This window comes from Desulfovibrio sp. MES5 (assembly GCF_002237645.1).
GTDB lineage: Bacteria > Desulfobacterota > Desulfovibrionia > Desulfovibrionales > Desulfovibrionaceae > Desulfovibrio.
On record NZ_MJUZ01000017.1, the window covers coordinates 1 to 57671 of the forward strand.

Annotated in this window: 45 protein-coding genes, 5 tRNA genes and 1 pseudogene; 46 read left to right on the forward strand and 5 right to left on the reverse strand. The window is 57.9% G+C overall.

The annotated features are described in order from the left end of the window. Nucleotides 1-353 precede the first annotated feature (353 nt). On the forward strand, nucleotides 354-686 hold the full coding sequence (locus tag BCS36_RS05880) for a YnfA family protein (RefSeq protein ID WP_367209245.1): 333 nt from the start codon (nucleotides 354-356) through the stop codon (nucleotides 684-686). A gap of 210 nt (nucleotides 687-896) precedes the next feature. Here the strand turns inward: BCS36_RS05880 and BCS36_RS05885 are convergent, their stop codons facing one another. The 3 genes from BCS36_RS05885 to xsc form a co-directional block, all read right to left on the reverse strand. After that, nucleotides 897-1313 (reverse strand): heme-binding protein, encoded by a 417-nt coding sequence (locus BCS36_RS05885; RefSeq protein ID WP_291301982.1) that lies wholly within the window; start codon nucleotides 1311-1313, stop codon nucleotides 897-899. A 32-nt stretch (nucleotides 1314-1345) separates the two neighbouring features. Beyond that, nucleotides 1346-2788, reverse strand: a complete 1443-nt coding sequence (locus BCS36_RS05890) for a sigma 54-interacting transcriptional regulator (protein WP_291301983.1) — start codon at nucleotides 2786-2788, stop codon at nucleotides 1346-1348. Between the two features lie 220 nt (nucleotides 2789-3008). Continuing rightward, complete coding sequence (gene xsc / locus BCS36_RS05895; protein ID WP_291301984.1) at nucleotides 3009-4745, reverse strand: sulfoacetaldehyde acetyltransferase; 1737 nt, start codon at nucleotides 4743-4745, stop codon at nucleotides 3009-3011. Nucleotides 4746-5297: 552 nt separating this feature from the next. Here xsc and BCS36_RS05900 point away from each other — a divergent pair. Beyond that, complete coding sequence (locus tag BCS36_RS05900; RefSeq protein ID WP_291301985.1) at nucleotides 5298-6620, forward strand: MFS transporter; 1323 nt, start codon at nucleotides 5298-5300, stop codon at nucleotides 6618-6620. 607 nt (nucleotides 6621-7227) lie between these two features. Here BCS36_RS05900 and BCS36_RS05905 read toward each other — a convergent pair. After that, nucleotides 7228-7303, reverse strand: a tRNA-Glu gene (locus BCS36_RS05905). Nucleotides 7304-7444: 141 nt separating this feature from the next. Between BCS36_RS05905 and BCS36_RS05910 the strand changes: the two genes are divergently transcribed. The 8 genes from BCS36_RS05910 to BCS36_RS05945 all read left to right on the forward strand — a co-directional run bounded on the left by BCS36_RS05910 (nucleotide 7445) and on the right by BCS36_RS05945 (nucleotide 18284). Beyond that, nucleotides 7445-8860: an NlpC/P60 family N-terminal domain-containing protein gene (locus BCS36_RS05910; RefSeq protein WP_291301986.1), complete on the forward strand. Its 1416-nt coding sequence runs from the start codon at nucleotides 7445-7447 to the stop codon at nucleotides 8858-8860. After that, entirely contained in the window at nucleotides 8857-10431 is a 1575-nt protein-coding gene (gene coaE, locus BCS36_RS05915) for a dephospho-CoA kinase (RefSeq protein WP_291301987.1), read from the forward strand. The genes BCS36_RS05910 and coaE overlap by 4 nt, the downstream gene beginning before the upstream one ends. Before the next feature lie 110 nt (nucleotides 10432-10541). Next, nucleotides 10542-12593 (forward strand): ATP-binding protein, encoded by a 2052-nt coding sequence (locus tag BCS36_RS05920; RefSeq protein ID WP_291301988.1) that lies wholly within the window; start codon nucleotides 10542-10544, stop codon nucleotides 12591-12593. 33 nt (nucleotides 12594-12626) lie between these two features. Beyond that, the gene (ybaK, locus tag BCS36_RS05925) at nucleotides 12627-13121 is read left to right on the forward strand and encodes a Cys-tRNA(Pro) deacylase (RefSeq protein ID WP_291301989.1); all 495 of its coding nucleotides are present in this window, start codon (nucleotides 12627-12629) and stop codon (nucleotides 13119-13121) included. A 42-nt stretch (nucleotides 13122-13163) separates the two neighbouring features. Continuing rightward, nucleotides 13164-13835 carry an HAD-IB family phosphatase gene (locus BCS36_RS05930; RefSeq protein ID WP_291301990.1) on the forward strand — a complete coding sequence of 224 codons (672 nt, stop codon included), beginning with the start codon at nucleotides 13164-13166 and terminating at the stop codon, nucleotides 13833-13835. After that, complete coding sequence (locus BCS36_RS05935; RefSeq protein ID WP_291301991.1) at nucleotides 13832-14875, forward strand: iron-containing alcohol dehydrogenase family protein; 1044 nt, start codon at nucleotides 13832-13834, stop codon at nucleotides 14873-14875. The genes BCS36_RS05930 and BCS36_RS05935 overlap by 4 nt, the downstream gene beginning before the upstream one ends. Before the next feature lie 320 nt (nucleotides 14876-15195). Continuing rightward, on the forward strand, nucleotides 15196-16290 hold the full coding sequence (locus BCS36_RS05940; protein WP_291301992.1) for an adenosine deaminase: 1095 nt from the start codon (nucleotides 15196-15198) through the stop codon (nucleotides 16288-16290). Then, entirely contained in the window at nucleotides 16287-18284 is a 1998-nt protein-coding gene (locus BCS36_RS05945; RefSeq protein ID WP_291301993.1) for a molecular chaperone, read from the forward strand. Before BCS36_RS05940 ends, BCS36_RS05945 begins: the two co-directional genes overlap by 4 nt. Nucleotides 18285-18698: 414 nt before the next feature. Here the strand turns inward: BCS36_RS05945 and BCS36_RS05950 are convergent, their stop codons facing one another. Continuing rightward, the gene (locus BCS36_RS05950; protein WP_291301994.1) at nucleotides 18699-19367 is read right to left on the reverse strand and encodes a tetratricopeptide repeat protein; all 669 of its coding nucleotides are present in this window, start codon (nucleotides 19365-19367) and stop codon (nucleotides 18699-18701) included. Nucleotides 19368-19631: 264 nt separating this feature from the next. On the opposite strand from BCS36_RS05950, the gene BCS36_RS05955 reads away from it, so the two are divergent. The 36 genes and pseudogenes from BCS36_RS05955 to rpoC all read left to right on the forward strand — a co-directional run bounded on the left by BCS36_RS05955 (nucleotide 19632) and on the right by rpoC (nucleotide 56776). Beyond that, nucleotides 19632-20219, forward strand: coding sequence for a hypothetical protein (locus BCS36_RS05955; RefSeq protein ID WP_291301995.1), 588 nt, complete (start codon nucleotides 19632-19634; stop codon nucleotides 20217-20219). Between the two features lie 182 nt (nucleotides 20220-20401). Then, on the forward strand, nucleotides 20402-20677 hold the full coding sequence (locus BCS36_RS05960) for a GIY-YIG nuclease family protein (protein WP_291301996.1): 276 nt from the start codon (nucleotides 20402-20404) through the stop codon (nucleotides 20675-20677). Next, nucleotides 20671-21303, forward strand: a complete 633-nt coding sequence (locus tag BCS36_RS05965; RefSeq protein ID WP_291301997.1) for a LysE family translocator — start codon at nucleotides 20671-20673, stop codon at nucleotides 21301-21303. Before BCS36_RS05960 ends, BCS36_RS05965 begins: the two co-directional genes overlap by 7 nt. Before the next feature lie 63 nt (nucleotides 21304-21366). Next, on the forward strand, nucleotides 21367-22311 hold the full coding sequence (gene bla / locus BCS36_RS05970; protein WP_291301998.1) for a class A beta-lactamase: 945 nt from the start codon (nucleotides 21367-21369) through the stop codon (nucleotides 22309-22311). A 71-nt stretch (nucleotides 22312-22382) separates the two neighbouring features. After that, nucleotides 22383-22949: a DUF177 domain-containing protein gene (locus tag BCS36_RS05975; RefSeq protein WP_291301999.1), complete on the forward strand. Its 567-nt coding sequence runs from the start codon at nucleotides 22383-22385 to the stop codon at nucleotides 22947-22949. 199 nt (nucleotides 22950-23148) lie between these two features. Further along, the gene (gene rpmF / locus BCS36_RS05980) at nucleotides 23149-23331 is read left to right on the forward strand and encodes a 50S ribosomal protein L32 (protein WP_179981261.1); all 183 of its coding nucleotides are present in this window, start codon (nucleotides 23149-23151) and stop codon (nucleotides 23329-23331) included. Beyond that, on the forward strand, nucleotides 23331-24365 hold the full coding sequence (gene plsX, locus BCS36_RS05985) for a phosphate acyltransferase PlsX (RefSeq protein WP_291302000.1): 1035 nt from the start codon (nucleotides 23331-23333) through the stop codon (nucleotides 24363-24365). The genes rpmF and plsX overlap by 1 nt, the downstream gene beginning before the upstream one ends. A 16-nt stretch (nucleotides 24366-24381) precedes the next feature. Next, on the forward strand, nucleotides 24382-25368 hold the full coding sequence (locus BCS36_RS05990) for a beta-ketoacyl-ACP synthase III (protein ID WP_291302001.1): 987 nt from the start codon (nucleotides 24382-24384) through the stop codon (nucleotides 25366-25368). Nucleotides 25369-25586: 218 nt separating this feature from the next. Beyond that, nucleotides 25587-26348: a 3-oxoacyl-[acyl-carrier-protein] reductase gene (gene fabG / locus BCS36_RS05995; RefSeq protein ID WP_291302002.1), complete on the forward strand. Its 762-nt coding sequence runs from the start codon at nucleotides 25587-25589 to the stop codon at nucleotides 26346-26348. Between the two features lie 77 nt (nucleotides 26349-26425). After that, a complete protein-coding gene (locus tag BCS36_RS06000; RefSeq protein WP_179981257.1) occupies nucleotides 26426-26659 on the forward strand; it encodes an acyl carrier protein in 234 nt (77 codons plus the stop codon). 72 nt (nucleotides 26660-26731) lie between these two features. Then, nucleotides 26732-27982: a beta-ketoacyl-ACP synthase II gene (fabF, locus tag BCS36_RS06005; protein ID WP_291302003.1), complete on the forward strand. Its 1251-nt coding sequence runs from the start codon at nucleotides 26732-26734 to the stop codon at nucleotides 27980-27982. Nucleotides 27983-28122: 140 nt separating this feature from the next. Continuing rightward, nucleotides 28123-29361, forward strand: a complete 1239-nt coding sequence (gene glyA, locus BCS36_RS06010) for a serine hydroxymethyltransferase (RefSeq protein WP_291302004.1) — start codon at nucleotides 28123-28125, stop codon at nucleotides 29359-29361. 727 nt (nucleotides 29362-30088) lie between these two features. Then, nucleotides 30089-30565: a cytidine/deoxycytidylate deaminase family protein gene (locus BCS36_RS06015; protein WP_291302005.1), complete on the forward strand. Its 477-nt coding sequence runs from the start codon at nucleotides 30089-30091 to the stop codon at nucleotides 30563-30565. Nucleotides 30566-30570: 5 nt separating this feature from the next. Next, nucleotides 30571-31728 (forward strand): bifunctional diaminohydroxyphosphoribosylaminopyrimidine deaminase/5-amino-6-(5-phosphoribosylamino)uracil reductase RibD, encoded by a 1158-nt coding sequence (gene ribD / locus BCS36_RS06020; RefSeq protein WP_291302006.1) that lies wholly within the window; start codon nucleotides 30571-30573, stop codon nucleotides 31726-31728. A gap of 6 nt (nucleotides 31729-31734) precedes the next feature. Continuing rightward, entirely contained in the window at nucleotides 31735-32406 is a 672-nt protein-coding gene (locus BCS36_RS06025) for a riboflavin synthase (RefSeq protein WP_291302007.1), read from the forward strand. A gap of 86 nt (nucleotides 32407-32492) precedes the next feature. Further along, nucleotides 32493-32963, forward strand: a complete 471-nt coding sequence (gene ribE / locus BCS36_RS06030; RefSeq protein ID WP_291302008.1) for a 6,7-dimethyl-8-ribityllumazine synthase — start codon at nucleotides 32493-32495, stop codon at nucleotides 32961-32963. A 3-nt stretch (nucleotides 32964-32966) separates the two neighbouring features. After that, nucleotides 32967-33461, forward strand: a complete 495-nt coding sequence (nusB, locus tag BCS36_RS06035; protein WP_291302009.1) for a transcription antitermination factor NusB — start codon at nucleotides 32967-32969, stop codon at nucleotides 33459-33461. 13 nt (nucleotides 33462-33474) lie between these two features. Beyond that, entirely contained in the window at nucleotides 33475-35988 is a 2514-nt protein-coding gene (gene leuS / locus BCS36_RS06040) for a leucine--tRNA ligase (protein WP_291302010.1), read from the forward strand. 689 nt (nucleotides 35989-36677) lie between these two features. After that, the gene (locus BCS36_RS06045; protein ID WP_291302011.1) at nucleotides 36678-37745 is read left to right on the forward strand and encodes a DNA polymerase III subunit delta; all 1068 of its coding nucleotides are present in this window, start codon (nucleotides 36678-36680) and stop codon (nucleotides 37743-37745) included. A gap of 102 nt (nucleotides 37746-37847) precedes the next feature. Continuing rightward, the gene (locus BCS36_RS06050) at nucleotides 37848-38537 is read left to right on the forward strand and encodes a RadC family protein (protein WP_291302012.1); all 690 of its coding nucleotides are present in this window, start codon (nucleotides 37848-37850) and stop codon (nucleotides 38535-38537) included. Nucleotides 38538-38710: 173 nt separating this feature from the next. Further along, a pseudogene (lon, locus tag BCS36_RS06055) lies at nucleotides 38711-41173 on the forward strand (endopeptidase La); the annotation flags it as partial. Nucleotides 41174-41178: 5 nt separating this feature from the next. Further along, nucleotides 41179-42057 (forward strand): peptide chain release factor N(5)-glutamine methyltransferase, encoded by an 879-nt coding sequence (gene prmC / locus BCS36_RS06060; protein WP_291302014.1) that lies wholly within the window; start codon nucleotides 41179-41181, stop codon nucleotides 42055-42057. A 167-nt stretch (nucleotides 42058-42224) separates the two neighbouring features. Then, nucleotides 42225-42300 (forward strand) — tRNA-Thr (locus BCS36_RS06065). 53 nt (nucleotides 42301-42353) lie between these two features. After that, nucleotides 42354-42439, forward strand: a tRNA-Tyr gene (locus tag BCS36_RS06070). A gap of 102 nt (nucleotides 42440-42541) precedes the next feature. Then, nucleotides 42542-42617 (forward strand) — tRNA-Gly (locus BCS36_RS06075). A gap of 211 nt (nucleotides 42618-42828) precedes the next feature. Next, a complete protein-coding gene (gene tuf / locus BCS36_RS06080) occupies nucleotides 42829-44022 on the forward strand; it encodes an elongation factor Tu (protein ID WP_291302015.1) in 1194 nt (397 codons plus the stop codon). A gap of 4 nt (nucleotides 44023-44026) precedes the next feature. Next, nucleotides 44027-44176 (forward strand): 50S ribosomal protein L33, encoded by a 150-nt coding sequence (gene rpmG, locus BCS36_RS06085; RefSeq protein ID WP_291302016.1) that lies wholly within the window; start codon nucleotides 44027-44029, stop codon nucleotides 44174-44176. Between the two features lie 42 nt (nucleotides 44177-44218). Further along, nucleotides 44219-44295 (forward strand) — tRNA-Trp (locus tag BCS36_RS06090). Between the two features lie 22 nt (nucleotides 44296-44317). Continuing rightward, complete coding sequence (gene secE, locus BCS36_RS06095; RefSeq protein WP_291302017.1) at nucleotides 44318-44557, forward strand: preprotein translocase subunit SecE; 240 nt, start codon at nucleotides 44318-44320, stop codon at nucleotides 44555-44557. An 8-nt stretch (nucleotides 44558-44565) separates the two neighbouring features. After that, nucleotides 44566-45138 (forward strand): transcription termination/antitermination protein NusG, encoded by a 573-nt coding sequence (nusG, locus tag BCS36_RS06100; protein WP_291302018.1) that lies wholly within the window; start codon nucleotides 44566-44568, stop codon nucleotides 45136-45138. A gap of 173 nt (nucleotides 45139-45311) precedes the next feature. Then, nucleotides 45312-45734: a 50S ribosomal protein L11 gene (rplK, locus tag BCS36_RS06105; protein ID WP_179981240.1), complete on the forward strand. Its 423-nt coding sequence runs from the start codon at nucleotides 45312-45314 to the stop codon at nucleotides 45732-45734. A 181-nt stretch (nucleotides 45735-45915) separates the two neighbouring features. Then, nucleotides 45916-46623, forward strand: a complete 708-nt coding sequence (gene rplA, locus BCS36_RS06110) for a 50S ribosomal protein L1 (protein WP_291302019.1) — start codon at nucleotides 45916-45918, stop codon at nucleotides 46621-46623. A gap of 168 nt (nucleotides 46624-46791) precedes the next feature. Next, nucleotides 46792-47316, forward strand: coding sequence for a 50S ribosomal protein L10 (rplJ, locus tag BCS36_RS06115; protein ID WP_291302020.1), 525 nt, complete (start codon nucleotides 46792-46794; stop codon nucleotides 47314-47316). A 51-nt stretch (nucleotides 47317-47367) separates the two neighbouring features. Next, nucleotides 47368-47748, forward strand: coding sequence for a 50S ribosomal protein L7/L12 (gene rplL, locus BCS36_RS06120; RefSeq protein WP_179981237.1), 381 nt, complete (start codon nucleotides 47368-47370; stop codon nucleotides 47746-47748). A gap of 601 nt (nucleotides 47749-48349) precedes the next feature. Then, nucleotides 48350-52486: a DNA-directed RNA polymerase subunit beta gene (gene rpoB, locus BCS36_RS06125; RefSeq protein ID WP_291302031.1), complete on the forward strand. Its 4137-nt coding sequence runs from the start codon at nucleotides 48350-48352 to the stop codon at nucleotides 52484-52486. A 120-nt stretch (nucleotides 52487-52606) separates the two neighbouring features. Beyond that, nucleotides 52607-56776, forward strand: a complete 4170-nt coding sequence (gene rpoC, locus BCS36_RS06130; RefSeq protein ID WP_291302021.1) for a DNA-directed RNA polymerase subunit beta' — start codon at nucleotides 52607-52609, stop codon at nucleotides 56774-56776. Nucleotides 56777-57671: the final 895 nt, after the last annotated feature.

Below are 57671 nucleotides of genomic sequence, written 5' to 3' on the forward strand. Positions count from 1 at the left end.
GGGACCCTTTTGCAAAAGGGTCCCTCCCCCACGCCCCCACCCCCTAAAACTTTTGTCACCTTTTACTATGGCGCAACAAGTGTTCTGATCTGAAGTGGAGAGGCAAAGACAGGTTTTTTTTGGATCACGCCTTCTCAAAGGGGCAGGCACGCCGCACCATGCGCCCGTCTTTAGCGCAAACGCCTGTGGGCATGTCTTTAAGTTTTGAGCACGGCGGGTGGCACCGGCATTTCCTCACGCCAGCACAGGCCTGCGAAACCCTGCGGCTCTCGACCATTGCCCCGCATTCTGTCATGCTGCCCGCCGAGGGGTTCCACCAACCGCGCAGCGCGCAAAACACCGTAAAGAAACGCATGATCCTGAAAACTTTTTTTCTGTTTGTGGTAACGGCCATTGCTGAAATTGTGGGCTGCTATCTGCCCTATGTATGGCTGCGCAAGGGTGGTTCCCCCTGGCTGCTTGTCCCGGCTGCGCTGAGTCTTGCCGTATTCGCATGGCTGCTGACCATGCACCCGGCGGCCAGTGGGCGCGTATACGCGGCATACGGCTGCGTGTATGTCGCCACGGCCCTTTCATGGCTCAAGTTTGTTGACGGAGTGCCCCTTTCAACAACTGACATGCTGGGCGGCGCAGTGGCTCTTGCTGGCATGCTCATCATTGTTTCCGGCTGGGGCAGCCCTGCCTGAATCTTATTCCACAGGCGCAGCAGGCCGTGGCGAAGGCGTGGAGCGGCGTGCTCGGGCTGGTGCAGGCCATACCCGGCGTGATGCACGCTTTGCGAATATGTCCCTAGCTGACCTGCTGTGTTCTCAAGGGCGGCCCGCTCATGATCACAAGGCGGGATGGAGCGTCAATGGCGCACGCCGCCAGACGGCCGTGCACTGGCTTGAGACAGATCAGTCCGCCAGAGCACGCTGCAGGATGTCCGTCAGGCGCACGGCCAGATCGTGATCGTCACTGGTTTTTCTACCGCTGACGCCAAGCCCGCCGATGCACCGGCCGTTGACGCCCATAAGCGGTATCCCTCCTTCCAGGGGCGTCAGGGAAGTATCGCAAAAATCCGAGGCGGCAAGCTGTTCGCGCTGCAATCTTTCCCGAAAGGCCTTTGTGCTTGTTCCCATACGCATGGCTGTATAGGCCTTGTTTTGTGCAATGGTCACCACCCTGTCGGGGGTGCCGTCCATTCCCCAAAAGGCCGCAAGCTTGCCGCTGGCATTAACAACAGCCACGCAAACGGGGGGGCCTTGGCCAGCCTCGTTTTCAACTTTTCCCATTAGATCAAGCAGGTTACTGGCGGGCAACGTTTGATGCATAAGGGACCTCCTTCACGGGATACGGCTTCGGCTCATTTCTTGGCAATGCCGTGCTTTTTCATTTTTTCATAAAGAGTCGCACGAGAAATACAAAGATACTTCGCTGCCTTGGTCACATTCCATCGCTGTTCTTCCAAGGCGCGGGTGATCAAATGCGCTTCGCTTTCAGCAATGTTGCGGGCAAGATCGCTCTGCTGTGAACCCCCTGGCTCCCTGGGGGATTCAACCTGCCGGGTGGCGGCTGCTTCCGCGTTCAGTCCCCATTCGAGCTGGGCGGCGCTTCTTTCGTTGCGGATATCCAGAGGCAGGTCCGCTGCGCCTATAGTATCGTGATTGCACAAGCTCAGGGCTCTGATCAGAATATTGCGCAGTTCCCGCACATTGCCCGGCCAGGAATAGGCCATCAGGGCCTGCATGGCCGTTTCTGTAATGCGCACCTCGGTACGGTTCATGCGCTCCAGAAGGTGCCGGGTCAGCAGGGGGATGTCTTCACGCCGTTGATTCAAAGGGGGAACATTGAGTATCAGAGGGCTGATGCGGTAGTACAAATCCTCCCTGAAATGCCCTTCGGACATCATCCCCTTGAGATCCCGGTTAGTGGCCGCAACAAGCCGAAAATTGGCCGAGCGCTGCTTGGTTGAACCCACGCGGCAAAAGCTGCCATTTTCCAGCACGCGCAAGAGTTTGCTTTGCACCGCCAAGGGGGTGTCGCCTATTTCATCAAGAAAAAGCGTGCCGTTGTCGGCCAGTTCCAGTTGGCCGACCTTGCCATCCTTATGCGCCCCCGAGAAAGCGCCGGGCGAATATCCAAAGAGTTCGGATTCAAAAAGCTCCTTGGGAATGGCCGCGCAGTTAATGCAGACAAAAGGCCCCTCGCGGCGGTCACTCTCGCAGTGAAGAGCTCCGGCAGTCAGTTCCTTTCCCACGCCCGTGGGGCCGAGGATCAAAACGGGAGAACCCGTTCGCGCAAAACGGCTCAGCATGTTCTTATAGCGGCGGATAGTTTCGCTTTCGCCGATAATGGATTGCAGGCTGTAGCGTGAAGAAAGCGCGCTCTTGATCTTCTTGGCATAGACGGAAATTTTTTTATCCAGATCTTCCAGTCTTTTATGCGTTTCCCCCAGTTCTTCGTGCGAATTGAAAAGCGCTTGGGAAATCATGCCTGTCGAACCATCGCCCGTCTTGAACGGGATACGGTTAACCACAATGCATCGTTCGCAATCCTTACCTTTGACTCTGCATATATTGCCCAGTTCGGGCTTGCCGTGCTCAATCACCTGCGGGGCGCGACTGTCGGGTATGAAATCTGTAATGCGCCGCCCCACAATCTGATCGCGGGTAAAGCCCAGATAGTCGGCATAGGCCTGATTCATAAAGCGCACGTAAAGATCACTGTCACAAATAAATATTCCTGTCGTCAGGGAATTCAGGACAAACTCAAGGTCCAGATCAAAGGGGGGCAGTTTTTTTGACATGGGCACTCCTCGTGTTGGCCGTGCGCATCAGCCATATCCAAAGGGGACAACAGAGCAAGTATACTCTGTATGCGCGAATATGCGATAGGAGGGTTATACCCGCATCTTCCCATCTCTTCCATAGGATTCCATCTCGTCGTGCTTCAATGCCTGCATGCCCGGGGCAGGAGCCGCTACGGACTGTAGCGGCTCCTGTCTTTTTCAAAAGTCCGTCAATCCGCTAAAAATACTTTTTGTCCAGATGTTCGTACTTGGGCAAATAGCGTGTGGGAAGCGCCAGGGCATCACGCCGGAACGGCGGCGCAAGGCGGGTGCCGTCAGTCATGATTTCAATAACAGCCGGGCGGCGCTTTTGTCTGGCAGTTTCAAGGGCATTGGCCAGATCCGTCTGCGTGTTGACGGTATACCCGTCAGCGCCCATGGCCTCGCCAATTTTGGCATAGGATTTTGACCAGATGTCGGCCCCTACAAAACGGTTATTGTAAAAATCCACCTGATTTTTCTTTTCAGCGCACCATGCACCGTTATTATAAACAGTAGCGATAACAGGCAAATTATATTGCACTGCCGTGGGCACTTCAAAAAGGCTCATGCCCCACGCGCCGTCGCCAGCGATTGAAAGCACGGTCTCTTCCGGGCAGGCCAGTTGCGCGCCGAGGCCCGCCTGGTAGGCAAACCCCGTATTGCCGAAGGTAAGGGTGGCCACATGCCTTTTGGGATTTTTGAACCTCAAATAGCTGTTGGCCGTGGAGGATGTATTGCCGATGTCGGTAGTGGCAATGACATCGTGCTCCGTGATGAACCTGCCCACCACCTCCAATGCCTTGCGCGGGTGCATGCGTCCTTCCAGGGTGGGCTCTTCGGATATCTGGGCTATTTCGGCATACCAGACGTCCAGTTCAGCCTTTACCTTGTTGCAGATGCTGGTCAGATCGCGGGCTGGGGCCATACTGGCCTTGAGGCGCTGAAAGAGTTCATCGGAGGCGTCCTTGGCGTCTGCGCAGAGCCCCACAGCCACGGGGTGGGTTTTGGCAATGTGCATGGGATTGATGTCCACCTGCACAATTTTGAGATCCTTATGAAAATAGTTGATATCGTCTTGCGGCAGCGTGCCGAAATACGAAAGGCGGGTTCCCACAGCCAAAACCACATCAGCGTCACGGATGGTGCGCATGGCCGCCTTGGAGCCCATGTAGCCGATGGGGCCCAGCCACAGGGGATGGTCGCAAGGGAATGCATCGTTGTGCATATAGGTGGTGGCAACGGGCGCGCCAAGGAATTCGGCCAGCATCTTGATGGTTCCCACGCAGTCGGCGTCCACCACACCGCGTCCAGCCAGGATCACGGGATGCTTGGCATTTTTCAAAACCTCCACAGCGGCGGCAAAATGCTCAGGCTTGCCTATGCCGCCGGGAGCCACCCGATACTGGGAAGGATGCAAAATTTCTTCATCAATCTCGCCATAGAAATAATCGCGCGGAATATCAACAAGAACAGGACCGCGCATGGCATATGCCGCTCTAAAGGCCGTGCGCATTATATCGGCGGCGCGCTTGGGGTGCGGCACCCGGAACGCCGCCTTGGTGATGGGTTTGAAAAGATTCCACGTGTCGCATTCCTGAAAACCATCCCACCCCACAGAAATACTGCCGGCACTGGGAGAAAGCACCACCATGGGCGAATGCGCCATGTTGGCTGTAGCCACGGCTGTCACATAGTTGGTGATGCCAGGGCCATTCTGACCGATGACCACTCCCGCCCTGCCGGTCAGACGGCTGTAGGCGTCTTCCATATGCCCAGCGGTCTGTTCGTGGCGTACAGAAATAAAGTCAATACCAGCAGCGGGATAGAGATCCAGCATATCCATAAAAGCGGAACCGAGGATGCCGCTCACATGGGTAACCCCTTCCTGAACCAGGACTTCAGTCATGGCTTCACTGGGTGTCATCTTGGGCATTTGAATACTCCTTATAGGGTTGCAGCATGGGACGCACGATGCCGTGTTCAATCAGATTACGATCTGTAAACCTGATTTTTCATACTGGCTTGAGCAAATACTGATCCAACCCTGTGCCCGCCCTCCCATCAAATAAAATAAATTATTATAATTAAGATAGATATGAATACTTTTTTATTTCAATAAGCGCACTGTGCCCGCGCAGAAAGCAGCCAAGGCCCCCTGACACTTTGCACCCGACAAGACAAATCGTCTGGATATCAAGACGATACTAAAAAGTATGTCCAATCTTCCATACACATTCCTACTCCCATGCGATACTTTCCAGAACGATTTCTTGCAATATGCAACAATCATTGTTGATTAATGATGTGGCATGCTTTGTGCTGATTTGCACAAAATGGACCTTGCTCTCGAATTGGTTGGCGGCCTCCGACACCAGCCAACCACGACTTTTGAAAATCGAAGAATGTTTCGCTGTGCCAAAGGGGATCTCAATAAATTGTAACTATGCCCGCATCGTGCGGGGAGGACACAAGGAGGATGAGGAATATGAGCGCCCAAATCAGTGATGCTGCTCAAAAAAACCTGCGCCGCGTTGTACTATCGTCCATCGTGGGGGCCCTTATTGAGTGGTACGATTTTTTCTTGTACGGCGTTGTGGCGGGCATTGTTTTCAACAAGCTGTTTTTTCCTGCGGTCAGCCCTGTCGTGGGCACCATCATGGCATTTGCCACCTTTGCTGTGGGCTTTGTGGCCCGCCCATTGGGAGGCATTATTTTTGGCCATTTTGGCGACAAGATTGGCCGCAAAAAAATGCTCATCATCACTCTTGAAATTATGGGCGTGGCCACTGTGGCCATTGGCTGCATCCCCTCATATGACAGCATCGGAATATGGGCGCCGATTCTGCTGGTCGCCTGCCGTCTGGCCCAGGGCATAGGTCTTGGCGGCGAATGGGGCGGCGCTGTACTTATGGCCTTTGAATCTGCCCCAGCGGAAAAAAGAGCCTTCTATGGCGCTCTGCCCCAGATTGGCAATCCTTTGGGCCTTATGCTGGCCACAGGCATTATCGGGCTCCTGTCCTATTCCCTTTCCAATGAGGACTTTTTGGCCTGGGGTTGGCGCATTGCGTTTATTTTGAGTGCCGTCCTTGTTTTTGTTGGCGCCTATATTCGTAATTCAGTTGAAGAAACTCAGGATTTTTCTGCTGTTAAAAAAGAAGTCGAAAAAGTGCGCTACCCTATGATTACAGCTTTCAAGCGCTACCCAAGAACCCTTTTTGCCTGCATGGGCGCCCGTTTTGTGGAAGGTATTGCTTTTAACGTCTTTGGGGTGTTCTCCCTTTCCTATCTGACGCAGACATGCGGGGTGCCCCGCACTTTGGCCTTGACGGTTGTTATGGCCGCGGCCTTTGTGATGGCCTGCTGCATCCCGTTCTGGGGATCATTTGCCTGCCGCGTTGGCAAGGGTAAAATATTTGGCATCTCGGCCCTGTTGCTGGGCGTTGCTGCCTATCCGGCCTTTTGGGTGCTGCACCACTACTCCAATACCAATTTTATTCTTGTTTACCCTGCGGTCATCATCCCGCTTGGCGTTATTTATTCGGCTGCCTACGCAAGTATGGCCAGCCTTTTCTCCGATGCGTTTGACCCCACAGTGCGTTACTCCAGTATTTCCTTCGTCTATCAGTTTTCAGGAATTTTCGCTTCAGGCATAACCCCGATGATTGCCACTATTCTTGTTCAGGCCAATGACTCCCAACCCTGGTATCTGTGCGGATATCTTTTGATAGCAGGCGTCATCAGCGCGCTGGCCACAGTCTGGCTGGGCAGCATCCGCCACAACAAGATCGAACCTCTTCCTATGGAATAAACCCGTTGCCCGCAGACGACGTATCCTGTTGTAAACTACCTTACGTTTGAAAAGGGCCAGCTGATTTACACGGATCACCACCAGGCTGTTCACCCTTTACCTCATTTGACATGCCGGATCTGAGAAAACGCAGATCCAGTGGTTTGAGGAAGGGTGAACAGCCTGGTGGACGGGTACAGAGGATGCGGCGACGTTTGGACATGTGAACTTGGGCAATGTAACGTTGAAATTGCTTCAACGACTGCGAGAGACGGCGCATACGCGAGAGCACAAAAATGGATTATTACGCTATCATGTGATCATGTTGACGTGTAAAAATCGTTTATAACGCAGCCCTTCAAACCTTTAACGGTTTTTTTAATATTATAACTGTGCCGACATCCAAAAAGAAGTACAACACTATTCGTATAACCAAGGATTGTTTTAAGCTATTCTGTTCAGTCAAGGCGAATACGCCCCTTCATCAAGGACAGCACAACAGGCCATGCCAGTTTCGGGCAGTCATTGGCTCAATAAAACCCCAACCGCCACAAATTATAATTTTATATTTTGAGCCAAGTAAAATAAAAGGCGCTTACAGTCAAAACTGTAAGCGCCTGATTTAATATGGCGTCACCAACGGGATTTGAACCCGTCTTAGCGGCTTGAGAGGCCGCCGTCCTAACCGGATAGACGATGGTGACAGCGAGACTCTTTTATGAAGGTAATGGAACAATGTCAATACGGCGGCCCGCCAAAAAGAATGCGTTGCCGATTACATATTTGAAGTGTTAGTGTGAAAAAAGACCGGATGTTCCCGCTCAATTTCGCCCGGAGGACCCTTCATGTTTTCCCGCCTTCGTCTGCTTTTTCTTGCATCTCTTCTGCTTCTGACAGCCGCATGTGGCGGCAAGAACGTCCCCCCCAGGGACGGCACAGCCCCCTCATGGATGGGCACCATCGCCGATCTGCGCCAGTTCCCGCAGAATCTTGACGTTTACGCAAAAAATTCCGGGCAAAATAAAAGGCTCATTTCCCAGGATGAACAGAACCGTCAGGTAGCCCGTTTTGACCGTATTTTCTTTGGCCCCTGGGAGATGCGCAAAACATCCATGCGCAAGCGCGACGTGGCCGCCGTTTTTGGCAAGGCCAGAGGCTACAAACAGGGCAGCGAACGCTGGACGCAGGTGGAATGGGACGCCATGGCCCGCAACGCCAACCTCAAGAATTTTCCTTCACGGGCGCAGGCCGCCATTACAGTGCGCAATACCGACCTGAGGGAAATGCCCACGCACCTGACGCGCTTTTCTGAGCCCACTCCGGATCCACGCGCCAATCCTTTTGACTATTTTCAGTATTCTTTGCTGCCCATCGGAACGCCCGTCCTTATTGCCCATACCTCCAGCGATGGCAGATGGCACTTTGTGGAGTGCCCCATTGCGGGCGGATGGGTTGACGCCGAAGACCTGGCCCTTGTGGACAGCAGCTTCGCCTCTCTGTACCGCAACGCCTCGTTTGCGGCCATTGTGCGCGACAACGTCCCCCTTGCCGGTCAGCCCAACCAGTATGGCGCTTCGGCCCCGGCACAGCAGAGCGTAAGCATAGGCACAATCTTGCCCATGCTCGCTGGCGGCGCCGCCGAGGGCTCGGTGGTCGCCGGCAAGGCTGACGCGCCCCCGGTAACCCTGCTGGCTCCGGTCAAGGATGCCAATGGCATGGCCCGTACAGCTCCGGTCACCGTTTCTACCGCAGACGTTGTTGCCCGCCCCTTGCCCCTGACGCCGGACAATGTGGCCGCCGTGGGCAACGTCATGATGGGCCAGCGCTATGGCTGGGGGGGCATGTTTGGCGAAAGGGACTGCTCTGCCCTCACCCGCGACCTGTTCACGCCATTCGGCATCTGGCTGCCGCGCAACTCCGGCGGTCAGGCCCGCGTTGGAGTCGTCAACTCTCTCGAGGGCATGACGGCCAAAGAAAAAGAAGAAACCATCATGCGCTACGGCGTGCCCTTCCTGAGCCTTGTGGGCATGCGCGGGCATATCATGCTTTATGTGGGCAAATACAATGGCCGCCCTGCCATTTTCCATAATGTATGGGGCGTCCGTACGGTAGAAGGCAATGACAATAACGCCCGCTTTGTCGTTGGTCGGGCGGTGGTCACATCCATCACGCCAGGCGACGAGCTGAAAAACCTGTACAGGGGCACAACCTTTGTGGACAGACTGCGCACGCTTTCCACCCCGGCGGACACGCTCCAGTGAACCGCCTGCAACTGGAAATCACTGCCGCGCAGGCAGGCCAGAGGCTTGACCGCATACTGAGCGCCGCGCAGCCCGACCTGTCGCGGGCGGCATTGCAGAAAGCCATTCAGTCCGGCCACTGCACGGTGGATGACCAGATCGAGACCAAACCGGCAGCCAAGGTGAAAACCGGGCAAGTGGTTGTGCTCCAGCTGCCGGAAGCATCGGGCCAGCTTGCGCCCGAAGACGGAGAGCTGGACGTGCTCTGGCAGGACGAGCACCTGGTGGTTTGCAACAAACCTGCGGGCCTCACCGTGCACCCCTGCCCCTCCTGCCCGGAACAGACGCTGGTGCAACGGCTGCTTGCACGTTTTCCACAACTGGGTAAGATTGAAGGACAACGCCCTGGCATTGTGCACCGGCTGGACAAGGATACCAGCGGCCTGCTGGTTGTAGCCCTGACCGAAACTGACCGGCTCAGCCTCAGCCAGGCTTTTGCAGAACGTCAGGTTCACAAGGAATACCTGGCCCTTGTGGCCGGGCTTCCTCCTTTAAGCGGTCAATGCCTTGAACCTTTAGGGCGTCACCCTACGGCCAAGGTAAAAATGGCGATTGTTCCGGAAAACAGGGGAGGCAGAAACGCCCATACGGAATGGCGGCGGCTCTGGCATACGGAGGATAACAGCGTTTCATTGCTGGCCGTGCGCATCCATACCGGGCGCACCCATCAGATACGCGTGCACATGGCCCATCTGGGGTACCCCTTGCTGGGCGACAGGCTCTACGCTCCCAAAGCTGTGCAAGCCATGGCTCCACGCCAGATGCTGCACGCATGGCGGCTGACATTTGCCCACCCTGTCAGCAATGAAGCCATGAGCTTTGCCTGTCCGCCGCCGCAGGACATGCCCGATGCGGCCCTGAAAGCCAATCTGCGCATGCAGCGGCTGGTTATTACCGGCAACCCCGGCAGCGGCAAGTCTGCGCTTACTGGTCTTCTGGGCCAGATGGGCGTGCCTGTTGTCAGCGCCGATGCAATTGTGGCAGACCTCTACGCCCCTGGCGGCGCTGGCAGCCAGTGGATTGGCCGCCTGCACGGCGGCAGCCTGCTTGAGGCGGACGGCTCTGTAAACAGAAAAGCGCTTCTGGCCGCCATGCGGCAAGACACGGTGTTGCGCCGCGATGTGGAGCAAGCCGTTCATGCCATGACCCGGCAAGCTCTGGAGGATTTTTGGCGGCGCATGGAAGCGGCAGGCGCGCCGTTGGCCGCTGCGGAAGTTCCACTGTATTTCGAATGCGGCTGGCAACAATTGTTTTCTCCACCGCCGCTGACGGTGGGCGTCTCCTGTCCTCTGCCCGTGCGAACCGCGCGCGCAACAGAAGCCAGAGGATGGGATGAGGAAAAAATGGCCGCTATTGAGGCATGGCAATGGTCTGAAGAACGCAAGATGGCTGCCTGCGACATAGTGATAAAAAATGATGAAGATTTGCACCACCTGCAGGCCGAAGCAGTACGTCTACTTGAAACATTACAGAAGCATGAACAAAAAAAGCGCCAAGAACAGCTCCAGGTCCTTAGTTTGATTTGGATTTGACCCTCAACAAAAGCGGCTCCATAGAGCCTCTTTTATTGACAATTCTTACTCCAAGCGGATATGCTGACTCCTTATCATGAGAATTTGCTAACCTTTTTGGAGCGCGCCGCATGTCAGTCCCTTTCAAGGCCTCTGACGGCCCTTTTGCCAATCCCTTGATTCTGGCACTGGAAATTTCCAGTTCAGCGCTCCTGCACGACCGCAAGGAACCTTTCCTGCGGGCCAGCCTGTCCAGTATCGGCGAAACCCTGCACTGCGGCCAGGTGCTCCTCGTTGAGCATATCAACGGCCAGTGGGCAAAGCCTTTTGTATGGACAAGCTCCCTGCAGAGTATGGCCTGCAGCCTGCTCCCGCCCGAGCTTGACGACATGGACCCCATACTGCAGGCCTTCAGCGAACACAGAAGCATTTGTATTGCCGATGTTGAAGATCTGCCCGACGGGCCGCAAAAAAGGAACTTTCAGGCCCGACAGATCAGGTCTGCCTTCTGCATACCCATTTTGCACGAAGGCCAGCTTTGCGGCGGCCTCTGCCTTGCCCGGCGCGCCCCCGACCAGCAATGGACGCTGGAAGAAACCAGCATCTGCCACCTGCTGGGCAACATCCTGGCCATGGTGCTGACGCATTTTCGCCTTTACAGCCAGCTGCGTTTAAAACACAAGCAGCTGCGCGATATTCTTGACGCTTTTTCCAATCCTGTCTGCATTATCGACATGGAGACCAACAAGATACTGTTTTCCAACAAAAGCGTGCAAGAAAATTTTCCCGACTCGGACGATCCTGAAAACGACTTCTGCTACAGCAAACTTATGGGCCGCGACAGCCCATGCCCCTACTGCACCAACGCCATCATTCGCGGAACAAGCGAGCCCTATCAGTGGACCTACCAGAATGAACTGTCCAAGCGCACCTATTCTGTAGTGGACAAGGTCATCAGCTGGGACAACGACAAACTCGTGCGCCTGTCCATTGCCACGGACGTCACCGATATTCTGCGCACCAGGCATGAAAAGCAGTCTGCCGTCATAGCCTCCCAGGCCAAAAGCGAGTTTCTGGCCCACATGAGCCACGAAATACGCACGCCGCTCAACGGCATCATCGGCCTGACCCACCTGGCCCTGCAAAGCACCCCCGCCGGAGAACTCAAAGAATACCTGCTCAAAATCCGCTCTTCTTCCACCAATCTGCTCGCCATCATCAATGACATCCTTGATCTCTCAAAGATCGAGGCCAACAAGATGGTGCTGGAAAACGTCAACTTCATGGTCGAGGAAGTTCTGGACTTTGTGTACACCTCCATACGTTTTCCCCTGGAACAAAAAGGACTTGAGTACAAATGCGAACTGGCGGACGATGTCCCCCTCAAGCTCTGGGGCGATGGCTTGAGGCTCAAACAGGTGCTGCTCAACCTCATGAGCAACGCCGTCAAGTTCACGGCCAGAGGCAACGTGGGGCTGCGGATCACCAGAGAGCAAACCCGGGAAGGCGATAGTCTGCACTTTATGGTTTCTGACACTGGCATGGGCATCAGCCGCGAATATCAGAAGCATCTTTTTGATCCGTACACTCAGGCCAGTTCCAGCATCAGTCGCCGCTTTGGCGGCACGGGGCTTGGGTTGACCATCTGCAAACGCATAGCGGAGCTCATGAAGGGCAGCCTGTGGTGTGAAAGCGAACTCGGAACCGGTTCACGCTTCCATCTGTGTATCCCCTGCGCGCCTGCCCGTAATGTTTTTTGCCAGACAGATGATGAGTCGCACAACGTGCCGCCTCTGGAAAACACGCAGGATATCAGGATACTTCTGGTGGAAGACAATGAGATCAATCAGGAAATTGCCAAGGCCATGCTGCGCCACCTCAACATTGAGCACGATCTGGCCCAGAACGGGCGCGAAGCCGTGCGCATGGCTCTGGCAGGCTCTTACGACGCCGTCCTTATGGACGTGTATATGCCTGTTATGGATGGCATGAGCGCCACCAAGGAAATCCGTAAACACGCGAAAATCGGCAAAAAACCCCTGCCCATTATTGCCATGACCGCCGTAACCCTGCCCGAAACTGTAGATGAAATCATGCGCTCCGGCATGAACGACCACATTGCCAAACCCGTCAATCTGGCGGCTTTGCGAAAAAAACTGGCTCACTGGCTCAACCTGCCCTGACCCTTTCGCGCCAGCCGCCACAGTAACACAATAATGGCATCCAAAATCAGCAAAACCAATGCCGCCCGGCAACTGGAAAGTCTGGGCATAGCCCATACACTGCACCAGGTCGCCGTGGACGAAAACGACCTCTCCGGTGTCGCCATGGCCCGCCAGTTGGGGGTCGCCCCGGATATTGTATTCAAAACCCTTGTGGCGCGGGGTGACAAAACAGGCGTACTTATGGCGTGCATTCCCGCCGATGCCGAACTGAATCTCAAGGCTTTGGCCGCCGCTTCGGCCAACAAGCATGTGGAAATGGTTCCCCTCAAGGACGTGCGCCCCCTCACAGGCTATGTGCGCGGCGGCTGCTCCCCCCTGGGCGGCAAGAAAAACTATCCCGTATACCTGGATGCCAGCGCCCTTGCGCATCCGCACATCTACGTAAGCGCCGGGCTGCGCGGCGTGCAGATTTTTCTGAACCCCGAAGACCTTGTGCGGGCCGTGAACGGCGATGTGGCTGAACTGGCCCGCCACCCCGGCGCATAGTTGCCGCTGCCCTTTATCAAACCGCGCCGGAGGGAGAACAGCATGCCCAAGCCTCGCATTCTCGTGACGGACTTTGATGGCACCATAACCACTCAAGATTTTTACAAGTTGGTGGTCGACTCCCTGCTGACGCACAGGGATATTGCCCCCTGGCAGGAATACAGGGATGGCAAAATCACGCACCTCGCGGCCCTGCAGCAGATTTTCGCCAAAATTCGCGCCCCGGAATCCGAACTGAACAGCCTGGCTCTCGCCATGCAGCCCGATCCACGCCTCAGCAGCGCTGTTGCCAGTCTGCGCAATGCGGGCTGGGAAATCGTGGTGGCTTCAGCCGGATGCGACTGGTACATCCAGCGTGTGCTGGCCTCAGCCGGGGTCAGCCTTCCTGTTCATGCAAACCACGCCATCTATGAGCCCAACGGCAGCCTGCGCATGCTGCCCCCCACAGATTCGCCCTTCTATTGCGCCGAAACCGGGGTGGACAAGGCAGGCATTGTGCGGTCATACGTGCGCCGCGGCTATACGGTCGCCTTTGCCGGCGACGGCTTTGCCGACCTGCCCGCCGCCCTTGCCGTATCCCCCGACCTGCGCTTTGCGCGTGCGGACCTGGCTGCAACTCTGGGCCGCTATCACGAAGATTTTCACGCCTTCTCCGTCTGGTCGGATGTGGCCGACGCCCTGCTTGCCATGGATAGTCGAGGTGACACCCTATGAACAACAGCCAGATCCGCGTGCCCAGTCTTGTCCGCATCAAGCCGGGAGCCCTGCCGCGCCTTGGCATCTACCTGAGCCGTTCCGGCTTTACCGACGTTCTTGTGGTGTCCGGACAACTTCCCGAAGCGGTCACACAAATGGCGCGGCAAGGGCTGGAAAACAACCACATACACACCGGCCCCTGGGTTGAGGTGGACGACAACAGTTTTGAAAACGTGGTGGAGCTGTTCGCCCTGCTGCCCAAAAAAACCATGGCCATTGTGGGCCTTGGCGGCGGCAAGGCTCTGGACATGGCCAAGTACCTGGCCTTTCTGGCCCGGCTTCCCTATCTGGCCGTGCCCACGTCTCTTTCCAATGACGGTTTTTGCAGCCCGCAATCCAGCCTGACCATGCACGGCAAACGCCGCTCTCTGGCCGCCACTCTGCCCCAGGGCGTCATTATTGACGTGGACGTGTGCCTTTCCGCTCCGCGCGCTCTCTGGCTGTCCGGAGTAGGCGACCTCGTTGCCAAGCTCACCGCAGTTCATGACTGGAAGCTGGCCTTTCACAACACGAGAGAGCCGGTCAACGATCTGGCGGCCCTGCTTTCCGACGCCACGGTGCACCAGTTTCTTGCCAACCCCACCCACGACGCCGCAGGCATGGCCCAGCTGGGAACGGCCCTCATGCTTAACGGCATAGCTATGGAAATTTGCGGCAGCTCGCGCCCGACCAGCGGCAGCGAACACCTCATCTCGCACGCGCTGGACGCCACGTCCGCCCACCCCCACCTGCACGGCCTCCAGGTGGGCATGGCCGCCTACTTCGTCAGCCAGTTTCAGGAGCGGAACACAGAACTTCTGGCCCATGTCTTTACCAAGACCGGCTTTTGGGATGCCGTGCGCGCCGCCCCCTTCTCCCGGCAGGAGTGGACCCACGCCATAGGCCTTGCGCCCGACATGAAGGAAAACTTTTTCACCGTGCTTTCGCTGCGGGACTGCCTGCCAGAGGCGCGCCGCATCCTGGACAACGACCCCTTGTTGCGCGGCTGCTTTGTGTAGGCGCGCCTCCCGGCCAGTCGCAGTTTTGCCGCCGCTAAAAAGACTTCATGCTGCATGGCGAGCCAGGCTATCTGGCATCCTTTGAGCAAAATCACCCGTTTCGACATCAGCCCAAATGATCCTGGGCACGTATCCTGCGCCCTCCCTCGCTGCTTCCAGCCCGAAAAACCCCGTCAGACTTGACTTGAGGGCGTGGTGCGCTACCTTTTTACACAGTAACGCCTCTATGCTCCCTTTTCCCCTTGAGTAATTTCATGCAGAGCGGTTTTCGCCCAGTTCACGCACTGCCCGACGGCCCACATTGCAAACGGAATATGCTGATGACAATGACAAATACCACCGCAGCATCCTTGCCGGACATACAGCCCGCCCTGGATGCAACCCTTGAAAAAATACCCTCCTTTCCCAAGGACTTTGCCCAGCACCGCCAGCTGCTTTCAGACCTGAAGGAAGAACTTGTGGATCTTTGCGCCGCAAAATCCGCCAGCGCCGATATTCCGGAAGACCTCCGCTGGAGCCTGGCCCGCGACATGCCCGATTTTTCCACCGATGCCCTGTATGTGAAGCGCTATTCCCTGCCGAGCATGGCAGGCATTGTTTTTCTTGGTTTCTTTATTGGCGGGCTGCTGTCAAAACTGCTGGGGCTCATTGATATGGGCGGGGAAATCATCCGGGTGGGAACGGTGCTCGGCATGCTTTACGGCGCGGAGTTTCTGGCGGGCAACCCCAGGGCGCGCAGCCGCCTTTTGCTTTTTCTTGGCCTTGGCACGCTGACCGCCTTTGCCGCCAGCATGGTGGCAGGCGTTTTACGGCTGGCCTCCTGGGCGGACTTCAAAAGCGCCGTGTTTGGATCAAGCGGCGCGCCGGGACTGTTCAAACGCCTGTATCTGCTGCTTGGCGCGGCCTTTCTTTTTGTGCTGCTGGCCAAAAAAACGACCGCGCTTGATATGGCGGCGTTCAGGATTTCTCTGGGGCAACAGGCCCAGGCCCGCGCGCGGAACCTCATGACCTTTTTTACCGCCTGGGATGCGTTGCGCACAGAGCTGGACAGCCTCAGGGAACAGGGACAGGCAGACGCGCACACAGGCAGGTGCCCCAGAAGCGACTGCCCGCTGGCCCTTGGCGTCATCCATCTCCTGGACGGCATGAATGAGGAAGCCAGGCGGTTTCTCTCGGAACAGCTTGTTTTTATGGGCTACAACCCCGGTGAGGGCGACAGCCACATCGTGTGGGACGATGCCGTGCATGCCGAGCTTTACGATACCGTCGGGCTTGTGCGCAACGGCGACCGCTGCCGCGTTCTGCGCCGCTATTCCCGTTCTGGCGATGCTATCGTCAAGGGGCATGTGCAAAAAGAAATCCCGCCTGCCGGGACATCCGCCAGAGGGGCCGCCGCCGGGGGGGCCACAGCATGAAGATACTGGGCATCGACCTTGGCACCAGCAATACCTACATCTATGGCGCGTACAAAAGCTCCACGGCTCCGCAGCCGGTGCTGCCGCCCCGCGTCAGCGCGCCTGACGGCTGCGTTGAAACCGCCATTCTTTATGAAGACGGTTCACCCCTGCTTATCGGGCATCTGGCAGAAAGCGAGTATTACGCCAACCCCGGCATGCGGGCGCGCCGCAGCCTGCGCTGCCAGTTCAAACCCGAAATAGACGAAGAAAATGCCGAAGCGGTGGGCTGGATGACGGACTTTCTGCGCATGCTTCGCGAGGCTTTGCCGCAGGACACGATCGAGCCTGACAGCCAGATATATGTGGGCATTCCCGCCCGCACGCGTGAAAGTTTCGGCATACAGCTCGCGCACTGCTTCAAGGATGCGGGCTGGCCCGCGCCTTCTCTGATCAAGGAATCCGACGCGGCCATGATCTCCTGCCTGCAGTCCGGGGCCATCGAACTGGATGATCTGGAACACAGCCTGCTTATTCTGGACTTCGGCGGCGGCACCTGCGACTTCACCCTGGCGGAGAACTCCAACATCCTGCACAGCGGCGGCGACCGGCTTTTGGGCGGGCGTCTTTTCGATGACCTGTTCTTTCAGCTTTTCTGCCGTCAGAATCCCCAATTGCAGGAAGAGGTGAAGGCCGACAATTGCGAGTATTATGTCCACTGGGTCTTGTGCAAGGCAGAAAAAGAACGGTTTTCCAAAATACTGCAAAAGGATGTCGACAGCGCCGTAAGCCTGCACCTTTCGTGGTATGACGCGGCGGGCACGCAAAAACATGCATATCTGCACGAGCTCACCTGGCAGCAGGTCGTCAGCGCGGCGGAAAGCTATGTGGCTTCTGAAGCCCTGCTGGGCATGCTCAGCCAGTATGCCAACAGGGGATCGCTGGGCGCTGTAGCCGAAGAAATGCTGCAAGGACGTCAGGTGGGCCTCATCTCCTGGTTCAAGGACGTTCTTTACGATATACGGCGGCAAAAAAGCGTCGACAAGGTCATCCTCACGGGCGGCAGCAGCGGCTGGTTTTTCACCAGCGAGGCTGTGCGCGATGTTTTCGGTACAGACAATATCGTCATGAGCCCGCGCACCTATGAGGATATCGCCTTTGGCCTGGCCCTCTACCCCATGCTGCTGCACACCCACCTCAAGATAAAAGACCTGCTTGAGAAACAGAGCGAAGATTTCTGTTTGCGCGTTGCCGACCTCGCGCAGGGCATTTTTGAAAAGCACACAAAGATGGCCGCCAAAACCTGCGCCGAACGCATCGCCGTCAAGGATATCCTGAGCGTTCTTGAGGCCGCCCAGGAGGACAGAAAGACCGTTGAAGAGATCGAGCGGGAAATCAGCGAAAAAATCCAGAACGATTCCGGCCTGCTGGCTATTGTTCAGGAACGCACGGAAGCCGCCCGCAAAGAAATAGAAAGGGAGTTGCGCCTGCAGTTCAGCCGCTGGCTGCGTGAAAATGGCGTGTACCTTGTGCCGAGGCTGAATTTTTCCGCCCGCACTCTGAGCACCAGTTTTTTCGATGCGGTACAGGTGAAAGTTTCGCGCCTTACCCTGCTCAACACCATGGATGTCATGGCTGTGGCCGTGCTGCCGGGCATAGCGGCCCTTGCCATTGGCGAAAAAATGTTGCTCACCACGGCTGAACCGGTTTCCGCCGTTATCGGCGGCGCGGCGGCTTTTGCGGGCACATGGGCGCTGGGCAAATTCGGCAAGAATTTTCTCCGGCGGCAAAAGCTGCCCAAGTTTCTTCTCAATGAAAAAAACCGTGAAAAAATCACGGCAAAAAACAGGGAATATATTGAAGAAATTCTGGAACAATCCTTTCAGGAGATCCGACAGGACCTCATGGAAGATGCCAGAGGCAAGATACGGTATTCCCTCAAAGCCCTGCTGCAAAGGCTCACGGTACTGAACCATATCCGTGTGGAGCGCGGCGCATCCCCGGCAGGGCAATGAAACCCTGAACTGGCCTTATCCACACGTCGCCGAGCGCCAAGGAGCATTGCAACGTTGCGATGCGGCGCAGCCTTGAAGCTGCTGCCTCTGCCGCCCCGCTTGAGATCAGAAAACATCCCATAGTATACCAAGATACAATAAAAGTTTTAGAGGGTGGGGCGTGGGCTCCCCCACAAAGCGATTTTACTTTGAAATTGCTCTACCGCCCCCCGGTACAAGCAGATATGGCCGCCCCTTATGGGAGCGGCCATATCTCTTCTTGGCAACTCTGCGGAAAAAGGCGGCTTTTTATCGCCACACTTGTCGAAACCAGTCGTCAGCGCAAAGCCGGGGGGGCCTTTCCCGCAGAATATCCTGCGTCCCAAAGTCGATGCCTTGATGGAAGCTTGCGTCGTGGCGGCGCTCCATCAAGTATTACGGCATGCTGTACTCGCGCACGAAATTGAACACGTTGCCTTCCACTTCCAGACCCTGCGCCCTGGCCTTGCCATACCAGACCTGCGCTTCGGTCTTGTTTTCCGGCACGCCCACGCCATAGTCATAGCAGGCCCCCACATAACGTTCGGCCTGCGCGTAGCCCCGGTCAGCCGCCAGCTTGGCCAGGCGGAAGCTTTCAGCGGGGTTTTTTTCAAAACCATACTTGCCCTGGCCGTGATACAGTGCCAGGTTAAACAGGGCCTCGGCATTGCCCGCGTTGGCCGCACGGGTCATAAGGTCCACCACTGTCGCGTCGTTTCTGGGCACGCCAATGCCCAGTTCATACTGGTAGGCCAGAAGCACCTGGGCTTCACTGTTGTTCTGCTCCGCTGCAAGACGGAACCACTTGGCGGCCATTTCCATATCCTGGGGCACGCCGAGGCCGTTTTCATAGCAACGGCCCAGGATGATCTGGGCCCGGGCATTGCCGTCCGAGGCCAGGGGCTGCACCAGTTGCAGAACTTTCTGGTATTGGCCGATATTGTAGGCTGTCCATGCTTCGTTAAGATTCTGTTCCACCTTGTCCACGGGTTGTGCGCCCACAGTCAGGGCCGAAAACAAAAAAAACGTCATTGTCAGAAAAATAGCGGCAAAATTTTTTTTCATAAAAACCTCCTCATGGTCGCGGCCAAAAGGCCACGCCTGATACCTGATGCCTGATGTCTGATGCTTTATGCCAAAAGAATAGCGCCGCGAAAAAGACTTGGCAAGATGCCGTCGTGTCCGTGGCGCAACAGTGGCCCAGTGCCCATTCGCCCTCTCGGGGGCAGCCCTTGACGCCCCGCCGTGGAGCAGGCACAAACACGGCAAGCCCTTATGCATTTCTATCAATAATCCGCCTTACGGCTGACATACACCAGGAGGCCGAGCATGAGCCATCCCCCGCACAAGCCCCCCCAAGACTCCGACAACGCGCATACCCCGCGCGATGCCAATCTGCCCGTGCCCTCGGGGCAACAGCACGACGGCGAAGGCTCCGGGGAAGAGCAACGGCGCGTGCTCGACGCTGAAGTGGTTTTTATGTCGGATCAGCAACAGAACGAAGAACGGCAGCAGGATACAACACATGGCCACAGCAGCCGTCAGCACGGATCTGAAGGATTCGGCCAGACCGGCGGGCAGGGCCGTTTTTATCAGCGCACCTTTGGCGGACGCAACTTCGGCGGCTCCCAGGCCGGATCGCCCCTGGGGCAGATATGGATCACCAGCCGGGACAACTCCAACGCCTGCCTCGCCCCTTGCATCACCTTTGTCATTTTTCTTGTCTGCCTTGCGCAGTTCGGCTTTCTGGCGGGACTTGGCTTTGTGTTCTTTCACTCCATAGGGGCAGTTGCGGGTACGTTGCGGCAGATGCGTCTCATGACGGTCGGCGTCATGCCCAACCCCTGGCTGTGGCGTATGGGCAACTGGATACTGTCTTTTATCGTTACCATCTGGCTTGCCGGAGGGTTTGACTGACACAGTTTCAACGTGAAGGCGCGCTGGCGTCTGCGGGAGCAGGCGCGATTTATCCGCGCTGCAAAACGCCGTAAACGTTGCGGCCGCATATTCTTGAAAGCAACCGGTTTAAAGTCTGGCCGCACGCGAAGACGGCTTTGCAAGCCCTTCCGGGCGGCATCATGATACTGTGGAGAACGCCAATGACGCCTGACATCTGGCAGGTCTATCTGCTGGAATGCGCCGATGGCACCTTGTACTGCGGCATCACCTGCGATATGGAGCGGCGCCTTGCGCAGCACAACGGCGCAACGCCGGGCGGCGCGCGCTATACGCGCGGCAGACGCCCGGTACGCCTGCTGGCCAGCCGGGCATGTTCCTGCAAGGCGGACGCCCTGCGGCTGGAATGCGCAGTAAAGGCCAAGCCGCGCCACGCAAAAATCACTTTTTTGCTTGAGGGAGAAAAAAAGCAATGCTGACTGTGGACATAGCTCTGACCTTCTTTGCGGCGTCTCTTCTGCTTGGCATTGCTCCTGGGCCGGACAATATTTTTGTGCTCACCCAGTCCGCCGTCTATGGCGCGGGCGCAGGCATGGTAACAACACTTGGCCTCGTCACCGGGCTCTGTGTGCACACCACGGCCGTCGCGCTGGGCGTGGCCGCCATTTTTCAGAGTTCGCCCCTGGCCTTCACCATACTCAAGGCCGTGGGCGCGGCATATCTGTTATGGCTGGCCTGGCTGTCATTCAGGGCAGGCGCTGCGCTGGCCGTCACCAAGGGGGACGGCGCGCCCTTTCCCGGCTATGTCCCGCTGTACCGGCGCGGCATTGTCATGAACGTGACAAACCCCAAAGTTTCGCTTTTTTTCCTCGCATTTCTGCCACAGTTCTGCGATCCGACACGGGGCAGCGTGGCCATGCAGGTTCTCAGCCTGGGACTGCTCTTCATGCTGGCCACCATCATCGTTTTTTTCAGCGTGGCCCTGCTTGGCGGCAAACTGGCCGTGTGGTTCAACAGGTCTCCGGGCGGGCAAGTGTTCATTCACAGGGCCGCCGGACTGGTTTTTGCGGGTCTGGCTTTGGCCCTGCTGCTTGCCACGCATTGACAAGAGCCATCGGTCGCTTCAATCATAGGTTACACAGATTACTCAAGGACGGAACAGCGCACGATGCCCGCACCCACAGGCACATGTTCTTTCGCGCCGGAGCGCAGGGCGTTTCTGGCAACAGTGACGGGCATTGCCTGCCTTGCCGGAGTGTGCGCCTTCACCTCCCCCCCCGGCGCAGCAGAGCTTTCAGGGGGTATGGAGAGTTGCCCGGCGGATGCCGGGCAGACAGAACTTATCGAAAAAATTTCGCAGATTGAAAGATTATCTGGCGGCAGACTTGGGGCGGCCCGCCTTGATTGCGCCACAGGCAGCCTGTTCACATACCGGGGCGATGAAGCCTTTCCGATGTGCAGCACATTTAAAGTTCTGGCTGCCGCTGCAGTGCTCAAGCTGCACCCGCAGAAACTGAACAATCTTGTCCACATCAGGCCGGACGAAATTGTCGCGTGGTCGCCTGTTACGGAAAAATTCGTGAACAGGGGCATACGTGTGAATCAATTGTGCGCGGCGGCCCTGCAATACAGCGACAATACGGCTGCCAACCTGCTTTTGGGGATGATTGGCGGCCCCTCGGGCCTTACAGCCTTCGCCCGTTCGCTGGGGGACAGCAGATTTCGCCTGGACCGTATGGAACCCGCCCTGAACAGCGCGGAACCCGGCGACATGCGGGATACCACAAGCCCTGCAGCCATGGCGGCTACGCTTAACACCCTGCTGATGGGCGAGGCCCTGCCCCTTCAGCACCGTGAACTCCTGAGGCAATGGCTGACGGAATGCGCCACCGGAGCAAGCCGCATACCCGCAGGAACGCCCGCTGGCTGGAAAGTGGGACACAAGACTGGCAGCGGGCCGAACGGCACTTCCAACGATGTGGGCATACTCTTGCCTCCGGCAGGAACGCCAGTCATACTGGCGCTATATCTTACTCAATGTGCGGCAGCCGCTAACGATCGTGATGCGACTCTGGCCGCGACCACCAGCCTGCTTTGTCCGGCAGGGGCGTGAACAGGGCTTTTACCGCTTTTCTTGACAACTGCTATGGCCAAGGGTATGTAGCCAGACTTTCGAGGTACAGCATGCAGAATTATCGCATATCACTCAACGATCTGCCCCCTGAGGGCAGAGAGTTTCATCTGGACGATCAGGCCATCTGGCAGAACTCCATTGAGGAGTTTCATATGGACTGCCGGATTACCAAACCCCTGAGCGCCAGTATCAGCGTACTGCCCACTGACGGCGGCTGGCTTGTGCGCGGGAGCCTGACAGGCGAGGTGGTTCTGCCGTGCAGCCGCTGCACTGAGGACGCCCCGGCTGTCGTCAACGCGCGCTTTGAAGATTTTGAGGAACTGCCGGAGAGCGACGAACTGGATGAGGCTGCCGGGCCTTCCGGCGTGCGCTCGCAGGACGAAACCCCGGAAAGTCGCCTTGTTTTTGTGAACAACGTGCCCCTGCTTGATCTTGCGGCCATCTGCTGGGAAGAGCTTATGCTCGCCCTGCCCGTGACTCCCCTGTGCAACGCCACCTGCAAGGGGCTTTGCCCCAGTTGCGGAGCCAACCTCAATGAGGGACTCTGCTCATGCGAGCACGAAGAGCTTGACCCACGCATGGCTGTCTTGCGCGGGCTCACGCTGCACAAGAACTGAATGGGCATCACAGGCCGCCCCCTGACATGACATGGCGGCTTTGAAAAAATGGTTTCCGCTGACGGATTGCCGCAGACGGAGCCTAGACATTTCTAAAGTTTTTTACTAAACTGCTGAGTCTTGCGGGCAAGTCCTATCTCTGGTCCTGCCCGCCATATCTTTGCCTTACGTGTCCGCAAGGACTGAAAAGGAGAACACCATGGCTGTGCAACAGAATAAAAAATCCCGTTCCCGCAAGGGGATGCGCCGCTCCCACGATCGTGTGGCCATTCCCGCCGTCATTTACTGCTCCTGCGGTGAACCTACCGTGCCCCATTGCGTCTGCCCCAGCTGCGGCACGTACAAGGGTCGTCAGGTAGTCGCCAAGACCGATAGCGAGTAATGAACGAGCGCCCCATTATCGCCGTGGACGCCATGGGCGGGGACTTTGGCCCCTCCGTGGTAGTGCCGGGCGCCGTAGAGGCTGCCCGACTTCATGATCTGCATGTCCAGCTTGTGGGCGACACCCCCAAGCTGGAGGCCGAGCTGGACAAGCTCGACCTCAAGGACGTGCATTATGATATCGTTCAGGCTGATGATGTGGTGCACATGAATGAAAAGCCCTCGGACATTCTGCGCCGCAAAAAGAACGCCTCAATCCAGGTGGCCTGCCGCCTGGTGAAGGACGGCGCCGCGGACGCTGTGGTCAGTGCCGGACATTCCGGCGCCACAGTGGCTTGTGGCATGTTCATCATGGGCCGCCTTCCCGGGGTGGAGCGTCCTGCTCTGGCCGCGTTGCTGCCTACGGAAAAAGACCCCGTAGTTGTGCTCGATGCCGGAGCCAATGTGGATTGCCGCCCCTATCATCTCTTTCAGTTCGGCCTTATGGGCGACGCTTTCGCCAGGGACCTTTTAAGCTATCCCTCGCCCCGCGTCAGCCTGCTGAGCATCGGTGAAGAAGAAGGCAAAGGCAACTCTCAGGTCAAGGAAGCCTACGAACTGCTAAAGATGGCCCAAAACCTCAATTTTGTGGGGAATGCCGAAGGGCGGGACATCTTTACCGGTGACCTTGATGTCGTGGTCTGCGACGGTTTTGTCGGCAACGTAGTGGTCAAGATGAGTGAAGGCCTGGCTTCATCGCTGGTGCGCATGCTCAAGAAAGTCTTTACTACCGGCGTGCTGCCCGCTCTTGGCGGCATGCTGGCCAAGGGCGCTTTCAAAAAGTTTGCCAGCACCATTGACTATGCCGAATACGGCGGCGCCCCGCTGTTGGGTCTTCAGGGCCTGGCCATCGTCTGTCATGGTCGTTCCAGCTCGCTTGCCATGACGAACGCCATCAAAATGGGCGGTACCTTTGTTCGCAAAGGCACCAACAGCCACCTTGCCGAGACCATCCTGGCCAACGAGGAGCTCACGCGCTTCTCACGCGCCATCTAACCGGCGGTACTACAGAATGAACCCTCTCTGCCATTTGCTTGCGCTGAGCGCCTATGTGCCGGACGCGGTCCTGACCAACGAGGACCTCGCCAAGGTGGTCGACACCAACGAAGAATGGATTGTCACCCGCACCGGCATAAAGCAGCGACACAAGCTGGCTGATGACGAGAACACTTCCGACCTGGGCCTCAAGGCCGCCCGCAAGGCCCTGGCCGAAGCGGACATGGAAGCCTCTGAACTCACCCACGTTATCGCGGCCACCTGCACGCCTGACGTGCTTTCGCCTTCCGTGGCCTGCATCATAGCGGGGCAGCTCGGCACAGGGCCTGTCATGGCCTTTGATTTCGGCGCTGCCTGCTCCGGTTTTATCTATGGGCTTTCGATCTGCCGCTCGCTTCTGGCCCAGCAGCCCGACGCCAAAATTCTTTTTGTCTGCACTGAGGCCCTGACCCGTCGCGTGAACTGGGCCGACAGAAGCACCTGCGTGCTTTTCGGCGATGCGGCCACGGCTTGCATTGTTACCGGCTCGTCGGGCAATGTCATGGCCGGGCTTGAGGACGTCATCTGCCAGAGCGACGGCACGCAGCGCGACCTCATTGTGGTGGGCGGCGGAACCAGCAGCCGCTACGCCAAGGGCGACCCCGTCGACGACGACTTTTTCATCACCATGCAAGGCCGCGAGACCTACAAGCATGCCGTGCGCAACATGGTGCATATCTGCGAAGACGTGCTGGCCCGCAACGGCCTTACCGCCAACGATGTGAGCCTGCTTGTGCCCCATCAGGCCAACATGCGCATCATTGAAGCTGTGGGCAGCCGTCTGGACATGACCGGCGACCGCGTCTTTGTCAATGTTGACAAGTACGGCAACACGTCCTCGGCCTCCATTCCCCTGGCCATTACGGAAGCCCGCGCCGCCGGGCGCATCAAGACCGGCGACCGTCTGCTTGTCACCGCCTTTGGCGCGGGTTTGACCTGGGGCGCGGCCCTGCTGCGTTTTTAATCTTTTCCGGGCTATCCGCGCTCAGGCCGCCAACCTGTAACCACTTTGCCGCGCGGATTTTACACTGACGTCGCAGGGCGGAGTCAAGCTTCATCAAACGACGCCGTGCGGGCCAGAGCGCAGCCCGTCGCACAAGTTCTTTTTTTCTTGTCCGGCGGCATTGAAATGAACGCATGGTCACGCTATAAACAGCACTCTCAAGCAAAGGCAGAACGAGCATGAGTACAGAGCATTCCGCACCCACCGCTACGCCCACCGCCATTGTGACGGGCGGCTCGCGCGGCATCGGGCGGGCCATTGCCCAAACCCTTGCCCGCGACGGTTTTCAGGTTTTTCTTACCTATGTGAGCCGCCCCGCTGAAGCGGAACAGGTGGCAGCCGAAATCAGGGCAATGGGCGGTCATGCCAGGGCTTTTGCCCTGAATGTCAGCGACAGTGCCGCTGTTTCTGATTTTTTTGCCAATGAAATCAAAGACAAAGTCAACCTTGCCGTATTGGTCAACAATGCGGGCATCACCAAGGACGGCTTTCTTATTCGCATGAAAGACGAAGACTTTGATCAGGTCATCAACGTCAATCTGCGCGGCGCTTTCATCTGCACCCGCGAAGCCGCCAAAATCATGAGCAAAGCGCGCAAGGGCCGCATTGTAAATATTTCTTCGGTGGTGGGTCAGACAGGCAACGCCGGCCAGGCCAATTACGCCTCGGCCAAAGCCGCCCTGTTGGGCCTTACCAAGTCCTGCGCCAAAGAACTGGCCACCCGGCAGATCACGGTTAACGCCGTAGCGCCCGGGTTTATCGAAACGGACATGACCGCCGCCCTCAGCGACGAAGTGCGCAAAAGCTATGAAGAATCCATTCCTCTCAAGCGCATGGGCACTGCTCAGGATGTGGCCGAAACCGTCGCCTTTCTCGCGTCGGACAAAGCTGCCTATATCACCGGGCAGGTGCTCGGGGTGAATGGGGGCATGCACTGTTAGGCGGAAAGTCCGAAGACGCTCCCGGCGCACCCCTGGGCCGGGTTTGGAAGTGATCATTAAATTACCTGGAGGATACCATGTCTGATGTCGCTGAAAAAGTTAAAAAAATTATTGTTGACCAACTTGGCGTGAGCGCTGATGAAGTGAAGCCCGAAGCCAGCTTTGTGGAAGACCTCGGCGCTGACTCCCTTGACCTGACCGAACTGATCATGGCCATGGAAGAAGAATTTGAAGTCGAAATCGCTGATGACGATGCTCAGAAACTTCTGAAGGTTCAGGACGCCATTTCCTATATTGAAGAAAAGAAATAGCCAGAGTTTGATCGCCAGATCTGCTGCGTGTGAGGGGGCCTGCAAACCCCCTCCCGCATCAAAGGAGCATGCATGACCCGTCCCCGCGTAGTAATCACTGGTGTTGGCGGCGTTACGCCCCTCGCCAACGATATTGAGAGCACATGGAAAAAACTGCTCGCAGGCGAGTCGGGCATTGCGCCCATCACGCTTTTTGACGCCTCGGCCTATGATTCCCGAATCGCGGGTGAGGTGAAAAATTTTGCGCCCGAAGAGTTCATGCCCGCCAAGCAGGTGCGCCGCATGGACCGTTTCACCCAGTTTGCCGTGGCTTCTGCCCAGATGCTGCTCAAGGACGCGGGCTATGAAGTGACGGACGCCAATGCCTACGACACCGCCGTAATACTCGGCATCGGCCTTGGCGGCCTGCACACCATTGAGACCTACCATGCCAAGCTGCTGGAGTCTGGCCCCAACAAAATTTCGCCCTTCATGATTCCCATGCTTATTTCCAACATGGGGCCTGGGCAGATATCCATCTTCACAGGGGCCAAGGGCCCCAACATCGTCACGACCACGGCCTGCGCCTCGGCCATTCACGCCATGGGCACCGCCTTCAGCGAGCTTTTGCTCGGCAGGGTCACGGCCGTTATCACCGGCGGCGTCGAAGCCACGGTCACGCCCCTTGGCGTGGCGGGCTTTACAGCCCTCAAGGCGCTTTCAACGCAGCACAATGATGACCCCACCAAGGCTTCGCGGCCCTTTGACGCCAACCGTGACGGTTTTGTCATTGGCGAAGGCGCGGGACTGCTGCTGCTTGAAACGCTGGAATCGGCCCAGGCGCGCGGCGCGAAAATTTACGCTGAAATGGTGGGATACGGCGCTTCCGGCGACGCCTACCATATGACCGCCCCCTGTGAAAACGGCGAAGGCATGGCGCGCGCCATGCAGAACGCCCTGCGCGAGGCGGCCCTTGATCCTTCGGCCATCGGGCACATCAATGCCCACGCCACGTCCACAATGCTCAATGACAGCATTGAAACCAAGGCCATCAAGCTGGTGTTTGGCGACCACGCCAAAAAGATCAAGATATCGGCCACAAAATCCATGACGGGGCATCTGCTTGGCGCTGCCGGCGGCATCGAATCCGTGTTTACGGCTTTGGCGCTGCATGACGAAATGCTGCCCGGCACCATCAACCTCGACACCCCCGACCCGGCCTGCGACCTTGACTACATGGCCGACGGATCAAAGCATATCGCCTGTGAGTATGCCATGTGCAACTCCTTTGGCTTTGGCGGCACCAATGCCAGCCTGATTTTGAAGAAATGGGATAATAAATAGTCCCTCAGCACCCTGCCATAACCAGCAGGAACGCCCGGAAAACGTGCTGACCAGATCCGTTCCCTCCGCGCCGGGTCCAGCCTATTCACAACACTGCCCGCCACTGTGGCGGGCAGTATATTTCACTGAGGACCAAGTTCATGGATGAAATTCTCCTTCAGGACCCGGAAATCGCACGGGCCATCGCTCTGGAATCGCAAAGGCAGATGGGTAAGCTTGAGCTTATCGCTTCGGAAAACATCGTTTCCACTGCCGTAAGGCAGGCTCAGGGCAGCATACTCACCAACAAGTATGCTGAAGGCTATCCCGGCAAACGCTATTACGGCGGTTGCGAATATGTGGATATGATCGAAACTCTTGCCCAGGAACGCGCCAAGCTGCTTTTTGACGCCCAGTACGTCAACGTGCAGCCCCACTCCGGCTCCCAGGCCAACATGGCCGCCTATCTGGCCTTCCTCAAGCCTGGCGACACCATTCTTGGCATGGATCTTTCTCACGGCGGGCATCTCACCCATGGCAGCCCGGTGAACTTTTCCGGCCGTCTCTTCAACATCGTGTCCTACGGCGTGCAGCGTGAAACCGGCCGCATTGATTATGACGCAGTGGCGGCCAAAGCGCGTGAACACAAGCCCAAGGTCATCGTGGCCGGCGCCAGCGCCTACCCCCGCGCCATTGACTTTGCCCGCTTCCGGGCCATTGCCGATGAAGTTGACGCCAAACTGGTGGTCGACATGGCGCATATCGCCGGTCTCGTGGCCGCTGGCCTGCATCAGAGCCCCGTGCCCTACGCCCACGTCACCACAACGACCACGCACAAAACTCTGCGCGGCCCCCGTGGCGGCATGATCCTGTCCACCGAAGACTTGGCCAAAACGCTGAACAGCCAGATTTTCCCCGGTATTCAGGGCGGCCCCCTGATGCACGTGGTGGCCGCCAAGGCCGTGGCTTTGGGCGAAGCGCTGCACCCCTCTTTCAAGGCATATCAGAAGCAGGTGATGGACAATGCCGCCACCCTGGCGGCATGCCTGACCGAGGCCGGCTACGACCTCGTCTCTGGCGGCACCGACAACCACCTCATGCTGGTGGACCTGACCAACAAGGACATCACCGGCAAGGACGCTGAAATAGCGCTGGATACCGCGGGCATCACGGTCAACAAGAACACTGTTCCCTTTGAGACGCGCTCTCCCTTTGTGACGTCGGGCGTGCGCCTGGGCACTGCGGCCCTCACCACGCGCGGCATGAAGCAGGATCACATGCGCACCGTGGGCCAGTTCATTGTAACGGCCATTGAAAACCGCAATGACACTGCTGCCCTTGAAAAGATCCGCAAGGAAGTTGAAGAATTCGCCCTTCAGTTCCCCCTGTTTGCCCATTAGAGCATTGAAATGTTGAAATAAGTTGCATGCTCTACTGCTGTACGAAAGTGCAGCGCGCCGCACTGTGACGTGGTCCCGCCGGAAATCGCATTCTCCGGCTGAATGCCAAACAGAGCTGTGCAGTATTTCAAAGGCACTCTGGTCAAGAGCTATTTCAGGCTGAAATTGCTCAGGCGGGCGCGCTGGCAGCACCCGCTGGAAAGGCGCAGGCACGGTTTATCAGCGCAGTTTATTAGCGCGATTTATCAGCGCGGTTACGTGGCGAAGCGACGTCTTCAAGCTTTGAGGATGCATATTCGCAACGGTAATGGGCTCTAACGACTGACGTTTATTACGGCTTTCGGCGGCCCGAAGGCTCATTACCTTCGGGCCGCCCTTGCTAGGCACTGTCATTGTGCCCAAGGCAAGGTCGGATTGCGCCTCGCATGCGGGTTGCCAGTCCTTCAGGGCAGACAGGCGACTTCGCTTTGTTATTGCCCTGGCGGATGCGTGAGATGGCCCCGCTGCGAACCGGCGAAAGGCCAAGCGCGGTTTATCCGCGCGGTTACGCGCAGAAACGAACGCGCCGCTGCCCTTGAGAGCGGATAGCCTCAAAGGCCATCAGCCTCAGATCGGGCCGTGCGCCCTTGCGCGTGCACCGTGTTTTTTCGCCTTCAAGGCCCCGGCTCCCCGGCTTGGCTTTTGTGCCGCCACTATGTACACTGTGTGAAATTTTAACGGGTGTCTTATGCAACGACTGCCTTGGCCTGAATATTTCATGAACATCACCTACCTTGTGAGCGGGCGCTCCACGTGCACGCGCCGCAAGGTTGGCGCTGTGGCCGTGAAGGACAAGCGCATTCTCGCCACTGGGTATAACGGCGCTCCAGCTGGAGTTCCGCACTGTCTTGACGTCGGCTGCCTGCGTGAGCAGATGGGCATTCCCTCGGGCCAGCGGCATGAAATCTGCCGGGGCCTGCATGCGGAACAAAATGTCATTATTCAGGCCGCTGTGCACGGCATCAATATCAGCGGCGCTGAATTGTACTGCACAACCCATCCGTGCGTTCAGTGCAGCAAGATGCTTATCAACTGCGGCATACGGCATATTTATTATGCGGAATACTACCCTGACGAACTCGCCACCACCATGCTTGATGAAGCGGGGGTGCATGTGGAAAGACTGAACTTCATTCCACCCGTCATCAGCCCCCAGCCGGAGTAGACCACATGTCTGAACTGGATTACGCCCCCTTCATGCGTGAAGCCATCGCCCTGGCGCGGAAGGGCCGCTGGAAAACCTGCCCGAACCCTATGGTGGGCGCGGTGCTTGTGCGCGACGGCCATGTTGTGGCCAGGGGGTGGCACCATGCCGCAGGGCTTGACCATGCCGAGGTGGACTGCCTGAAAGACGCTGCCGCCAGGGGAGTGGACCCGTCCCAGTGCACCCTTGTTGTGACGCTCGAACCCTGCTGCCATCAGGGCAAGACGCCGCCCTGCACCGATGCTGTTCGTCAGGCCGGGATCAAGAAAATCGTGGTGGGTCTTTCTGACCCCAACCCTGAAGCCTGCGGCGGCGCATGCCAGCTGCGCGAAAGTGGTCTGGAAGTTATTGAGGGCGTGTGCGCTGAAGCCTGCCGCGACCTTGTAGCCGACTTTCTGGTCTGGCAGCAGAAGCAGCGCCCCTATGTCATTCTGAAGATGGCGGCCACTCTTGATGGCCGCATTGCCACACGCCGGGGCGAATCCCAGTGGATCAGTTCTGAAGAATCACGGCAGGAAGTGCAGCAACTGCGGGCTGGCATCGGCCATTGCGGCGGCGCAGTGCTTGTGGGCGGCGGCACCTTTCGCGCGGATAACCCGCGCCTTACCGTGCGCCCCCTCAGCGACGACGAACCCGACTGCCGTCAGCCTCTGGCCTGCGTGCTCACGTCGCGCCTGCCGCAGCCCGATGCGGATTTTTATCTGCTGAAAGAACGCCCGGAGCAGACCGTGTTTCTGGCTTCGCCCGCTGCCGCCGCTTCAACCACGGCCAAAGCCCTGCGCGACATCGGCGTGCGTGTGCTTTCCCTTGGCCCGGCGCTGCGCGGCGGCCCCGATCTGACTCATATGCTCAAGGCCCTGCGGGAAGAGCTGCACTGCCCCTACCTTTTGTGCGAAGGGGGCGGACACCTGGCGCTCAGCCTTCTGGAAGCCGGGGTTGTTGACGAATTTCGCCTGCACATGGCGCCCATGATTTTAGGTGATGAAGACGCGCACCCGCTTTTTTCCGGCCGGGCGCCCTTAAGCCTGGACGAGGCGCTGCGCATGCGCGTTATGGGAACCCATACCAGCGGCGGCGACATCCATATAGAACTGCGCCCCCTGTACACTGCGGAAACAAAGTAGGACCACATGTTTACAGGCATTATCCAGGGGCAGGGCGAGGTGCGCTCGTTGCGCAGAAGCGGCAACGAGTGCCGCATTTGTCTGCGCCCTCTTTTTACCCTGCCTGATATTGTCGATGGCGAGTCCATTGCCGTCAACGGAGCCTGCCTTTCTGTGGAAGAACACGGGGCAGACGCCTTTACGGCCTACGCTTCCGGCGAGACGCTTTCGCGCACCACCCTGGGGGGCCTGCAAACGGGGCATCTCGTCAACCTTGAACGGGCCCTGGCCCTGGGCGACCGCCTGGGCGGTCACCTTGTGAGCGGCCATGTGGATTGCATCGCCACTGTGCGCGAAGTGCGTCAGGCGGGTCAGTCCCTGCGCTGCCGCATTGCCTTTCCCGCCGAATTTGGCGTCGAAGTTATTCCCAAGGGCTCGGTGACCCTTGACGGCATCAGCCTTACAGTCAATGATTGCGGCCCGGATTTTCTTGAGGTCAACATCATACCCGACACCCAGAAGCGCACCACCATGCTGCACTGGCGTCCGGGTGTGACCGTCAATATGGAAACAGACCTCATCGGCAAGTACGTGCGCAACCTGTTGCGTCCGTGGACTGCCGCCGCCAGCGGCGATACCGCCGCGCCCAAAGCCTCCGGGCTGAACATGGATTTTCTGCTGCGTCAGGGTTTTTTGTAGGCATGACCTGGGGTCGTGCCCTCTGTCGTTTTTGCAATCGTATCACTATAGAATGAACAGCGCACACCATGCGCCGAGGAGTTGCCATGAGCACTATGACAACCATTGCGGGCCAGTTGGACGCCAAGGGCCTTAAAGTGGCCATTGTGGCCACCCGCTTCAACGACTTCATTGTGGACCGCCTGGTGGGCGGCGCTCTCGACTATCTGGAGCGCCACGGCCTTGCCACTGAAAACATCACGCTTGTACGTATCCCCGGCGCTTTCGAGATGCCCCTGGTTTGCAAGAAGCTCGCTGCCTCCGGCAAATACGACGGCATTCTCGCCCTTGGCGCCGTCATCCGTGGCGGCACTCCGCATTTTGAGTATGTCTGCGCCGAAGCCACCAAGGGCATTGCCCACTGCATGCTGGATCACGGCACGCCCATCGGTTTTGGGCTGCTCACCTGCGACAATATCGAGCAGGCCATTGAGCGTGCCGGTTCCAAGGCTGGCAACAAGGGCGTGGAAGCTGCCGCCGCCATGCTGGAAACCATCCGCGTCATGGAGCAGTTGTAACCCATGGCCAAGGCCAAAAATGCAACACGGCGCGGCGAACGCGAAATGGCTTTTCAGGTTTTGTACGGCCTTTCCTTCACGCCGGCCCGTACTCTTGAAGAGCTGCGCCGCAGTTTCCGCACCTCGCCGGACAATCTTGCGCGCAGTGAAGAAAGCGGCGTTCCCGTTGATGCCAGCGGTTTTTCCTGGGAACTGGTGCAGGGGGTTTGGAGCAACAGCGCAGCCCTCGACGATGCCATCACCCGCTTTTCGCACAATTGGCGCGTGGACCGCATGGGCCGGGTGGAGCTGACACTGCTGCGTCTGGCCGTGTATGAGCTTTTGTTCCGCAACGACGTGCCGCCGAAGGTCTCCATCAACGAGGCCCTGGAACTAAGCCGCCAGTTCGGCGAAGGCAATGCCAAGAATTTTATCAACGGCATTCTCGACGCCGTCGCCAAGGCCCTTGAAGCAGGCGAACTGCAAAGGCTCGCCCCGTCCGCCAATCCCTCCATCTGAACCGGTATGCCCCATGACACAAGAACGCTATAATCCCCAAGCTATAGAAGAAAAATGGCAGGCCCGCTGGCAGGCTGAAAATTCTTTTGCCTGCAGCCATGAAAGCAGCAAGCCCAAGTACTATGTGCTGGAGATGTTCCCCTATCCTTCGGGCAACATCCATATGGGGCACGTGCGCAACTATTCCATTGGCGACGTGGTGGCGCGCAGCAAACGCATGCAGGGTTTCAACGTGCTGCATCCCATGGGCTGGGACGCCTTTGGCCTGCCCGCTGAAAACGCTGCCATAAAAAACAATACCCACCCCGCCGAGTGGACCTACGCCAACATACGCAATATGCGCGCCCAGCAGAAACGCCTGGGATATTCCTACGACTGGTCCCGCGAGATCGCCACCTGCCGTCCCGAATACTACCGCTGGGAGCAGATGTTTTTTGTGCGCATGTTTGAAAAGGGCCTTGTCTACCGCAAAAAAGCCCCGCAGAACTGGTGCCCTTCCTGTCATACGGTGCTGGCCAACGAGCAGGTCATTGACGGCCTGTGCTGGCGCTGCGACAGCCGCGTGGAGCAGAAAGACCTCACGCAATGGTTTCTCAAAATCACCGCCTATGGCGACGAACTGCTGGACGATCTCAACAAGCTTGAGGGCGACTGGCCCGACCGCGTCATTGCCATGCAGCGTAACTGGATCGGCAAGTCCACAGGCGCGGCCATTACCTTTGGCCTTGAAAAAGAAATTGAAGGCGTAGAGGGCATAGACGTCTTTACAACCCGGCCCGACACGGTGTTCGGCGTTACCTTCATGACGCTGGCTCCCGAGCATCCCTTGGTGGAAAAGCTCATTGCGGACTATCCCAACGCTGAAGAAGTGCGCGCTTTTGTGGAACGCATCCGCAATATGGACCGCCTGGATCGCCAGTCCGACGGGGTGGAAAAAGAGGGCATCTTTACCGGCGCTTACGCCATACACCCCTTCACGGGGCAGCGCGTGCCGCTGTGGCTCGGCAACTTTGTGCTGGCCGACTACGGCACGGGCGCTGTCATGGGCGTACCTGCCCACGATCAGCGTGATTTTGAATTCGCCCGCAAATACGCCCTGCCCCTGCGCGTGGTCATAAGCCCCGCAGGTGAAGAACTGGACGCGGAAAGCATGACCGAGGCCTTCACCGCTGGCGGCGTCATGGTCAATTCCGGCTCCTTTGACGGCATGCCCAACGAAGACGGCAAAAAGGCCGTGGCCCGGAGCCTTGAAAAAGAAGGCAAAGGCAAGGCCACCGTGCAGTTTCGCCTGCGCGACTGGAACATCTCGCGCCAGCGCTACTGGGGCTCGCCGATCCCCATGATCTACTGCGATTCGTGCGGCGTTGTTCCCGAAAAGGAAGAAAACCTCCCTGTGCTCCTGCCTCTGGACGTAAAAACGCACAGCGACGGGCGCTCGCCTCTGGCCGACACCCCTTCGTTCGTGAACTGCACATGTCCCAAGTGCGGCGGCGCTGCCCGGCGTGAAACAGACACCATGGACACCTTTGTGGAGTCGTCCTGGTATTTCGCCCGCTACACCAGCGCCCGCGACACTGAAGCGCCTTTTGATACGGACGCCATCAAATACTGGCTGCCTGTGGACCAGTATATCGGCGGCGTGGAGCACGCCATTCTGCACCTGCTCTACTCCCGCTTTTTCACCAAGGTGCTCCGCGACATGGGCTTCTTCCCGGCGGACCTTGCCGAACCTTTCCAGAACCTGCTCACTCAGGGCATGGTGCTCAAAGACGGCGGCAAGATGTCCAAATCCAAGGGCAACGTGGTCGATCCCACGACCATGATTCAAAAATACGGCGCAGATACCGTGCGCCTGTTCTGCCTTTTTGCCGCTCCTGCCGAGCGGGACTTTGACTGGTCCGACTCTGGCATTGAAGGGGCCTCGCGCTTTATTGGCCGCGTATGGCGGCTGTTTATGGAAGAACAGGAGCGTCTGCTGCCCCTCACGGCCTGCGCTGCCACCGATCAGGACGCCGCAAGCCCTGAAGCCCGCGACCTGCGCCGCCGTGAGCACCTCACGGTGAAGAAGGTCAGGGAAGACATGAGCGACCGTTTCCAGTTCAACACGGCCATTGCCGCTGTTATGGAGCTGGTCAACGCCATGTACCTTTCGCGGGAAAAGCTGAGCATGAGCGAGGCGGACCGGCGCGTGTTCTCTTCTGCCATGAGCACGGCCATAACCCTGCTCGCACCCATTATCCCGCACATTTGCGAAGAGCTTTGGCAACGCCTTGGTCACAAGACCACTGTTTCCGAAGAACTCTGGCCAGAATGGAGCGAGGCCGCCATGGCCCAGGACATGCTTACCGTGGCGCTCCAGGTAAATGGAAAGCTGCGCGGCACGGTTGAAGTTCCCGCTCAAGCGGACAAGGCCGCCATGGAAGCTGCGGCTCTGGCCGACAGTTCGGTACAGCGCCATCTGGCCGGTCTCACCGTGCGCAAGGTGGTGGTAGTGCCGGGTAAACTGGTCAACATCGTGGCTAACTAGATCATTTACTTTTGAAGTGCTTTGTGGGGGAGGGCCCCTTTTGCAAAAAGGTCTCCTCCCCCACGCCCCCACCCCCTAAAACCTTTATTGTAGTATAGTATGTTACAACGAGGTTTCCGATCTGAGACGGGGGCACAGAGACAGCGCCTTCCTGGCATCACTTCGTCTCAAAGTTTATCCACTCTGATCAGGCCCAGTCCGGCCGCATGAAACATACTCGGGAAGGGGCGTTTTTTCAAAAAAGCGCCCCTTCTCCTTTCCCCTTCCCTGAAAAAGCGTTTATCGGTATGGTATTGTCTTGGCTGCTTTCTTTCTTACATTATGGTTCACCCCCGCCCGCCGGGATTGATAAGGAAGCACTGATTTAGAGCAATTTAATTTTTAGAGCAATTTCTCTTTGAAATTGCTCTGACGGCTGCGTGAGCAGACGTTCGCTACGGAGGCGTAAGCACAGTTTACCTGTGCGGTTAAACGCCGTAGCGAGCGTGCCTTAAACCTTGAGAATACACATTCTCAAAGTTAATCTGCTCTAAAGAACCTCCTGGAAACGCGCAGTTATTTCGTTTGGCAAGGCGCGATCTTTTTTTGAAGCAGGAGCGGACTCTTCCGTCCTCGACTGTTTCAAAAAAGTGAAGCAACGCCGCCAAACGAGATGAATCAGCGTTTCCATAACTGTACGGCATACAAACATGAGCACTCCCCATCCCGGATTTTCCTTTCTTGTCTGCCCTGACGGACAACTGCTGCGCGCCCACCTGAACAGGTTGCTGGCAGCCCACCCGCCTGCGGCCAGTGGCGGCCTCATGCCCCAGGCCGCTCCTGCGCAGTGGGAACGACATGTTTACTGGGGGGATGAAGAGCCGCCGCAGCGCTTCTGGGAGCAACTGACGCTTCAGGGGCTCTTCGGCGCTCCGCGCGCCCTGATCGTCCGGCAGGCCAATCAGTGGCCAGCGGCGGTATGGAAAAAAATCTCCCATGCGCTGGCCCGCCCCTCGGATCAGTGCTGGCCCTTCTTCTGCCTTGAGGTCAACTGGGAACGGGGCCAGCCCAAGATTCCGGCCCATCTGGGCAAATTGCCCTGCATGGCCTTTGCCGACAAACAGGGCTGGATATGGCGGCTTGAAGGACTCAATGAACGCACGCTGAAAAAACACGTGCTGCAGCGTTGTCAGGCTCTGGACCTGCGGTTTGAACCTGACGCCCTTGAGCAGTTCTGCGCCTCCGTCCCGCCCGACGCCCTGGCTATTGAAAACGAACTCGAAAAGCTGCTTCTGCTCCGCGCCGCCATGCTGGATGCCGATGACGCCGCAAGCGCCGCCGCTGGCGCGGCTTCCGGCAACCGTGAGCAGAACATAAGCCTGGCCATGATTTCCACGGCCTCGTGGAGCCCGGAATGCGACGTTTTCGCCTGCATCCGCCACATGCAGGCAGGCAATCTGCCCGCCGTGTGGCGAGAGCTTGCACGCAGCAAGGACGGCGACAGTCTGCTGTTTTCGCTTCTGGCCCTGCTGGCCCGTGAACTGCGTCTACTATGGCAATGCCAGGCTGGTGAAAATCCGCGTATGCGCCCCCAGGAAGCCGGGGCCAAAAAACAGCTTGCCCAGCGCCTCGGGGCAGAAGGCATCGCGCAGGGCATGACCCTGGTGGTGGATGCTGAACTGCACGTCAAAAGCGGCCGCCGCAGCCCTGAGCAAAGTCTGGACTTTCTGGCCACGCGCATGACGGCCCTTTTTGCCCGGGCCCAGGGCCGGGCATGACCGACATGCTGGCAGAAATCCCTTTATTTATTGGCCCAAAACGGGCAAAATCCCTATAGTCAGATCCCTGCCTCTTGCATAACCTCCAAGACTGCTTACATTATGACAGCAAAGCCAGGCCCCATACAACTGCACGCAGGGCACAGAGCCCGGTTGCGTGAGCGTTTCGAGCATGAACCCGCCGCTGTGGCGGACTATGAGGTTCTGGAACTGCTGTTGGCCTACGGGCTCACACGCAAGGACACCAAACCCCTGGCCAAGGAATTGCTGCAACGCTTTGGCAGCATCCGGGGCGTCATGGACGCCCGGCCCGATGAACTTCTTGCAGTGCCCGGTTTCGGGCCAGGACTGATGACCTTTTTTCGGGTCCTGCGCGAAGTCCGCAGCCGTTATGTGGCTTCGGCCATGCGAAAAAGAGAAGTGCTGGTCACGCCGGAAGCCGTGGCCCGTATGGCCCAGAGCCGGTTGGCGGGCTGCCCGCACGAGGAGTGCTGGCTGGCGCTGGTGGACCAGCGCAACAGGCTTACCGCCTGGGAATGTCTGCGGCGCGGCGGCATTGCAGAGGTTTCAATGCAACCCAGAGAAGTATTTGAGGCCGCGCTGCTGCGCAAGGCCAGCGGCATCATAATGGTGCACAACCACCCCGGCGGCAACCCCGCGCCTTCTGAAGCGGACAAAGCTTTTACCGCCGAACTGCAGAGACTTGCACCGCTACTGGGCCTGCGCTTTCTGGATCACGTTATCGTTACTGAGGGAGACTGCTACAGCATCACACAGATGCAGACCATATAGGCAGTCAGGGAGAGTATATGGCTGATTACAATGACAAGAACCATTTGTTGCACCTGGACGGAACCGACTCCACTGCGGGTCCGGACATCGAAAACGAAGAACAGCGGGACGCAACCCCCCTCGCGCAGGATATAGCTGAAGGCGAAGGCAGTCTGGCCGCCGCCATGCAAAGCATACCCGACACCTTGCCGGTTCTGCCCGTGCGCGACGTGGTTATTTTTAACTACATGATTTTGCCCCTCTTCATCGGGCGCGAAAAATCGGTTCAGGCTGTGGACGCCGCTCTCAAAAATGGACGGCATCTGCTCGTCTGCGCCCAAAAAGAAGAAGGCACTGAAGACCCCGGCCCGGACGACCTGTATAAGGTAGGCACTGTGGTGCAGGTTATGCGCATGCTCAAGATGCCCGACTCGCGGGTGAAGATTCTTGTGCAGGGCGTGAGCCGTGCCCGTGTGCGCAGTTTCAGTCAGGTTGAGCCCTTCCTTGAGGCCCATATTGAAACCCTGTCCGAAACCACGCCCAAGGTAGACCCCACCGTGGAGGCGCTGTTGCGCTCTGTGCGCGAGCAAAGCGAAAAGGTGCTTTCTCTGCGCGGGCTTTCCTCGCCGGATGTGCTGGCGGTTTTGCAGGGCGTGGACGACCCTGGCCGTTTGGCTGACCTTATCGCCGCCAACATGCGCATGAAGACGGCCGACGCCCAGCGCATTCTGGAGGCCGAAGATCCGCTGGACCGCCTTATGCTGGTCAACACCCAGTTGCAGCGTGAGGTCGAGGTGGCCACCGTGCAGGCGCGCATCCAGAGCTCTGCCCGCGAGGGCATGGACAAGGCCCAGAAGGACTACTTCCTGCGCGAGCAGCTCAAGGCCATCCGCAATGAGCTTGGCGACAAGGAAGAAGAAGGCGAAGAAGAGCTGGAAAACCTCAAGGCCGCTCTGGACAAGGCAGGCCTGCCCAAGGACGTGCGCAAAGAAGCCGACAAGCAGCTGCGCCGCCTGGCGGGCATGCATGCGGACTCCTCCGAGGCCAACGTGGTACGCACCTATCTGGACTGGATGGTGGAACTGCCGTGGAAGAAGCTTTCGCGCGACAGGCTGGACATAGCCTACGCCAAGCAGATTCTGGATGAAGACCACTGCGGGCTGGAAAAGGTCAAGGACCGCATCCTTGAGTTCCTGAGCGTGCGCAAGCTCAATCCGCAGTCCAAGGGTCCCATCCTCTGCTTCGCAGGCCCTCCAGGCGTTGGCAAAACGTCCCTTGGACGCTCCATCGCCCGCGCGCTGGGGCGCAAGTTTCAGAGGCTCTCACTGGGCGGCATGCACGACGAGGCTGAAATACGCGGGCACAGGCGCACCTATATTGGGGCCATGCCTGGCCGCATCATCCAGAGCCTCAAGCAGGCGGGCACACGCAACCCGGTCATTGTGCTGGACGAAGTGGACAAGCTCGGCTCGGACTTCAGGGGCGATCCGTCTTCGGCCCTGCTGGAAGTGCTGGACCCGGAACAGAACTACACCTTCAGCGACCACTATCTGAATGTGCCCTTTGACCTTTCAAAGGTTATGTTCCTGTGCACGGCCAACCACCTTGAGACCATCCCGGCGGCCCTGCGCGACCGTATGGAAGTCATTACCCTGCCTGGCTACACCATGCAGGAAAAGGCCGAAATAGCGCGCAAGCATCTGCTGCCCAAAAAGGTCAAGGAAAACGGCCTGGATGATAAGGACGTGATTCTGGAAGCAGCGGCCCTTGAAAAGATCATAAAGGAATACACGCGCGAAGCGGGCCTGCGCAACCTTGAGCGCGAACTGTCGTCCATCTGCCGCAAGCTGGCCCGTCGCAAGGCCGAAGGCAAGAAGGGCCCCTTCAGGGTGGACGTGGCCGATGTGGAAAAACTGCTGGGCGCACCGCGCTTTATTGAAGACGAAAAGGAAAAGAAGCTCATGCCCGGCATGGCTCTTGGCCTGGCCTGGACTCCTGCGGGCGGCGAAGTGCTCACCGTGGAAGCAACCGTCATGAAGGGCAAGGGCGGTCTTACCCTGACCGGCCAACTCGGCGACGTTATGAAGGAAAGCGCCCAGGCTGCCCTGAGTTATATCCGCAGCCGGGCCGACGATCTGGGGGTGAACCCGTCCTTTGTGTCCGAGTTTGACATCCATGTGCACGTGCCCGCTGGCGCTACGCCCAAGGACGGCCCTTCGGCGGGCGTTACGCTCACCACGGCCCTCATATCGGCCCTCAGTGGACGCCGGGTACGCGCAGACCTGTGCATGACCGGCGAGATCACCCTTCAGGGCCGGGTGCTGCCCGTGGGCGGCATCAAGGAAAAGATTCTGGCGGGCGTGGCGCGCGGCCTCAAGCACGTGATCATTCCCTGGCAGAACACCAAGGACCTTGAAGACGTGCCCAAGGAACTGCTCAAGCGCATCACCGTGCACCCTGTGCACCACTACGATGAACTGCTGCCCCTGGTCTTTGAGGGCAAGGGTGGTCGTGGCGGAGCCTCCGGCACGGACAAGAACGGCAAGAACAAGGAAGAAAGCAAGAAGGAAACCGTGGCGGCCCGTTCACGCAAGCCTGCCGCTTCTTCCGGCGGCAGTCGCAAGGGCGGACGGCCCCAGCCCGAAGCTGGAGCCTGAGTCCTGTGAAGCTGCGCCAGTATCTTGCTGAATCCGCGCAAAAAATGACAAAGGCGGGGGTGGACAGCCCCCGCCTTTGCGCGCATGTGCTGGTGCGCCAGATACTCGGCCTTGACCGCATAGCCTGCGTCACGCAGGCAGACCGCCAACTGTCGGCCAGTGAACTGGCGGCCCTTGACGCCCTCGTGGCCCGGCGCGCAGCAGGGGAGCCCCTGGCGCATATTACGGGCAGCAGGGAGTTCTATGGGCGCGATTTTCTTGTAACACCCCACACGCTCATTCCCCGTCCAGAAACGGAACTGCTTGTTGAAAAAGCCCTTGAGGCAGCAGCAAAGCTCGAATCCGGGGGCAGGGTTACGGAGCGCGGCCTGTATTTCGCCGATCTTGGCACAGGGTCAGGCTGCATTGGCATTACCCTTGCCCTTGAACTCCCCCGCTGGCGAGGCCTGCTCATGGACATCAGCGGCGAGGCCTTGAACACGGCGCGCCAAAACGCCCAGGCGCTTGGGGCGCGGGATCGCATTGTCTGCATTGAGGGCGATCTGTACAGACCGCCGCTGGCGCCCGGCGCATACGCCCTGCTGGCGAGCAACCCTCCGTACATTGCTGAAGATGAGCGTCCCATGGTAATGTCCGAAGTGCTGGAGCACGAGCCCCACGGCGCGCTTTTTTCGCCTGCCGGTGGGCTGGCCCACCTTGAGGCGGTCATTAAGGCAGCGGCCAGAGCGCTTGTGCCCGGCGGCTGTCTGTTGCTGGAACATGGCGCGGCACAGGGCGCGGAGACACGCCGCATCTTACGTGCCGACAATCTTTTTGAGGCTCCCGTGACCCACAGGGACATGGCAGGCCTTGAACGCTGCACTGTAGCCTACCGGACCCGCTGAAGCATTTTCAGGGAAAGCGTGCCGCAAAAGTGGCGGTTTACGCGGCTCTACTCATGATTCAGGGGGCTTGCGCATAACGGCGAGTCAGTGAAATTTATAAAAAAATGCGCGAAAATGCATTTTTTACTTGCCAAGCAGGTCGGAAGTGGCTAAATAGCACTCTTGCCGCTGGCGTAGCTCAACTGGCAGAGCAGCTGATTTGTAATCAGCAGGTTGCGGGTTCAAGTCCCATCGCCAGCTCCAGTGAATTACGCCGGTCAAAGGAAGGACACTTGCCCTGCCTTAGCGGCACGAGTGGAGGGGTTCCCGAGTGGCCAAAGGGAACAGACTGTAAATCTGTCGTCGTAAGACTTCGGTGGTTCAAATCCACCCCCCTCCACCACCACTTTTCCGTCTTCCATGAATTCAGACGGGTGGTGGCTGGTTACAAAAAACTGCCTTGGCTGTAGGAGACAGGGAGCCTGTCGGGGAACTACGGTAGCGTGCGGGAATAGCTCAACGGCTAGAGCATCAGCCTTCCAAGCTGAGGGTTGCGGGTTCGAATCCCGTTTCCCGCTCCATTCCTGCTGATTTCCTCCCCCTCAGTCAACCCGTCCGCCAAAGCACGTTCCCTGGTGTCCAGGGACTGAATGCGGACAGCGGGCCGCCCAACGGTTTTTTTCCACTGCCGCAGCCGTTACGCGAGGAGCAGGCGTTACACACGCAAAGCTTGAAGCACTTTTTTGTAACGCAGGTAAAACGCAAACATTATTTTCTCCAGGGAGACGTACAATGGGCAAGGAAAAATTTGAACGCAAAAAGCCCCATGTAAACATCGGCACCATCGGCCACATCGACCATGGCAAGACCACGCTGACCGCCGCCATCACCAAGGTGGCGAACATGAAGAACGGCGGCAAGTTCATTTCGTATGACGAAATCGACAAGGCCCCCGAAGAAAAGGAACGTGGTATCACCATCTCCACCTCGCATGTTGAGTACGAGACCCCCAATCGTCACTATGCGCACGTGGACTGCCCCGGCCACGCCGACTACATCAAGAACATGATCACCGGCGCTGCCCAGATGGACGGCGGCATCCTGGTGGTGGCCGCCACTGACGGCCCCATGCCCCAGACCCGTGAGCACATCCTGCTCGCCCGTCAGGTCGGCGTGCCCCAGCTCGTGGTGTTCCTGAACAAGTGCGACCTCGTTGACGACGAAGAACTGCTCGAACTGGTGGAACTGGAAGTGCGCGAACTGCTGTCTTCCTACGACTTCCCCGGCGACGACGTTCCCGTGATCCGTGGTTCCGCCCTGAAGGCTCTGGAAACCGACAGCCCCGACTCCGCTGAAGCCAAGTGCATCATCGATCTGCTGGAAGCTTGCGATACCTTTATTCCTACGCCTGAGCGCGACATCGACAAGCCCTTCCTTATGCCCATCGAAGACGTGTTCTCCATCTCTGGCCGTGGCACCGTTGTGACCGGTCGTGTGGAACGCGGCGTGGTCAAGGTCGGCGAAGAAGTGGAAATCGTGGGTATCAAGCCCACCGTCAAGACCACCTGCACCGGCGTTGAAATGTTCCGCAAGCTGCTCGACCAGGGTGAAGCTGGCGACAACATCGGCGCTCTGCTGCGCGGCGTCAAGCGTGACGACGTGGAACGCGGCCAGGTTCTTGCCGCTCCCAAGAGCATCACGCCCCACAAGAAGTTCAAGGCTGAAGTGTACGTGCTCTCCAAGGAAGAAGGCGGCCGCCATACCCCGTTCTTCTCTGGCTACCGTCCTCAGTTCTACTTCCGTACCACGGACATCACCGGCGTTATCGGTCTGCCCGAAGGCGTGGAAATGGTTATGCCCGGCGACAACTCGCAGTTCCTGGTTGAACTCATCGCTCCCATCGCCATGGAAGTTGGCCTGCGCTTCGCTATCCGCGAAGGTGGCCGCACCGTTGGCTCGGGCGTGGTGACCGAAATCACCGAGTAGGCATATGAGAGTCAACATACTTCTGGCTTGCACCGAGTGCAAACGCCGCAACTACAGCACCCGGAAGAACAAGAAAAACACTACCGGTCGGCTGGAAATGAAAAAATATTGCCCCTGGGACAAGAAGCACACTCTGCATCGCGAAACCAGGTAACATAATTCCGCCGGGGGGCGTTAAGCCCCCCGGACGGCACGCAGGGCAGTAGCTCTAACGGCTAGAGCGGCGGTCTCCAAAACCGCATGTTGGGGGTTCGAATCCCTCCTGCCCTGCCATTTTTTATCTCCGGACAACACCATGGCAAAAAAACAAGCTCAGGCTGGCGACCCTAAGGCCGACAAAGCCCCTAACATTTTCGTGCGCTTCGCGCGCTACGTCGAGGATGCCAAGGCAGAGTTGCGCAAGGTGACGTGGCCCACGGTGAAAGAAACACGCAAGGCCACCTTGGCCGTGTTGGGCTTTGTCGCCGTGATGGCCGTCATTCTTGGGCTGGTTGACCTTGGTCTGTCAACACTGATCAAGTCCATACTGTCCTGAAGGCCGATATGAAAGACCCCGCTATCGACGAAACTTCCGAGCTCTCTTCAAAAGCTCGTTGGTATATTGTGCACACCTACTCGGGTTTCGAGCAGCGTGTGCAAAAGACCATTAACGAGTTGCGCCGCACCGGGCAGGAACAGGGCCTTATTGAGGAAGTGGTGGTTCCCACCGAAAAGGTTATCGAACCCACCAAGGGTGGACAGCAGCGCACATCCACGCGCAAGTTCTATCCTGGCTATGTGATGGTTCGCATGGTCATGACCGACCTGTCCTGGCATCTGGTGCAGTCCATCCCCAAGGTTACAGGCTTTGTGGGCGGCAAAAACCGTCCCACCCCCATGCGTGACGGCGAAGCCGAACGCATCCTGGAACTGATGGAAACACGTCAGGAAACCCCGAGACCCAAGTTCAATTTTGACAGGGGCGACGAAGTGCGTGTCATTGAAGGACCCTTTGGGGGCTTTAATGGTGTGGTTGAAGACGTTAACTACGATAAGGGAAAGCTGCGCGTTTCCGTTTCCATCTTCGGGCGTCAGACGCCAGTGGAGCTGGATTTCGCTCAGGTTTCCAAAGGCTAGGACCCTTTCGCACTGAAGGGTTTTGCGGACAGGATTGCTCTTTGTCCGCACGGCACGTTTGTATATCCATACAAGACATGCCGGGGCGCATATCACCTAACCTTGCTTAATGACTTGCCCCCGCGCGGCGGCCAAAGGCCGGTCAGCGCGAGCAGCGATGAAGGATAAAGCAAATGGCCAAAAAAGAAGTTGCCAAGATCAAATTGCAGATCCCTGCGGGTGCGGCCAACCCCTCCCCGCCGGTAGGTCCCGCCCTGGGTCAGCATGGCCTGAACATCATGGGCTTCTGCAAAGAGTTCAATGCCCGTACCATGGACCAGAAAGGCATGATCATCCCCGTGGTTATCACGGTGTATGCCGACCGCTCCTTTACCTTCATCACCAAGACCCCTCCGGCCTCGGTGCTGATCATGAAGGCGGCCAAGCTTGAAAAGGGTTCAGGCGAACCCAACCGCAACAAAGTGGGCAGCCTTACCATGGCTCAGGTGGAAGAAATCGCCAAGCTGAAGCTTCCCGATCTCAACGCCGCCACCCTTGAATCTGCGGTGAAGTCCATTGCGGGCACCGCTCGCAGCATGGGCGTTGACGTTAAGTAAGGCCTTGCCGCAGCGCGGGGCTCACGGGCTTACCGCAGTTTGCAGGTTTATCGGTCTTGAGGCGACAGCCGGGTGGCTCTGCCATTAACCCGCCGCAGCCGCCATCGTTGAAATCAATTGTACTGCCGCCTTCGCGCAAGACGATGCGTGGCAGGAGATGCAAAACGACAAGGATTATCTCATGCCTAAACATGGCAAAAATTTTCGCAAGGCTCTCGAAGGCACCGACCTTCAGGAGCGCTTCAGCGTTGAAGACGCTGTGAGCAAGTCGCTTGGCGCGGCCTTTGCCAAATTTGACGAAACCGTAGATGTGGCCATTCGCCTTGGCGTTGACCCCAAGTATTCTGACCAGATGGTGCGCGGCGCTGTCACGCTGCCCCACGGGCTTGGCAAGACTGTGCGCGTTGCTGTGTTCTGTAAGGGCGAGAAGCAGGCCGAGGCCCGCGAAGCTGGCGCTGACGTGGTTGGCGCGGAAGACCTGGTCGCTCAGGTCAAGGAAGGCAACCTGAACTTTGACGCCGCCGTGGCCACCCCCGATGTCATGGCCCTTGTGGGTCAGATCGGCCGCGTGCTTGGCCCCCGTGGTCTTATGCCCAACGCCAAGACCGGCTCGGTTACGTTTGACGTGACCAAGGCCGTGACTGAGCTCAAGGCTGGCCGCGTGGACTTCAAGGTCGACAAGGCTGGCGTTCTGCACGCTCCTTTGGGCAAGGCCTCCTTTGGCGCCGAGAAGATCCTTGGCAACCTCAAGGCTCTGCTTGACGCGGTGAACCGCCTCAAGCCTGCGGCCGCAAAGGGCACCTACATGGTTTCCATGGCGGTTTCCACCACCATGGGCCCCGGCTTCAAGGTCGATATGCCCCAGGTCAAAAAATTTCTTGAGGGATAAACTCTCAAGTGTGATGGCGGCCTGGTTTGCAGGCCGCCATCATAATGTCTGAGGAACGGAATACGAGTCGAAGACGGCAGGCGGGTTAACCCCCTTAATTGCCCTGCCCAGACGCTTCTACTTTGGCTCGGCATTCCACCTGGCAACCCCGAACGTGAGAGGTATCACGTGAACAGGTCTGAAAAAGCCGCAGTTATTGGAGCCATCAAGGCCAAGGCCGACAGTGCTTCCTTTGCTGTGCTGACGGACTTCAAGGGTATGACGGTGGAAGAGCTGACGAACCTGCGTGTAAGCCTTCGCAAGGCTGGCGGCGAATATCTCGTCGTCAAAAACACGTTGGCGCGTATAGCTCTGACCGACGGCACGCACGATGTCATCAAGGATAGTTTCCGCGAGAACATCGGCGTGGCCTTTGGGTTCGATGACCCCGTGGCGGTGGCCAAGGCGTTGAGTGATTTTGCCAAGCAAAGCAAGCTCTTTGAGCTTCGCTGCGCCAGCCTGGACGGCAAGGCCCTGGATGCCGCCCAGTTGGACGCACTGGCCAAGCTGCCCGGAAGGGAACAGCTTCTCGGTCAGCTGCTCGGCACCATGAACGCCGTGCCCACCAACTTTGTGTCGCTGTTTGCCAACATGCTGCGTGGCCTGCTCTATGCCCTCAAGGGTATCGAAGAGCAGAAGTCCAATGCCGCCTAGTTGGCCATCACCGCAATCATCCGAATTTAAGCCAAAGATTAGGAGACTATCATGGCCGTTACCAAAGAAGAAGTTGTTGAATTTATCTCCAGCATGACCGTTCTTGAACTTTCCGAGTTCATCAAAGAACTGGAAGAAAAGTTTGGCGTGTCCGCCGCTGCGCCCGCCGCTGCCATGATGGTGGCCGCTCCCGCCGCTGCTGCTGAAGCTGCTGAAGAAAAGACCGAGTTCGACGTTATCCTGAAGGAAGCTGGCGCCAACAAGATCGGCGTCATCAAGGTTGTGCGCGCTCTGACCAGCCTGGGCCTCAAGGAAGCCAAGGAAAAGGTCGACGGCTGCCCCTCCACCCTGAAGGAAGGCGTGTCCAAGGACGAAGCCGAAGACGCCAAGAAGCAGCTGACCGAAGCCGGCGCTGTTGTCGAAGTGAAGTAAGTTCGGTTCTACCGCGCTTTATGGCGGGGCCTCTGGCCCCGCTTTTTTTTTTGCCGCCAGAGCGTGCTTCTTTTGAAAAAGGGAAGCGCTCTGGCGGCCGCACATGCGTATATTGCGTCACAACATGGCGTATATTCAGCCGAAAATCATAATCTCTGGCTGAATGACACCCTCGAAAAGCTTCACATGCAAAGTTGCACTGGTCTGGAAATTTCCTGTGGATCAGCGCAAATTCTTTTTGCCATTACCGCCGGTATTGTTTATGCTTCTTGAGCGGTAAAAAAAACAGATCAAAAAAAAGGCTTGCCAAAACTTAAAATTCTCATTATGTATCCTCTTTCATGAACGGCTTAGGAGGCCTTTTTCTGTTTAATATAACTTACTGCATAAGTACATATTTTTAAGGTTGACGCCTGAACCCAAGCCCTGTTTACCCAGACAGGGATGGGTTTTTTTCGCCTTCCCCGCGCAGTAAGCAATACCTCCCACCGTGATTTACGCTTTCAGGGTGCAGTGACAACAAGTTTTTGCCCGCCGGCTTCGGCAGATGCTTCACTTGTCGCTCCGCCGGGGCGCAACCGCTACCTATCTTGAGGTACCCATGGGCCAGCTCACCAAACAGTTCGGCAAGATCAAGATTTCCCTCCCTATTCCCCATCTGCTTAATCTGCAGATAGATTCATATGAAAAGTTTCTTCAGGAAGGCGTTCCGGAAGCCGATCGCCGTCCTGATGAAGGGCTCGAAGGCGTTTTTCATACCGTTTTTCCCATTGAAGACTTCAACAAGACCGCCAGCCTGGAATTTGTCAGCTATGAAGTTGGCGAACCCAAGTATGATCAGGCGGAGTGCATCTCAAAGGGACTGACATACGAAGCCCCCATGCGCATCAAGGTGCGCCTTGTGGTCTATGATGCCGATGAAGCGTCGGGCAACCGTACCATTCGCGACATCAAGGAGCAGGATATCTATTTTGGCACCCTGCCCCTTATGACCGAAAAAGGCACCTTTATCATAAACGGCACCGAGCGTGTCATCGTTAACCAGTTGCAGCGTTCGCCAGGCATCATTTTTGAGCATGACGGCGGCAAGACGCATACAAGCCGCAAGGTATTGTATTCGTGCCGCATCATTCCCATGCGCGGTTCCTGGCTGGACTTTGATTTTGACCACAAGGACATACTCTACGTCCGCATTGACCGCCGCCGCAAAATGCCCGCCACGATTCTTTTCAAGGCTATGGGCATGAGCAAGGAACAGATCCTCGACTACTTCTACTCGCGTGAAACCTACCGTCTGGAAGCCCGTAACGCGATATACTGGGAAGTGCGCAAGGATCTGTACCGCAAGGACAATGCCTATGCCGACATCATTGACGGCGAAGGCAACGTCATTGTCAAGGCCGGCAAGCCCATTACCAAGCGTAGTTGGCGTCTGATCTGTGAATCGGGTATTGAAGCCATTGAAATGCGTCCCGACACTCTGGACAGCATGTTTCTGGCTGTGGACGTGGCCGATCCCAAAACCGGCGAACTTCTGGCCGAAGCCGCGGACGAAATCACTCCCGGCCTGCTGGACCGCATGCGTGAAGCCGGCATTGACCGCGTCAGCGTGCTGCACACCAAGGGTACCGATACGTCGTCCTCCATCCGCGACACCCTCATGCTGGATCGCATTCCCGACCAGCAGAAGGCGCAGGAAGAGATCTACCGTCGTCTGCGTCCCTCTTCGCCGCCCACTGCCGAGATTGCCGCCAGTTTCTTTGACAACCTGTTCCGCAACAGCGACTACTACGACCTGTCGCCCGTGGGTCGGTACAAGCTCAACCAGCGCCTTGCGCTGGACGAGTCTCCGGAACTGCGCACCCTGACGGACCATGATATTCTCACGGCCATCAAGGTGCTGGTGCACCTCAAGGACAGCCATGGCCCGGCCGACGATATCGACCATCTGGGCAACCGCCGCGTGCGCCTTGTGGGCGAACTGGTGGAAAACCAGTACCGTATCGGCCTTGTGCGTATGGAGCGCGCCATCAAGGAGCGCATGAGCCTGCAGGAAATCTCCACGCTCATGCCGCACGACCTTATCAACCCCAAGCCTGTGGCTGCCGTGCTCAAGGAATTCTTTGGCACATCCCAGCTGTCGCAGTTTATGGACCAGACCAACTCCCTGTCCGAAGTGACGCACAAGCGCCGCCTTTCGGCCCTGGGCCCCGGCGGTCTGACCCGTGAACGCGCGGGCTTTGAAGTGCGCGACGTGCATACGTCGCACTATGGCCGCATCTGCCCCATTGAAACGCCTGAAGGCCCGAACATCGGCCTTATCGTTTCTCTGACCACCTTTGCCAAGGTCAATGACTACGGCTTTATTGAAACGCCGTATCGCGTTGTCCGCGAAGGCCGCGTTACCGAGGACGTGGTGCACCTTGACGCTTCGCGTGAAGGCGACCAGGTCATCGCCCAGGCCAACGCCCTTGTGGACGAGCATGGCAACCTGCTGGACGAGTTCGTCACCGTGCGCGTCAAGGGCGAAGTGGAAATGCGCCATCGCGACGAAGTGAACCTTATGGACATCTCGCCCAGCCAGATGGTCTCCATCTCCGCTGCGCTCATCCCCTTCCTGGAACACGACGACGCCAACCGCGCGCTCATGGGTTCCAACATGCAGCGTCAGGCCGTGCCTCTGCTGCGGTCAGAGAAACCCCTTGTGGGCACTGGCATGGAAGTGGACGTAGCCCGCGACTCCGGCGCCTGCATCGTTGCCCCTGCCGACGGCAAGGTGGAATATGTGGACGCCGACCGCATCGTGGTGGCCTACGAAGGCGATGTGTACAAAAAGCAGGGCGGCGTGCGCGCCTATGACCTGCTCAAGTACCACAAGTCCAACCAGAACTCCTGCTTCGGACAGAAGCCCAGCTGCTATCCTGGCCAGGTTGTCAAAAAAGGCCAGATTCTGGCTGACGGCCCCGGCATCGACGACGGCGAACTGGCTTTGGGCAAGAACCTCGTGGTAGCCTTTATGCCCTGGTGCGGCTACAACTACGAAGACTCCATCCTGATCTCCGAACGCACGGTGAAGGAAGACGTCTTCACCTCCATCCACATCGAAGAATTCGAAGTGGTGGCGCGTGACACCAAGCTTGGACCCGAAGAAATCACCCGCGACATCCCCAACGTCAGCGAAGACATGCTGCGTAACCTGGATGAAAGCGGCATCATTCGCATTGGCGCGGCGGTCAAGCCCGACGATATCCTCGTGGGCAAGATCACCCCCAAGGGCGAAACCCAGCTTACCCCTGAAGAAAAGCTGCTGCGCGCCATTTTCGGTGAAAAGGCCAGGGACGTGAAAAACACCTCCCTCAAGGTCCCGCCGGGAGTGGAAGGCACCATCATTGACGTCAAGGTCTTCAACCGCCGCTCCGGCGAGAAGGACGACCGCACTCTGGCCATTGAGGTTCATGATACTGCGGTATTTGACCAGAAAGAATCCGACCACATGCGCGCCCTCACAGACCGTACCCGCGCGCTGCTGGCCCCGCACGTCTGCGGCAAGCAGGTCGCGGCCTCCGTGCCCGGAAAAAAGAAGGGCGAAGTGCTGGTGGAAGCTGGCGCGGCCCTTACTGAAGAAATGCTTGCCGAACTGCCCGTGAAAAAGCTTGCTGGCCTTTTCAAGAGCAAGGAAGTCAACGATGACGTGGCCGACATTCTCAAGTCGTATGACCAGCAGATAGATTATCTGCGCGCCATTTACGACTCCAAACGCGAAAAGGTCACCGAAGGGGACGATCTGCCCCCCGGCGTCATCAAGATGGTCAAGGTTCACATTGCCATCAAGCGTAAGCTCTCTGTGGGCGACAAAATGGCGGGCCGCCATGGTAACAAGGGCGTGGTTTCCTGCATCCTGCCGGAAGAAGACATGCCTTTCTTCGCCGACGGCCGTCCCGTGGACATTGTGCTCAACCCCCTGGGCGTGCCTTCGCGAATGAATATAGGCCAGATCATGGAAACCCACCTCGGTTGGGGAGCCAAAGAACTGGGCCGCCAGCTGGCCGAACTGCTGGATTCCGGCGCGGCCATGCAGGTACTGCGTGACGAGGTCAAGAGCGTTTACAGCTCTGAAGACATCAACAAGCTCGTGGATGAAATGGACGACGAAGAATTCAAGGCTTCTGTCCACAAGCTGCGCAACGGCATTGTGACCAAAACCCCTGTGTTCGACGGCGCGACCGAAGAAGAAATCTGGGGCTGGATGGAAAGGGCTGGCCTTGCCAACGACGGCAAGACGACCCTTTACGACGGCCGCACGGGTGAAGCCTTCAAGAACCGCGTGACCACGGGCGTCATGTATATGCTCAAGCTGCACCATCTGGTTGACGAAAAGATCCACGCCCGCTCAACGGGCCCCTACTCCCTGGTGACCCAGCAGCCCCTCGGCGGCAAGGCCCAGTTCGGCGGGCAGCGTCTGGGTGAAATGGAAGTGTGGGCGCTGGAAGCGTACGGCGCCGCCTACCTGTTGCAGGAATTCCTCACGGTCAAGTCCGACGACGTGACCGGGCGCGTGAAGATGTACGAAAAAATAGTCAAGGGCGACAACTTCCTTGAAGCCGGTCTGCCCGAATCCTTCAACGTTCTGGTCAAGGAACTCATGAGCCTTGGGCTCAACGTCACCCTGCACCAGGAAGAAGGCAAGAAGAAGCCCAAGCGCGTGGGTTATATGAGAGATCGCGAGGATGAGGCGTAAGCCGCCCGTTCTGGCGGACCCGGATATTCGTCGCGTCACCCGCAAGTGGCGACCCCACCTGCGGGTGACGCGACATAGCTAACGATTCCAACGAGCTTTTACCAAAGCAAGGTATTATATATGAGCCTGGACGATCTTTTCACCGCACGCGGCACGTCGGCCAACGTGACCAATATCCGCAATCTGAAAGCCATCCAGATTTCCATCGCCTCTCCTGAAGCCATCCGCGAATGGTCCTATGGTGAGGTGAAAAAACCGGAAACCATCAACTACCGTACCTTCAAGCCGGAACGTGACGGCCTTTTTTGCGCCAAAATTTTCGGCCCCGTGAAGGACTATGAATGCAACTGCGGCAAGTACAAGCGCATGAAGCACCGCGGCATTGTCTGCGAAAAGTGCGGCGTTGAAGTCATTGCCTCCAAGGTGCGCCGTGAACGCATGGGCCATATCGAACTGGCCGCGCCGGTGGCGCACATCTGGTTTCTGAAGACCCTGCCTTCCAAGATAGGCACGCTCCTTGACATGACCATGGCTGATCTTGAAAAGGTGCTGTACTTCGACTCCTACATCGTTCTTGATGCGGGCCAGACCAATCTGCAGAAGCGCCAGGTCATTTCTGAAGATCAGTATCTTCAGATTCTGGACCATTACGGCAGCGACGAAGTGCTTACTGTGGGCATGGGCGCTGAAGCCGTGCGCAGCCTGCTGGAAGAACTGGATCTCGAAAAGCTCCGTACCGAGCTGCGTGAAGAAGGCGAAGCCACCAAGAGCCAGACCAAGAAGAAAAAGCTCACCAAGCGCCTCAAGATCGTTGAAGCTTTTCTTGAGTCGGACAACAAGCCCGAATGGATGATTATGGAAGTTGTTCCTGTCATTCCGCCGGAGCTGCGTCCCCTCGTGCCCCTGGACGGCGGGCGCTTCGCCACGTCCGACCTCAACGATCTGTACCGCCGCGTCATCAACCGTAACAACCGCCTGAAGCGGCTTATGGAACTTGGCGCGCCCGAGATCATTATCCGCAACGAAAAGCGCATGCTGCAGGAAGCCGTTGACGCCCTGTTCGACAACGGCCGCCGTGGCCGCGCCATCGCTGGCACCAATGGCCGCCCCCTCAAGTCCCTTTCGGACATGATCAAGGGCAAGCAGGGCCGTTTCCGCCAGAACCTGCTGGGCAAGCGCGTGGACTATTCCGGCCGTTCGGTCATCACCGTGGGGCCCTACCTCAAGCTGCACCAGTGCGGTCTGCCCAAGAAGATGGCGCTTGAACTCTTCAAGCCCTTCATCTACTCGGAGCTGGAAAAACGTGGTCATGCCTCCACCATCAAGAGCGCCAAAAAAATGGTGGAACGCGAAGAACTGGTGGTTTGGGATATCCTTTCGGAAGTGGTGCGCGAATACCCCATTCTGCTGAACCGCGCGCCTACCCTGCACCGCCTCGGCATTCAGGCTTTTGAACCCCTGCTGGTTGAAGGCAAGGCCATCCGGCTGCACCCGCTGGTCTGCTCCGCCTACAACGCCGACTTCGACGGCGACCAGATGGCCGTGCATATCCCGCTGTCCGTGGAAGCGCAGATCGAATGCCGCGTGCTCATGATGAGCACCAACAACATTCTGTCGCCCGCCAACGGCGGCCCTGTCATCGTGCCCTCGCAGGACATCGTGCTTGGCCTCTACTATATGACCGCCGAGCGCAGCTTTGAAAAGGGCGAAGGCATGTCCTTCTGCGCCCCCTGGGAAGTCGAGAGCGCGCACGATGCGGGCATCGTCTCCCTGCACGCCCGCGTCAAGGTGCGTATGCCCGACGGGTACACCTACGACACCACCCCGGGCCGCGTGCTGGTCAGCGATATTCTGCCCGAAAAGCTGCCCTTTGACTTTGTAAACTGCGTGCTGACCAAGAAAAACATCGCCCGCCTCGTGGGCGCTGCGTATCGCGAATGCGGCATCAAGGCCACCGTCATCCTGTGCGACAAGCTCAAGGACATGGGCTACGAGTTCGCAACACGGGCCGGCGTGACCATCGGCGTGAAAGACCTGACCATTCCTGCCACCAAGAAGGGCATTCTGGCGGCGTCCCAGGCTGAAGTGGACGACATCGAACACCAGTACCGCGACGGTATCATCACCCGTACTGAAAAGTACAACAAGGTGGTGGACGTGTGGACCAAGGCCACTCAGGACGTTTCTACGGAAATGATCAAGGAAATCTCTTACGATATCCTCACTGATCCCAAGACTGGCAAACAGGAAAAGAACCAGAGCTTCAACCCCATCTTCATGATGTCCAACTCCGGCGCTCGAGGCAACCAGGACCAGATGCGTCAGCTTGCCGGTATGCGCGGCCTGATGGCCAAGCCTTCGGGTGAAATTATTGAAACGCCCATCACGTCTTCCTTCCGCGAAGGCCTGTCGGTGTTGCAGTACTTCACCTCCACACACGGCGCTCGTAAAGGTCTCGCGGATACGGCCCTCAAGACGGCCAACTCCGGTTACCTCACTCGCCGTCTGGTGGACGTGGTGCAGGACGTCATTGTGTCTGAACACGACTGCGGCACGGTGGACGGCATCGAGCTGACCCACCTCAAGGACGGCGGCGACATCAAGACGCCCCTGGCTGAACGCATCATTGGTCGCGCCCTGCTCTATCCGGTGTACGACCCCGATGATCCGGAAAAAATCCTGCTGCCCGAAAACACCATTATTGCGGAAGAAGAGGCCCAGATCATCAACGACAAGGGCATTGCTTCCGTCATGGTGCGCTCGCCCCTTACCTGCCAGGCCGAACGCGGCATATGCGCTCTCTGCTACGGGCGTGACCTTGGCCGTGGGCACCTCGTCAACACGGGTGAAACCGTGGGCATCATCGCGGCCCAGTCCATCGGTGAACCGGGCACGCAGTTGACCATGCGCACCTTCCACATCGGTGGTACGGCTTCAAGCACCATTGAAAAGAACAAGTTCGAAGCCCTCAACACCGGCCGCGTCATCCTCAACCGGGTCAAGGCCGTTACCAACAGGGACGGCGTGCACCTGGTGCTGGGCAAGAGCGGCCAGTTGGCCATTGTTGACGCCCAGGGCCGCGAACGCGAAAAATACATCCTGCCCAACGGCGCACGCCTGCTGGTGCACGATGGTCAGGAAGTGAACAAGGGAACAGTGCTGGCCGAATGGGACCCCTTCAACGAACCCTTTGTGTGCGAAGAAGAAGGTACCCTGCGCTTCACGGATATCGTCGACGGCAAGACCGTTCAGGAAAAAGTGGACGATATCACCCGTCAGGCCAGCTTGACCATTATGGAATACCGCACCACCAACTTCCGCCCGTCCATCTCCATCTGCGATGACAACGGCAACGTGAAGAAGCGCAGCCATGGCGGCGCGGCGGCCATTTACAGCCTGCCGGTGGGCTCCATCATAATGGTCAAGGACGGCGACAACATCCAGGCCGGTGACATCATCGCCCGTAAACCGCGCGAAACCGCAAAGACCAAGGACATCGTGGGTGGTCTTCCCCGCGTGGCCGAGCTCTTTGAAGTGCGCAAGCCCAAGGACATGGCTGTTGTTTCCGAAATATCCGGCACAGTCACCTATGCTGGCGAATCCAAGGGCAAGCGCAAGCTTGTGGTTACGCCTGAAATCGGTGAAGCCAAGGAATACCTGGTGCCCAAGGGCAAGCACATCACCGCTGCCGACGGCGACTTTGTCGAAGCCGGCGACCCGCTGACCGAAGGTTACCCCGAACTGCACGACATCCTGCGCACCAAGGGCGAGAAATACCTTGCCCGTTACCTGGTGGACGAAATTCAGGAAGTCTACCGCTTCCAGGGCGTGGGCATCGACGACAAGCATATTGAAGTCATCGTGCGCCAGATGCTCAAAAAAGTTACGGTTCTGGATTCGGGCGGCACCAGCTTCCTGGTGGGCGAACAGGTCGACAAGGGCGAGTTCAAACTGGAAAACCAGAGGGCCATTGCAGAAGGGCGTCAGCCCGCCACTGCGGAACCGCTGGTGCTGGGCATCACCCAGGCCTCTTTGACCACCTCCTCCTTCATCTCGGCGGCTTCCTTCCAGGAAACCACCAAGGTGCTGACCGAGGCCTCCCTCAAGGGCAAGATGGACTATCTGCGCGGCCTCAAGGAAAACGTCATTGTTGGCCGCCTGATCCCCGCCGGAACTGGCTACCGCGAATACGTCAATGGCGACATCGTGGTGCCGGATCAGAAGGAACGCCCCGACAAGTTCCTTGAAGAACTTGAAGAAAACCCCATTCTGGTTGACCTGAACAGCTAGAACGGACATACATGCCATACAAGAAGCGCAGGGATCCCCCTGCGCTTCTTTTTTATTTCCGCCCCCACGGCCCCCGTAAAACTCGTAGTACAATGTAGTTGGGGAGAAAGCGCACAGTAGCCTGAAAGGGGCCAGAGGCAGCGCCGTCCTGGCATCATACGATCTCAGCGTTTGTTTACTCGAGCATAGCCACAGCCAACGTATTGGGATGCCCTGCCCAAAAAGCTGAAAACACCCACAGGCAGACCACGAAATCGGAGATGCCCCCAAACGCTGTGACAGGGTAAATCCACATACTTCAGGCATTGTCGGCCCGTAAGCTCAGTGACGCGGCTGTGGCCCTGCGCGACAGGGCCGTATATGATCCGGTTGCTGCTGACGGTTACGGTGTTCGCACGATTGCCAGTGCTGGCGCAAACTGAGGCGCGCGCTGTACGGCCTGCCCGAACTGGGCGCTGCGCCCCATCGCTTGGACGTATCACTCCACCAGCCAGCACAATCTCGGTGCTCGTAATGCGCGGCTGCCTCTCGCGGCACTCCCTGCTCCCAACATTCTGCCTGCAAGCTTGTCAAAAAGGCTGCACTGCCATTTGCAGCGCGTCCCAGCCAGTCATTCGCTGTGCGAAAACCACCATCCCAAAAGCGTGGGGAGGCGGTGGCTTCCCCGCAAAGACATATTCTCAAGGTTGATTTCCTGTCTTGCACATGTGCCAGACAACGCACTGACTAGGCGGAAGGTTCAGGTCGGCTGTCGCGTCTGCGGGCAGTCAGGCAGGCGTGTATGAAGTTGGTGTGTGCAGGGTTCCTGCGCACGCCCGCACTATACAGCCAAAGGGCAATTCACTTTTTCAGCGCTATCCCTGCGCCTGCCGCCACGCGTGGTGGCCCAAAAAAC

Bases quoted from the DNA above. Each gene is read 5' to 3' on its own strand.
- BCS36_RS05880 (WP_367209245.1), top strand. From the start codon at position 354: ATGATCCTGAAAACTTTTTTTCTGTTTGTGGTAACGGCCATTGCTGAA.
- BCS36_RS05885 (WP_291301982.1), bottom strand. From the start codon at position 1,313: ATGCATCAAACGTTGCCCGCCAGTAACCTGCTTGATCTAATGGGAAAA.
- BCS36_RS05890 (WP_291301983.1), bottom strand. From the start codon at position 2,788: ATGTCAAAAAAACTGCCCCCCTTTGATCTGGACCTTGAGTTTGTCCTG.
- xsc (WP_291301984.1), bottom strand. From the start codon at position 4,745: ATGCCCAAGATGACACCCAGTGAAGCCATGACTGAAGTCCTGGTTCAG.
- BCS36_RS05900 (WP_291301985.1), top strand. From the start codon at position 5,298: ATGAGCGCCCAAATCAGTGATGCTGCTCAAAAAAACCTGCGCCGCGTT.
- BCS36_RS05910 (WP_291301986.1), top strand. From the start codon at position 7,445: ATGTTTTCCCGCCTTCGTCTGCTTTTTCTTGCATCTCTTCTGCTTCTG.
- BCS36_RS05920 (WP_291301988.1), top strand. From the start codon at position 10,542: ATGTCAGTCCCTTTCAAGGCCTCTGACGGCCCTTTTGCCAATCCCTTG.
- ybaK (WP_291301989.1), top strand. From the start codon at position 12,627: ATGGCATCCAAAATCAGCAAAACCAATGCCGCCCGGCAACTGGAAAGT.
- BCS36_RS05930 (WP_291301990.1), top strand. From the start codon at position 13,164: ATGCCCAAGCCTCGCATTCTCGTGACGGACTTTGATGGCACCATAACC.
- BCS36_RS05935 (WP_291301991.1), top strand. From the start codon at position 13,832: ATGAACAACAGCCAGATCCGCGTGCCCAGTCTTGTCCGCATCAAGCCG.
- BCS36_RS05940 (WP_291301992.1), top strand. From the start codon at position 15,196: ATGACAATGACAAATACCACCGCAGCATCCTTGCCGGACATACAGCCC.
- BCS36_RS05945 (WP_291301993.1), top strand. From the start codon at position 16,287: ATGAAGATACTGGGCATCGACCTTGGCACCAGCAATACCTACATCTAT.
- BCS36_RS05950 (WP_291301994.1), bottom strand. From the start codon at position 19,367: ATGAAAAAAAATTTTGCCGCTATTTTTCTGACAATGACGTTTTTTTTG.
- BCS36_RS05955 (WP_291301995.1), top strand. From the start codon at position 19,632: ATGAGCCATCCCCCGCACAAGCCCCCCCAAGACTCCGACAACGCGCAT.
- BCS36_RS05960 (WP_291301996.1), top strand. From the start codon at position 20,402: ATGACGCCTGACATCTGGCAGGTCTATCTGCTGGAATGCGCCGATGGC.
- BCS36_RS05965 (WP_291301997.1), top strand. From the start codon at position 20,671: ATGCTGACTGTGGACATAGCTCTGACCTTCTTTGCGGCGTCTCTTCTG.
- bla (WP_291301998.1), top strand. From the start codon at position 21,367: ATGCCCGCACCCACAGGCACATGTTCTTTCGCGCCGGAGCGCAGGGCG.
- BCS36_RS05975 (WP_291301999.1), top strand. From the start codon at position 22,383: ATGCAGAATTATCGCATATCACTCAACGATCTGCCCCCTGAGGGCAGA.
- rpmF (WP_179981261.1), top strand. From the start codon at position 23,149: ATGGCTGTGCAACAGAATAAAAAATCCCGTTCCCGCAAGGGGATGCGC.
- plsX (WP_291302000.1), top strand. From the start codon at position 23,331: ATGAACGAGCGCCCCATTATCGCCGTGGACGCCATGGGCGGGGACTTT.
- BCS36_RS05990 (WP_291302001.1), top strand. From the start codon at position 24,382: ATGAACCCTCTCTGCCATTTGCTTGCGCTGAGCGCCTATGTGCCGGAC.
- fabG (WP_291302002.1), top strand. From the start codon at position 25,587: ATGAGTACAGAGCATTCCGCACCCACCGCTACGCCCACCGCCATTGTG.
- BCS36_RS06000 (WP_179981257.1), top strand. From the start codon at position 26,426: ATGTCTGATGTCGCTGAAAAAGTTAAAAAAATTATTGTTGACCAACTT.
- fabF (WP_291302003.1), top strand. From the start codon at position 26,732: ATGACCCGTCCCCGCGTAGTAATCACTGGTGTTGGCGGCGTTACGCCC.
- glyA (WP_291302004.1), top strand. From the start codon at position 28,123: ATGGATGAAATTCTCCTTCAGGACCCGGAAATCGCACGGGCCATCGCT.
- BCS36_RS06015 (WP_291302005.1), top strand. From the start codon at position 30,089: ATGCAACGACTGCCTTGGCCTGAATATTTCATGAACATCACCTACCTT.
- ribD (WP_291302006.1), top strand. From the start codon at position 30,571: ATGTCTGAACTGGATTACGCCCCCTTCATGCGTGAAGCCATCGCCCTG.
- BCS36_RS06025 (WP_291302007.1), top strand. From the start codon at position 31,735: ATGTTTACAGGCATTATCCAGGGGCAGGGCGAGGTGCGCTCGTTGCGC.
- ribE (WP_291302008.1), top strand. From the start codon at position 32,493: ATGAGCACTATGACAACCATTGCGGGCCAGTTGGACGCCAAGGGCCTT.
- nusB (WP_291302009.1), top strand. From the start codon at position 32,967: ATGGCCAAGGCCAAAAATGCAACACGGCGCGGCGAACGCGAAATGGCT.
- leuS (WP_291302010.1), top strand. From the start codon at position 33,475: ATGACACAAGAACGCTATAATCCCCAAGCTATAGAAGAAAAATGGCAG.
- BCS36_RS06045 (WP_291302011.1), top strand. From the start codon at position 36,678: ATGAGCACTCCCCATCCCGGATTTTCCTTTCTTGTCTGCCCTGACGGA.
- BCS36_RS06050 (WP_291302012.1), top strand. From the start codon at position 37,848: ATGACAGCAAAGCCAGGCCCCATACAACTGCACGCAGGGCACAGAGCC.
- tuf (WP_291302015.1), top strand. From the start codon at position 42,829: ATGGGCAAGGAAAAATTTGAACGCAAAAAGCCCCATGTAAACATCGGC.
- rpmG (WP_291302016.1), top strand. From the start codon at position 44,027: ATGAGAGTCAACATACTTCTGGCTTGCACCGAGTGCAAACGCCGCAAC.
- secE (WP_291302017.1), top strand. From the start codon at position 44,318: ATGGCAAAAAAACAAGCTCAGGCTGGCGACCCTAAGGCCGACAAAGCC.
- nusG (WP_291302018.1), top strand. From the start codon at position 44,566: ATGAAAGACCCCGCTATCGACGAAACTTCCGAGCTCTCTTCAAAAGCT.
- rplK (WP_179981240.1), top strand. From the start codon at position 45,312: ATGGCCAAAAAAGAAGTTGCCAAGATCAAATTGCAGATCCCTGCGGGT.
- rplA (WP_291302019.1), top strand. From the start codon at position 45,916: ATGCCTAAACATGGCAAAAATTTTCGCAAGGCTCTCGAAGGCACCGAC.
- rplL (WP_179981237.1), top strand. From the start codon at position 47,368: ATGGCCGTTACCAAAGAAGAAGTTGTTGAATTTATCTCCAGCATGACC.
- rpoB (WP_291302031.1), top strand. From the start codon at position 48,350: ATGGGCCAGCTCACCAAACAGTTCGGCAAGATCAAGATTTCCCTCCCT.
- rpoC (WP_291302021.1), top strand. From the start codon at position 52,607: ATGAGCCTGGACGATCTTTTCACCGCACGCGGCACGTCGGCCAACGTG.